Source organism: Pseudohalocynthiibacter sp. F2068 (assembly GCF_023015645.1).
In the GTDB taxonomy this organism is placed as follows: Bacteria; Pseudomonadota; Alphaproteobacteria; order Rhodobacterales; family Rhodobacteraceae; genus Pseudohalocynthiibacter; species Pseudohalocynthiibacter aestuariivivens.
Genome location: NZ_JALKAK010000004.1, coordinates 1 through 54,796, shown reverse-complemented (window position 1 = coordinate 54,796; position 54,796 = coordinate 1). Strand labels below are relative to the sequence as shown.

Annotated in this window: 60 protein-coding genes and 1 tRNA gene (1 of these 61 cut by a window edge); 24 read left to right on the top strand and 37 right to left on the bottom strand. The window is 53.4% G+C overall.

Going from position 1 to position 54,796, the window contains the following annotated elements; genetic code table 11:
* The 7 genes from clpX to MWU63_RS06350 all read right to left on the bottom strand — a co-directional run.
* Nucleotides 1–360: the start of an ATP-dependent Clp protease ATP-binding subunit ClpX gene (gene clpX, locus MWU63_RS06380; protein WP_213888659.1), read on the bottom strand. It extends 906 nt beyond the left edge of the window; the window shows 360 of its 1,266 coding nt (coding positions 1–360); it begins with the start codon at nucleotides 358–360; its stop codon lies off the left edge, out of view.
* A 139-nt stretch (nucleotides 361–499) separates the two neighbouring features.
* Nucleotides 500–1,123: an ATP-dependent Clp protease proteolytic subunit gene (locus MWU63_RS06375; protein ID WP_213888660.1), complete on the bottom strand. Its 624-nt coding sequence runs from the start codon at nucleotides 1,121–1,123 to the stop codon at nucleotides 500–502.
* 162 nt (nucleotides 1,124–1,285) lie between these two features.
* Nucleotides 1,286–2,317, bottom strand: a complete 1,032-nt coding sequence (locus MWU63_RS06370) for a diguanylate cyclase (protein ID WP_213888661.1) — start codon at nucleotides 2,315–2,317, stop codon at nucleotides 1,286–1,288.
* Entirely contained in the window at nucleotides 2,314–2,910 is a 597-nt protein-coding gene (locus tag MWU63_RS06365; RefSeq protein ID WP_247077299.1) for a heme NO-binding domain-containing protein, read from the bottom strand. The genes MWU63_RS06370 and MWU63_RS06365 overlap by 4 nt, the downstream gene beginning before the upstream one ends.
* A gap of 63 nt (nucleotides 2,911–2,973) precedes the next feature.
* Nucleotides 2,974–4,746, bottom strand: a complete 1,773-nt coding sequence (locus MWU63_RS06360) for a DUF4153 domain-containing protein (protein WP_247077298.1) — start codon at nucleotides 4,744–4,746, stop codon at nucleotides 2,974–2,976.
* 83 nt (nucleotides 4,747–4,829) lie between these two features.
* A complete protein-coding gene (locus MWU63_RS06355) occupies nucleotides 4,830–6,380 on the bottom strand; it encodes a trimethylamine methyltransferase family protein (protein ID WP_247077296.1) in 1,551 nt (516 codons plus the stop codon).
* Nucleotides 6,381–6,501: 121 nt separating this feature from the next.
* Complete coding sequence (locus MWU63_RS06350) at nucleotides 6,502–7,191, bottom strand: HAD family hydrolase (RefSeq protein WP_213888664.1); 690 nt, start codon at nucleotides 7,189–7,191, stop codon at nucleotides 6,502–6,504.
* Between the two features lie 119 nt (nucleotides 7,192–7,310).
* On the opposite strand from MWU63_RS06350, the gene MWU63_RS06345 reads away from it, so the two are divergent.
* Nucleotides 7,311–7,766, top strand: coding sequence for a MarR family transcriptional regulator (locus MWU63_RS06345; RefSeq protein WP_213888665.1), 456 nt, complete (start codon nucleotides 7,311–7,313; stop codon nucleotides 7,764–7,766).
* Nucleotides 7,767–7,776: 10 nt separating this feature from the next.
* On the opposite strand, the gene MWU63_RS06340 is transcribed toward MWU63_RS06345, so the two are convergent.
* Entirely contained in the window at nucleotides 7,777–8,055 is a 279-nt protein-coding gene (locus MWU63_RS06340) for a DUF3572 domain-containing protein (RefSeq protein ID WP_213888666.1), read from the bottom strand.
* A gap of 95 nt (nucleotides 8,056–8,150) precedes the next feature.
* Between MWU63_RS06340 and MWU63_RS06335 the strand changes: the two genes are divergently transcribed.
* Nucleotides 8,151–9,536, top strand: a complete 1,386-nt coding sequence (locus MWU63_RS06335) for a diguanylate cyclase (protein WP_213888667.1) — start codon at nucleotides 8,151–8,153, stop codon at nucleotides 9,534–9,536.
* Here MWU63_RS06335 and MWU63_RS06330 read toward each other — a convergent pair.
* From MWU63_RS06330 to MWU63_RS06315, 4 genes are all read right to left on the bottom strand, one after another.
* Complete coding sequence (locus MWU63_RS06330) at nucleotides 9,525–10,013, bottom strand: periplasmic heavy metal sensor (RefSeq protein WP_247077294.1); 489 nt, start codon at nucleotides 10,011–10,013, stop codon at nucleotides 9,525–9,527. The genes MWU63_RS06335 and MWU63_RS06330 overlap by 12 nt on opposite strands.
* A 21-nt stretch (nucleotides 10,014–10,034) precedes the next feature.
* On the bottom strand, nucleotides 10,035–10,406 hold the full coding sequence (locus tag MWU63_RS06325; RefSeq protein WP_213888669.1) for a hypothetical protein: 372 nt from the start codon (nucleotides 10,404–10,406) through the stop codon (nucleotides 10,035–10,037).
* Nucleotides 10,399–10,983 (bottom strand): RNA polymerase sigma factor, encoded by a 585-nt coding sequence (locus tag MWU63_RS06320; protein ID WP_247077292.1) that lies wholly within the window; start codon nucleotides 10,981–10,983, stop codon nucleotides 10,399–10,401. The genes MWU63_RS06325 and MWU63_RS06320 overlap by 8 nt, the downstream gene beginning before the upstream one ends.
* Before the next feature lie 81 nt (nucleotides 10,984–11,064).
* A complete protein-coding gene (locus tag MWU63_RS06315; RefSeq protein ID WP_247077290.1) occupies nucleotides 11,065–11,544 on the bottom strand; it encodes an EF-hand domain-containing protein in 480 nt (159 codons plus the stop codon).
* A gap of 201 nt (nucleotides 11,545–11,745) precedes the next feature.
* On the opposite strand from MWU63_RS06315, the gene MWU63_RS06310 reads away from it, so the two are divergent.
* Together MWU63_RS06310 and MWU63_RS06305 are read left to right on the top strand one after the other, a co-directional pair.
* Complete coding sequence (locus MWU63_RS06310) at nucleotides 11,746–12,138, top strand: DUF983 domain-containing protein (RefSeq protein WP_246531671.1); 393 nt, start codon at nucleotides 11,746–11,748, stop codon at nucleotides 12,136–12,138.
* Between the two features lie 25 nt (nucleotides 12,139–12,163).
* Nucleotides 12,164–12,856 carry an NUDIX hydrolase gene (locus MWU63_RS06305; protein WP_213888673.1) on the top strand — a complete coding sequence of 231 codons (693 nt, stop codon included), beginning with the start codon at nucleotides 12,164–12,166 and terminating at the stop codon, nucleotides 12,854–12,856.
* Here the strand turns inward: MWU63_RS06305 and MWU63_RS06300 are convergent.
* The 3 genes from MWU63_RS06300 to MWU63_RS06290 are packed head-to-tail and all read right to left on the bottom strand — an operon-like array spanning nucleotide 12,845 to nucleotide 14,929.
* On the bottom strand, nucleotides 12,845–13,765 hold the full coding sequence (locus tag MWU63_RS06300; protein WP_213888674.1) for a DMT family transporter: 921 nt from the start codon (nucleotides 13,763–13,765) through the stop codon (nucleotides 12,845–12,847). The genes MWU63_RS06305 and MWU63_RS06300 overlap by 12 nt on opposite strands.
* A gap of 38 nt (nucleotides 13,766–13,803) precedes the next feature.
* Nucleotides 13,804–14,709 (bottom strand): fatty acid desaturase, encoded by a 906-nt coding sequence (locus MWU63_RS06295; RefSeq protein ID WP_213888675.1) that lies wholly within the window; start codon nucleotides 14,707–14,709, stop codon nucleotides 13,804–13,806.
* Nucleotides 14,702–14,929: a DUF2061 domain-containing protein gene (locus tag MWU63_RS06290; protein ID WP_213888676.1), complete on the bottom strand. Its 228-nt coding sequence runs from the start codon at nucleotides 14,927–14,929 to the stop codon at nucleotides 14,702–14,704. Before MWU63_RS06290 ends, MWU63_RS06295 begins: the two co-directional genes overlap by 8 nt.
* A gap of 108 nt (nucleotides 14,930–15,037) precedes the next feature.
* Between MWU63_RS06290 and MWU63_RS06285 the strand changes: the two genes are divergently transcribed.
* Complete coding sequence (locus MWU63_RS06285) at nucleotides 15,038–15,898, top strand: helix-turn-helix transcriptional regulator (RefSeq protein WP_247077288.1); 861 nt, start codon at nucleotides 15,038–15,040, stop codon at nucleotides 15,896–15,898.
* Between the two features lie 109 nt (nucleotides 15,899–16,007).
* Here the strand turns inward: MWU63_RS06285 and MWU63_RS06280 are convergent, their stop codons facing one another.
* The 3 genes from MWU63_RS06280 to MWU63_RS06270 are packed head-to-tail and all read right to left on the bottom strand — an operon-like array spanning nucleotide 16,008 to nucleotide 19,167.
* The gene (locus MWU63_RS06280; RefSeq protein ID WP_213888678.1) at nucleotides 16,008–16,769 is read right to left on the bottom strand and encodes an SDR family oxidoreductase; all 762 of its coding nucleotides are present in this window, start codon (nucleotides 16,767–16,769) and stop codon (nucleotides 16,008–16,010) included.
* Entirely contained in the window at nucleotides 16,766–18,223 is a 1,458-nt protein-coding gene (locus MWU63_RS06275) for a carnitine 3-dehydrogenase (protein ID WP_213888679.1), read from the bottom strand. The genes MWU63_RS06280 and MWU63_RS06275 overlap by 4 nt, the downstream gene beginning before the upstream one ends.
* Before the next feature lie 35 nt (nucleotides 18,224–18,258).
* On the bottom strand, nucleotides 18,259–19,167 hold the full coding sequence (locus MWU63_RS06270; protein ID WP_213888680.1) for a 3-keto-5-aminohexanoate cleavage protein: 909 nt from the start codon (nucleotides 19,165–19,167) through the stop codon (nucleotides 18,259–18,261).
* Between MWU63_RS06270 and MWU63_RS06265 the strand changes: the two genes are divergently transcribed.
* Nucleotides 19,166–20,230, top strand: coding sequence for a GlxA family transcriptional regulator (locus tag MWU63_RS06265; RefSeq protein ID WP_213888681.1), 1,065 nt, complete (start codon nucleotides 19,166–19,168; stop codon nucleotides 20,228–20,230). The genes MWU63_RS06270 and MWU63_RS06265 overlap by 2 nt on opposite strands.
* A 26-nt stretch (nucleotides 20,231–20,256) precedes the next feature.
* On the opposite strand, the gene MWU63_RS06260 is transcribed toward MWU63_RS06265, so the two are convergent.
* Nucleotides 20,257–21,303, bottom strand: a complete 1,047-nt coding sequence (locus tag MWU63_RS06260; protein ID WP_213888682.1) for an aldo/keto reductase — start codon at nucleotides 21,301–21,303, stop codon at nucleotides 20,257–20,259.
* Nucleotides 21,304–21,402: 99 nt separating this feature from the next.
* Here MWU63_RS06260 and MWU63_RS06255 point away from each other — a divergent pair, with 99 nt between their 5' ends.
* From MWU63_RS06255 to deoD, 4 genes are all read left to right on the top strand, one after another.
* Nucleotides 21,403–22,011 carry a YceI family protein gene (locus MWU63_RS06255; protein WP_213888683.1) on the top strand — a complete coding sequence of 203 codons (609 nt, stop codon included), beginning with the start codon at nucleotides 21,403–21,405 and terminating at the stop codon, nucleotides 22,009–22,011.
* 86 nt (nucleotides 22,012–22,097) lie between these two features.
* Nucleotides 22,098–23,321 (top strand): MFS transporter, encoded by a 1,224-nt coding sequence (locus MWU63_RS06250; RefSeq protein ID WP_213888684.1) that lies wholly within the window; start codon nucleotides 22,098–22,100, stop codon nucleotides 23,319–23,321.
* A gap of 57 nt (nucleotides 23,322–23,378) precedes the next feature.
* Nucleotides 23,379–25,100 (top strand): methionine--tRNA ligase, encoded by a 1,722-nt coding sequence (gene metG / locus MWU63_RS06245; RefSeq protein WP_247077282.1) that lies wholly within the window; start codon nucleotides 23,379–23,381, stop codon nucleotides 25,098–25,100.
* 50 nt (nucleotides 25,101–25,150) lie between these two features.
* A complete protein-coding gene (deoD, locus tag MWU63_RS06240) occupies nucleotides 25,151–25,855 on the top strand; it encodes a purine-nucleoside phosphorylase (RefSeq protein ID WP_213888686.1) in 705 nt (234 codons plus the stop codon).
* A 27-nt stretch (nucleotides 25,856–25,882) separates the two neighbouring features.
* Here deoD and MWU63_RS06235 read toward each other — a convergent pair whose 3' ends face one another.
* A complete protein-coding gene (locus tag MWU63_RS06235) occupies nucleotides 25,883–26,767 on the bottom strand; it encodes a LysR substrate-binding domain-containing protein (RefSeq protein WP_213888687.1) in 885 nt (294 codons plus the stop codon).
* Between the two features lie 98 nt (nucleotides 26,768–26,865).
* Here MWU63_RS06235 and MWU63_RS06230 point away from each other — a divergent pair, with 98 nt between their 5' ends.
* Nucleotides 26,866–28,188 carry an aminotransferase class I/II-fold pyridoxal phosphate-dependent enzyme gene (locus MWU63_RS06230; protein ID WP_247077280.1) on the top strand — a complete coding sequence of 441 codons (1,323 nt, stop codon included), beginning with the start codon at nucleotides 26,866–26,868 and terminating at the stop codon, nucleotides 28,186–28,188.
* Here MWU63_RS06230 and MWU63_RS06225 read toward each other — a convergent pair.
* The 12 genes from MWU63_RS06225 to MWU63_RS06170 form a co-directional block, all read right to left on the bottom strand.
* The gene (locus MWU63_RS06225) at nucleotides 28,185–29,048 is read right to left on the bottom strand and encodes a DUF1989 domain-containing protein (RefSeq protein ID WP_213888689.1); all 864 of its coding nucleotides are present in this window, start codon (nucleotides 29,046–29,048) and stop codon (nucleotides 28,185–28,187) included. The genes MWU63_RS06230 and MWU63_RS06225 overlap by 4 nt on opposite strands.
* Before the next feature lie 117 nt (nucleotides 29,049–29,165).
* Nucleotides 29,166–29,945 carry a succinate dehydrogenase iron-sulfur subunit gene (locus MWU63_RS06220; protein ID WP_213888690.1) on the bottom strand — a complete coding sequence of 260 codons (780 nt, stop codon included), beginning with the start codon at nucleotides 29,943–29,945 and terminating at the stop codon, nucleotides 29,166–29,168.
* Between the two features lie 2 nt (nucleotides 29,946–29,947).
* Nucleotides 29,948–30,424 (bottom strand): hypothetical protein, encoded by a 477-nt coding sequence (locus MWU63_RS06215; protein ID WP_213888691.1) that lies wholly within the window; start codon nucleotides 30,422–30,424, stop codon nucleotides 29,948–29,950.
* The gene (sdhA, locus tag MWU63_RS06210; protein ID WP_213888692.1) at nucleotides 30,424–32,229 is read right to left on the bottom strand and encodes a succinate dehydrogenase flavoprotein subunit; all 1,806 of its coding nucleotides are present in this window, start codon (nucleotides 32,227–32,229) and stop codon (nucleotides 30,424–30,426) included. Before sdhA ends, MWU63_RS06215 begins: the two co-directional genes overlap by 1 nt.
* Nucleotides 32,230–32,243: 14 nt before the next feature.
* Complete coding sequence (sdhD, locus tag MWU63_RS06205) at nucleotides 32,244–32,624, bottom strand: succinate dehydrogenase, hydrophobic membrane anchor protein (protein ID WP_213888693.1); 381 nt, start codon at nucleotides 32,622–32,624, stop codon at nucleotides 32,244–32,246.
* 11 nt (nucleotides 32,625–32,635) lie between these two features.
* A complete protein-coding gene (sdhC, locus tag MWU63_RS06200) occupies nucleotides 32,636–33,022 on the bottom strand; it encodes a succinate dehydrogenase, cytochrome b556 subunit (RefSeq protein ID WP_247077278.1) in 387 nt (128 codons plus the stop codon).
* Nucleotides 33,023–33,210: 188 nt separating this feature from the next.
* Entirely contained in the window at nucleotides 33,211–33,972 is a 762-nt protein-coding gene (locus MWU63_RS06195; protein WP_213888695.1) for a DUF1194 domain-containing protein, read from the bottom strand.
* A gap of 56 nt (nucleotides 33,973–34,028) precedes the next feature.
* Nucleotides 34,029–35,060, bottom strand: coding sequence for a MaoC family dehydratase (locus MWU63_RS06190; RefSeq protein ID WP_213888696.1), 1,032 nt, complete (start codon nucleotides 35,058–35,060; stop codon nucleotides 34,029–34,031).
* Complete coding sequence (locus tag MWU63_RS06185) at nucleotides 35,060–35,263, bottom strand: DUF1737 domain-containing protein (protein ID WP_213888697.1); 204 nt, start codon at nucleotides 35,261–35,263, stop codon at nucleotides 35,060–35,062. The genes MWU63_RS06190 and MWU63_RS06185 overlap by 1 nt, the downstream gene beginning before the upstream one ends.
* Nucleotides 35,260–35,817: an NnrU family protein gene (locus tag MWU63_RS06180; RefSeq protein WP_213888698.1), complete on the bottom strand. Its 558-nt coding sequence runs from the start codon at nucleotides 35,815–35,817 to the stop codon at nucleotides 35,260–35,262. Before MWU63_RS06180 ends, MWU63_RS06185 begins: the two co-directional genes overlap by 4 nt.
* A 7-nt stretch (nucleotides 35,818–35,824) precedes the next feature.
* Complete coding sequence (locus tag MWU63_RS06175; protein ID WP_213888699.1) at nucleotides 35,825–36,682, bottom strand: CoA ester lyase; 858 nt, start codon at nucleotides 36,680–36,682, stop codon at nucleotides 35,825–35,827.
* Between the two features lie 295 nt (nucleotides 36,683–36,977).
* Nucleotides 36,978–37,730 carry a sulfite exporter TauE/SafE family protein gene (locus MWU63_RS06170; RefSeq protein WP_213888700.1) on the bottom strand — a complete coding sequence of 251 codons (753 nt, stop codon included), beginning with the start codon at nucleotides 37,728–37,730 and terminating at the stop codon, nucleotides 36,978–36,980.
* A gap of 161 nt (nucleotides 37,731–37,891) precedes the next feature.
* Here MWU63_RS06170 and mdh point away from each other — a divergent pair, with 161 nt between their 5' ends.
* Complete coding sequence (mdh, locus tag MWU63_RS06165; protein WP_213888701.1) at nucleotides 37,892–38,854, top strand: malate dehydrogenase; 963 nt, start codon at nucleotides 37,892–37,894, stop codon at nucleotides 38,852–38,854.
* A gap of 84 nt (nucleotides 38,855–38,938) precedes the next feature.
* Nucleotides 38,939–39,241: a hypothetical protein gene (locus MWU63_RS06160; RefSeq protein ID WP_247077271.1), complete on the top strand. Its 303-nt coding sequence runs from the start codon at nucleotides 38,939–38,941 to the stop codon at nucleotides 39,239–39,241.
* A 49-nt stretch (nucleotides 39,242–39,290) separates the two neighbouring features.
* On the opposite strand, the gene MWU63_RS06155 is transcribed toward MWU63_RS06160, so the two are convergent.
* Nucleotides 39,291–39,698, bottom strand: a complete 408-nt coding sequence (locus MWU63_RS06155; protein ID WP_213888703.1) for an MAPEG family protein — start codon at nucleotides 39,696–39,698, stop codon at nucleotides 39,291–39,293.
* Nucleotides 39,699–39,816: 118 nt separating this feature from the next.
* On the opposite strand from MWU63_RS06155, the gene MWU63_RS06150 reads away from it, so the two are divergent.
* The 8 genes from MWU63_RS06150 (at nucleotide 39,817) to lpdA (ending at nucleotide 49,760) form a co-directional block, all read left to right on the top strand.
* Nucleotides 39,817–40,197: a helix-turn-helix domain-containing protein gene (locus tag MWU63_RS06150; protein WP_213888704.1), complete on the top strand. Its 381-nt coding sequence runs from the start codon at nucleotides 39,817–39,819 to the stop codon at nucleotides 40,195–40,197.
* A gap of 209 nt (nucleotides 40,198–40,406) precedes the next feature.
* On the top strand, nucleotides 40,407–41,600 hold the full coding sequence (sucC, locus tag MWU63_RS06145) for an ADP-forming succinate--CoA ligase subunit beta (RefSeq protein WP_213888739.1): 1,194 nt from the start codon (nucleotides 40,407–40,409) through the stop codon (nucleotides 41,598–41,600).
* 13 nt (nucleotides 41,601–41,613) lie between these two features.
* Complete coding sequence (locus MWU63_RS06140; RefSeq protein WP_247077269.1) at nucleotides 41,614–41,922, top strand: hypothetical protein; 309 nt, start codon at nucleotides 41,614–41,616, stop codon at nucleotides 41,920–41,922.
* A gap of 7 nt (nucleotides 41,923–41,929) precedes the next feature.
* A complete protein-coding gene (gene sucD / locus MWU63_RS06135; RefSeq protein WP_213888706.1) occupies nucleotides 41,930–42,811 on the top strand; it encodes a succinate--CoA ligase subunit alpha in 882 nt (293 codons plus the stop codon).
* A 187-nt stretch (nucleotides 42,812–42,998) separates the two neighbouring features.
* The gene (locus MWU63_RS06130) at nucleotides 42,999–43,667 is read left to right on the top strand and encodes a hypothetical protein (RefSeq protein WP_247077267.1); all 669 of its coding nucleotides are present in this window, start codon (nucleotides 42,999–43,001) and stop codon (nucleotides 43,665–43,667) included.
* A gap of 20 nt (nucleotides 43,668–43,687) precedes the next feature.
* A complete protein-coding gene (locus MWU63_RS06125; RefSeq protein WP_213888708.1) occupies nucleotides 43,688–46,639 on the top strand; it encodes a 2-oxoglutarate dehydrogenase E1 component in 2,952 nt (983 codons plus the stop codon).
* Between the two features lie 6 nt (nucleotides 46,640–46,645).
* The gene (gene odhB / locus MWU63_RS06120) at nucleotides 46,646–48,196 is read left to right on the top strand and encodes a 2-oxoglutarate dehydrogenase complex dihydrolipoyllysine-residue succinyltransferase (protein ID WP_213888709.1); all 1,551 of its coding nucleotides are present in this window, start codon (nucleotides 46,646–46,648) and stop codon (nucleotides 48,194–48,196) included.
* A gap of 175 nt (nucleotides 48,197–48,371) precedes the next feature.
* Nucleotides 48,372–49,760, top strand: coding sequence for a dihydrolipoyl dehydrogenase (gene lpdA / locus MWU63_RS06115; protein WP_213888710.1), 1,389 nt, complete (start codon nucleotides 48,372–48,374; stop codon nucleotides 49,758–49,760).
* 75 nt (nucleotides 49,761–49,835) lie between these two features.
* Here lpdA and MWU63_RS06110 read toward each other — a convergent pair whose 3' ends face one another.
* Nucleotides 49,836–50,486: a GntR family transcriptional regulator gene (locus MWU63_RS06110; RefSeq protein ID WP_213888711.1), complete on the bottom strand. Its 651-nt coding sequence runs from the start codon at nucleotides 50,484–50,486 to the stop codon at nucleotides 49,836–49,838.
* Nucleotides 50,487–50,518: 32 nt separating this feature from the next.
* Nucleotides 50,519–51,202, bottom strand: a complete 684-nt coding sequence (locus MWU63_RS06105) for a SprT family zinc-dependent metalloprotease (protein WP_213888712.1) — start codon at nucleotides 51,200–51,202, stop codon at nucleotides 50,519–50,521.
* Between the two features lie 177 nt (nucleotides 51,203–51,379).
* On the opposite strand from MWU63_RS06105, the gene MWU63_RS06100 reads away from it, so the two are divergent.
* Both MWU63_RS06100 and MWU63_RS06095 read left to right on the top strand, forming a co-directional pair.
* On the top strand, nucleotides 51,380–51,706 hold the full coding sequence (locus MWU63_RS06100; protein ID WP_213888713.1) for a TIGR02300 family protein: 327 nt from the start codon (nucleotides 51,380–51,382) through the stop codon (nucleotides 51,704–51,706).
* A gap of 76 nt (nucleotides 51,707–51,782) precedes the next feature.
* A tRNA-Ala gene (locus tag MWU63_RS06095) sits at nucleotides 51,783–51,858 on the top strand.
* Between the two features lie 319 nt (nucleotides 51,859–52,177).
* Here the strand turns inward: MWU63_RS06095 and MWU63_RS06090 are convergent.
* Both MWU63_RS06090 and MWU63_RS06085 read right to left on the bottom strand, forming a co-directional pair.
* Entirely contained in the window at nucleotides 52,178–52,729 is a 552-nt protein-coding gene (locus MWU63_RS06090; protein WP_247077265.1) for an isochorismatase family protein, read from the bottom strand.
* 9 nt (nucleotides 52,730–52,738) lie between these two features.
* Complete coding sequence (locus tag MWU63_RS06085; protein ID WP_247077263.1) at nucleotides 52,739–53,602, bottom strand: hypothetical protein; 864 nt, start codon at nucleotides 53,600–53,602, stop codon at nucleotides 52,739–52,741.
* A gap of 131 nt (nucleotides 53,603–53,733) precedes the next feature.
* Between MWU63_RS06085 and MWU63_RS06080 the strand changes: the two genes are divergently transcribed.
* Nucleotides 53,734–54,603, top strand: a complete 870-nt coding sequence (locus MWU63_RS06080; RefSeq protein ID WP_247077261.1) for a LysR family transcriptional regulator — start codon at nucleotides 53,734–53,736, stop codon at nucleotides 54,601–54,603.
* The last annotated feature ends 193 nt before the right edge of the window (nucleotides 54,604–54,796 follow it).

The window sequence follows — 54,796 nt, the reverse complement described above, 5'->3', positions numbered from 1 at the left end:
CGTAGGGCCAATAAGCATGATGTTCGATTTCGCGAGTTCAATCTCACCAGATTTAGAGCCGTGATTCAGGCGCTTATAGTGATTGTGAACCGCGACTGACAGCACCCGTTTCGCATGTGTTTGTCCGATGACATAGTCATCCAGCACAGTACAAATCTCGCGAGGAGATGGCACGCCCTCGGATGATTTCAGCCCGGCTGTCTTGGTCTCTTCGCGTATGATATCCATGCACAGCTCGACGCACTCGTCGCAGATGAACACTGTTGGGCCAGCGATAAGTTTACGCACCTCATGCTGACTCTTTCCGCAAAAAGAGCAGTACAGGGTGTTTTTACCGTCGTTGCCAGAATTATTCGCCATCACTTTCCTCTAAGGCCATCGCCTCACTCTGATACCCGCCAAATTATGGCAGGAGTTGGTGCCCTCGACCCAGCTTAGGCCAGCCAAATTTGATCTACAACGCCAAAATCACGACTTTGGCTCCTGCCTCGTAAATGGATTAGGTGTCAGATTTAGGGCGATTTTCGACAATTTCGTCGATCAGGCCCCATTCTTTTGCGTCCTCTGCGGACATAAAGTTGTCTCTCTCCAGCGCGTCGACAACGGCTTTTATCTTCTGACCGGTGTGTTTCACATAGATCTGATTAAGACGATCTTTGAGCTTTTGTGTCTCTTGCGCGTGAATCATAATATCTGTCGCCTGCCCCTGATACCCACCAGATGGCTGGTGCACCATTACACGGCTGTTCGGCAGCGAATAGCGCATCCCAGGCTCGCCTGCCGTTAACAAAAGCGAGCCCATAGAAGCGGCCTGACCGATTACGACAGTAGAAACTTTGGGCTTGATGTACTGCATCGTGTCGTAGATCGAGAGACCAGAGGTCACTACGCCACCCGGCGAATTGATGTACATCGAGATTTCTTTTGAAGGGTTTTCAGATTCCAGAAACAGAAGCTGCGCAACAATAACGGTTGCCATCTCATCGTGAACCGGACCTGCAACAAAGATGATACGTTCTTTCAGGAGTCGCGAAAAGATATCATAGCGGATCGAACCACGTGATGTTGTCTCTTCGACGGTTGGAATTATGAAGTTAGTGAGTGTTGAAATTGGATCGTACATTTTGCCTGCCTGCTACTGTCGCCTGATCTTTAGCGCGGGATACCTACGAGAGTCTTAGTTGTGCGCCCGGGCCCCTGCAAGGGGCGACGACGGTATTTGCGACCTTTTTAACAATGTCCGAAGCGTCCAGTCAGCATGGCGCCATACAAAAACGCCTGATTTTCAATGATGCGGTCGCAATCCCTTCTGTTTCATTTGCTCAGCCGACCGATCCTCCCCCATCAGGGTTTCAGAAAAGAATGTGACCTGAGCACGCCCTTTGCTTTTCGACGCATAGAGCGCAAAATCTGCATCTGCGAGCATTTTTTCAGCATTCAGGCTCTCGTAATTTTCAGAGGTCGTCGCACCAATACTTGCGGAAATTCTGCAGAGCGCTCCGTTGAACGCAATCGGCCGTTCCAACTTCGCGATTATCCTTTGTGCAAAAATTTTTAGTTTCGCGGCGTCCGTCATATCCGGAAAGAGAACGACAAACTCATCACCACCAACCCTTGCGACAGTGTCATCCAAGCGTGTTTCTGCGACAAGCACATTGGCAACTTCCTGCAGTACATAGTCCCCCGCTGCGTGCCCATAGGTGTCATTCACATCCTTGAAAAAATCCAGGTCAAGGTGCATCAGGCCGAACCGTCTGTTTGCCTCAATCTTGCGCGCGAGAATATGGTCCATAGCGCGGCGGTTCTTCAGGCCCGTCAATGTATCTGAAAGCGCTTGTTCTTCCGCTACTGTTTTTGCGCTTTGCAATCTGTTGTTCAGTTTACGCAGCTCGTTCATCACAGCTGTCTTAGCCTCGACAAGGTAAAGCATTTCCACAGTAAGATCCGTCGGCGCGAAATCGGCTATCGTTAGCCCGTACTCACGCACGCAATCCAAAACCGAGATCCCAAAGGACAGGTTGAGCAGGACACGCTCATCACATGTTTTGACGATTTGACCTTTAAACGATGTTGCGGGTTCGGAACGAAACCGCAAATACAGTTTATGGCCCACAAGATTAAAGAGTTCTGAAACGTGCTTTACACCTGCCGGACGACGCAGTCTGAAGACGTCCAGAAATGGATTTCCGATCAGTTCGCCCTTCGGTCTCAGCTTCATCAGGGTCGGGCCTGCATGGGTAATATCACCAGATACATTCAGACAAAGGTGCATCGGAATAAGCTGGTCGAGCACTTGCCCCAACTGAAACTCTGTCATGCCACCTCACCTGCGATCTGTGTCAGGTCGAATGCACGCCCCTCCGAAAAGTCGGACTCAAACACTGAAATCGATATTTTTTCAAAACCCAGTTCAGCGCCCTCATACTCCAGAAACACCAATGCACCGTAATCATCCGCCATTCCGCGTAATAGCCCGAGCGCAACATGCCCAAAACCGGTATGGACCCAATGACTGAACAGGGTAAAATTTCCCTTTCCGTTGTCTTTCAATTCCAATCTGGGAATATCGAGATCAGGCACAGCAAGTTTCGCCCGATCCTGAAGATCATCCAGAGAATGAAGAAACTCAACGAAGTTGACTCCGCCAAAGCGCAGCAAACGGCGAACGGCCACAACATTCCTATGAGAAACAAGATACGTACCCGAATCTTCCATCACGTCGTCACGGGGATTAGAAAGCCGAACGGCAATTGCATCCAGAACAGCATAAGTCAGGCTGTCATCGTAGCTGAGCATCGCCTCAAAGCCTGGTAACCCGATGTTTGCCGAAACAGCCACGTCAGCCCAGATCTGCGCACCATAGGTATCTTGAACGAAACATTGGATAGACCGGTTAATCAGACCATGCATTTTCTTCCCCTCAAAATTTTGAAGGAAAGCTAGAGTGCAGGCATTAACATCACACTTACGGTGTCAGGGTTGAATAAAGATTGAACTATCTAGCAAGCGCAGAACCTGTATTTCAGCAGGCCCCGTCGCAAATCTACCCGCGAGAATCGCGTCAACCGTATCCGCGCCTCGATAATTACTGCTCGAATCACTGAGATCAGAGAGATATTGTTTAAATTCATAGCCACCGTTCTCGGTCGGCACGAAAGCGACCAACCGGGCGCTCTGGCTGCCTGTCATATATGCGACGATCACTTCCGGATCGGTTGTCGCAGGCAACAGGTCAACAAACAAGGCAACACATCCCGAATGCCCCTCTGGCGTCGTTCGCCCGCAACCATCCATGATCGCGTTTAAGGTATTGCTGGGAAGACGTGCAAACATTTCTTCTTTTAGAACCGCGCTCTCGGGACGCACAGCAAGGATTTGGAGCAGCTCTCGTGTTGACAAATTAATCTCGGTTGTGGTTCTTGTATTCTCTAATTCGTATCGGTTGGATGCTTCCGTGACGCGCGTAATCTTAGCTTGCAATTGCTCTGATTGTGGGTGATCTGTCATTGCTTCAAGACGCCTTAGCCCTGCAGCACCGGCATGCCCCCATTCCCGGCCAATCGCCCACACATCAAGCGTTTCAACATCGGTACGACCCGCTTCAAAACGCGCGATCTGGTTGTTTGTTGAAATACGTTCCGGGTTTAATACAGGCGTCAGCCATAAAGCAGCCAAGGCAATCAGAAGCAAAGCAATATAGGTATTTGCCCGTCTTATGTGGATCATCCAGTTATGACGCAATATCACGGAAACCGCATAAGCCACTGCGTAGGTTTGCATAAGAACAACAACTGTTGCCAGTGCAAGCCGGTCCGGGGTCCAGCCATATTGATCAACCCGAAGCCAGACAGCATAGCCGGCAAGCGCAACTATAATCGGCGTCATCAGAGACAAGAGCCGCACCGAACCAAGCATAACAAAGCCTTCAACAGCATCAGCGTCTTCTTTTTCCAGTGCTGTTGAGACAAGGGTTACAGCAGCGACAGCTATCGCGAGTAAAGTTGCGGCAGCGGATAGGCCCGCGAACAATCCTGATAAGCCCTGCAATGGTAACGCCAGAACAAAGACGGCAACGACCACAACAAACGCGGGCAACAGCAATCGCAACAGCCGTAAAATCAAGAAGGGTGATACATAGTCTGAAAGTTCGTTCACGACGGCAATTGCCAGACCTAATATGCCACCTGTCAGCGCAAATGGCACCCAGTCAATATCAAGCAAGTCCTCAATGGTCGTAAGGCCAACGATATTAAACAGAGCGTTGCACAGCATTACGACGGCCCAAAAAATGCCGACGAACAACCAGGCTGCGGCGTAACGGACAACAATGTTCCAGGCGTGATCGAACAATGCCGGATAGTAACGCCAGCCCTCTTTTGCGCTTTGAGCGGTAATCAGAAAGGGCAGTGGAATGGTAATGAGCACACTGTATGCGATCAGGGGTAAACCCGTTTCCAGAAACTCTTCCATCTCGACAAATCGAAAACTTGCCCAAAACAATAGCAAGGCTGACGGAACAGCAACCACCACCGCTGAAAGAGCAGCGCGCCCAAGCTTGAGCTGGCCAAACAGGGCCATCAACGATCCAAAAAACCCAAACGTCGCCGCAGCAATCAGCAAAAACACATGCGAATTGCTGAAAAAGTCTTCGAGCACTTCGAACAAAAACCAGAAACTGTACCCGGCGAACCCGCCGATCAGTGCTAAAAGCAACCGGTTCCGATTGGTGATTGTATCTGTGCTCATCGCCTTCTCCCCCTTATTGGATCGCGGGTTTGAGCACAGATTAGCGAGGTGATAGGAATCTGACCAGCCAAACAGGTCAGTTTTTAGAAATCAGTTGGCGCGCCACCTTCTGCTTTTCTGCGCGTTACAAATTCTGCGAGTTCTTCTCTGATCGACACATCCATCGCCGGAGTTTCGAATTCATTGATGATGTTCTTGAACATTTTATTGGCGCGTTCCGCTGTCCAGTAACCTCCAGCCAGATCCCAGCCCTCATAGTTTCGCCAGTCAGAAAGGAAAGGCTGATAAAACGCGTGCTCATAACGATCCTGCGTATGCTGAATGCCAAAGAAGTGCCCGTCATTTCCGACGTCCCTGATCGCATCAAGCGCAATATCATCAGGTGTTGTAGCCGTAATCATCGGTTCAAAATAACGCTGGATTTGCTGTAAGACCTCGCAATCCATGATGAATTTTTCCGGGCTTGCAATTAGCCCACCCTCAAGCCAGCCAGCCGCGTGATAAACCATGTGCGATTGCGACTGCACCGCCGCCCAAAGCGAATTTGAGGTTTCCCACATTGCCTGACCATCCGGCACATTCGCGGCGCACACGCCGGACGACCGCATCGGCAAACCGTAAAACCGCGCCATCTGGCCAGTCATCTGGGTTGCCCGCATATATTCCGGTGTTCCAAACGCCGGCGCACCTGTTTTCATGTCAACGTTTGAGGTAAAGGTACCTATCCCACAGGGCGCGCCTGGGCGAATATATTGCGCCAGAACGATCGCGATTAACCCTTCAGCCAACGACTGCGCAACAGCACCAGCCATTGTGACAGGCGCCATCGCCCCGGCCAACGTGAAGGGTGTTACCACCGTAACCTGCCCGCGCCGCACGCAGCGCATGTATCCGTCAAGCATAAGATGATCGTGCTTCAGTGGCGAAGTTGAGTTGATGTTTGTGTACATCCTTGGTGTCGCTTCGAATTCTTCGTGACTGAGGCCGCCTGCGATACGCACCATCTCCATCACATCTTCGACACGCTCTTTGCCCAGGCTATAGGCATGCGGCACCTTGTCCGTCAGGGTCAGCTTGTCGAAAAGCACATCCAGATGCCTGACAGACGCATGCACATCGACGGGTTCTACCGGATAACCGCCCGCGACGTGAATACAGTTGAAATACTGCGTCAGTTTCAGCAGATTTGCACAATGTTCGCGCGTTCCCGGGACTTTTCCGGTCTCCATATCCCAATAGTTTGGCGGACTAGAGACATTCACAAACACCATATGTTTGCCGCCAATGGCAATCTTGCGATCCGGGTTGCGCGGTGTGATCGTAAACTCTGACGGGGCCTTGGCGACCAGTTCCATCACCGTATCCCGGTCGATGCGAACGTTGGTTCCGTCAATCCGGCACCCCATTTCCTTGAATATCGCGAGCGCATCATCGAACAGGATTTCAATGCCGATATCTTCAAGAATACGCATGGCACCGTCATGAATGGCCTGAACGCCTTCTTCAGTCAGCGGTTCTGTCGGGCGATCAGTGTTCACTGGAATGCGCCAGGGCATTTGATCTATCGTGCTACCTGAACCGCGGGTATTTCCCGCTCTGCCGCCAGACCGTTGCCTACGTGTGGTTTTCGCCATCGTTCATCTCCATTGCTTCATTCTAGCAAGCCGCAACAGAACGGCTATTTACCGGATGAAACCGACATTAAATGTCGTAAAAAATGCGTCGAGAAAATTTGAAGATAAAAAACCGGGCGCTTTAGCGATCCAGCCAAACTGGCAAACGACCTATATCCGCTAAAACAACATCTGCATGTGGTGCAAGTTCTGGCTCCTTTGCGATTCCTGTCAAAACCGCCACAGTTGCCATCCCGGCCGCACGTCCTGCCACCAGATCGTGCGCACTATCCCCTACCATGACCACGTCTTTGGCCCGAAGACCCATAGAATTGGAAAACTCCAGCAACATTCCCGGTTCCGGTTTGGAACCAAACCCAGAATCAAACCCGGCTATAAAGTCAAAATGTTCTGTGACCCCAGCCTTTTTCAGATTCGCGCGTGCCGGCGCTTCGGCATCATTTGTAGCGATTCCCAATTTCATCCCGCGTTCGCGAAGCCCTGTTAACAAAGGGTCCAACGGTGCAGCTTCGACAACGGGAACTTCTTCCGCAATCGCGTTGATTATCACAAGAAGCTGGTCCGCTGTCTGGTTAGGAACCGACGGGGCGAGAGCTTCTGCAATCATGTCTGGTGTGCACGCTATTAAGATGCTTTCAGGGTGAAATTCTTTGGTGTGATAGTCAAATCCAACTGACTTCGCCATCTCGATGGCCCTTATAAGGTCTCCATTGGCAAGGTCGTCAAACAAGCGTTTAGCCCATAGGCTCCACGTGTGTTCAAAATGAAAGAGTGTACCATCTTTATCGAAAAGAACCCCAGTATATTGCATCCAACTGACTCCGGATGTTGCGCGTTTCCAAGATGCTTCTAGGCTGTTTTGCAACCTTCCGCCAGAACGGTTTTTAAAGCGTCTTGACCAGCCTACCCTAAAAATTGACAGTGTTAATCATGACAGACCAAACCCCTTACCGGCTTCATCAATCGCTCGGGTATCAATTGTCCCTGACATCACGCATTCAGGAACGCCGTTTTGAAGAAAAGCTTAAAACGCTGGGACTGACGCGAATTACCTGGTGCATTTTGCTTGCTGTGCAAAACGAAAACCTGTTCCAACCGTCTGATATTGCATCATTTGTCGGAATTGATCGCACCGCTACTTCGCGCGCTTTACGTCAAATGGAGCAAAACAAAACGCTTTTTCGCGCAACCGGTAAGGGTGACAAGCGGACAACCTCTGTCGCGCTTACAGATAAAGGCAAAAATCTGGTTACGCTCGGTACAAATTTTGCCCGTGAAAACGCCGCCAAACTTGAAAGCAAACTTTCAAAAGCCGAGGCAGAAAATTTACGTCTTCTGTTGATCAGACTGCGAACAGGTGAAGATGCCGCTCTGAAAAACCTTTAGCATTCCCTTCTCAGGTCCAATGCATATGGCTTCCGCCCGGTAACGCCATGCGTGCCTGCGCGGGAATATCATAGCGTATTCCAGCAGAATCACAGAACGAAACAACCCAAGCGTCGTCCATCATCAGAAAATCCAGCACAGACCCTAAAAATTCAGGTTCTGCTGCGTAATTTTTCAAATCTTCTTCCGAAGCCCCGCTAGAGCCCAGAAAAACCGGCAACAAGTCATCATTGGCTACCAGCCAACCAAGACATTGCAGTGAAATTATTTCAGCCTGTTCGCTGGTCATCGCACCTAAATTAACCTCCGAGCAATACATTCTTAACTTTTCTAGCCCACAAGAACTCAGGAACGAGCAACTAACCTTAACTTTGCGGGGAAACAATGCCAGGTCGCATCCTTATCGTCGATGATGTCGCGACCAACCGCATCGTTTTGAAAGTTACGCTCGCTTCAGCGTGCTACGATGTACTGCAGGCAGGGTGTGGTGCAGAAGCTTTGTCGCTCGCCCAAACAGAACACCCCGACCTAATTCTTCTTGACGTTTTAATGCCGGACATAAGCGGCATTTCTGTCTGCAAGCAACTTAAAGCCGATCCTCTGACCGCTAATATTCCGATTATTATGGTGACGTCTTTGAAAGATTCAAAAGCCAGAATCAGAGCGTTGGAAGCGGGTGCTGACGACTTTCTTTCAAAACCAATCGACGAGATGACACTTTTGGCGCGGGTACGCAGCCTGCTTCGTGCACGCGATACCGAAGAAGAGCTGCAATCGCGCGAAGCGACTTGCCGCGAATTTGGTTTTGCTGAAAAAGGTCAGGATTTCACCTCACCAGCTAAAATTGCCCTTGTTGCTTCAAACGAAGCGATTGCAGTGGATTGGAAGTCTGAATTATCACCATTTCTGGATGACGATATTGAAGTGGTGTCCAAGGAAGATGCCCTCGCATTGAAAGGAACTCAGACACCTCCCGACATATTTGTGATTTCGGGGGACCTAAAGCGCCCTGACGAAGGGTTGCGTTTGCTGTCTGAATTGCGAAGCCGCGCCCTGACCCGGCACGCTGCAATCATAATGGTTCTGCGTGCTAAAGCACGGCAACAAGCTGTGATTGCGCTTGACCTTGGCGCAAATGATTTGATGTCCGGTACGTTTGAACCCCTGGAGCTTGCTTTGCGCATCAGGACTCAGGCGCGGCGCAAACGGAAAGCTGACCGCCTTCGAAGCACTGTGCGTGACGGGCTGCGCATGGCTGTTGTTGACCCGCTTACAGGGCTTTACAATCGGCGTTACGCGTTCTCGCACCTTGAACGCATTGCGGAGCGTGCGCAAACTTCTGGAAAACCTTACGCAGTCATGATGCTCGATATTGATCGCTTCAAGGGCGTGAATGACAATTTTGGACACGCCACTGGTGACGCAGTTCTGATCGCTGTTGCCCAGCGCCTGCGTGACAACCTGCGGCATGTTGATTTGCTCGCCAGAATCGGGGGCGAAGAGTTTCTGATCGCTATGCCCGACACCAATCTGGCCGATGCAAGATTTGCGGCAGAACGTCTACGGCGGGTAGTGCGCGACGCGAGTGTTGATATCCCGATGAGTCAAAACAAGGTTTCCGTCACGCTTAGTATCGGTGTCGCATTAAGCAGTGCTTTGTCAACGGAACAAGAAACTGCAGAGCAGCTCATTAAACGCGCAGACCGGGCTTTGTTTGCGTCAAAGTCTGAAGGGCGTAATCAGGTTACTTTGAGCCGCTCAGCCGCCTGAATGATACCGACGAAACCGGGGCCGCCGACCAAATTCTTCTTCCAATCGGTCCGCGTAAGTTGCCCGTTCACGTTCTGACATAGCCGATATCTGATCAAACAATATTTGCTGCCCGGCTTTGTGTCGCTCGGCCAATTGCTGCTTTTGTGCATCGAGCACGGTCTGCAGTGCCGCCTGATCAAACGGCTCCGTCCGCAGTGCTTGCAAGATTGACTCTGCACGAGATGGTAGGTCTGCACGCGCCTCTCGTGCGGTTGTCATTTCACGGGCAAAAGACCTGCGCAACGCTGCTCTGTCACTACGGCTTAGTGCCTGAATCATTGGTTGAACATCCAGATCCAATCCCCTGTGTCGATGGTGCCCACCGGGCCCGAATTTCAAAACCGTTCCGGCAATGATACCAATAACCAAAAGGTTCAATGACAGCGATACCGCCAGAAGGACTTTTGGCCAAATCTTGCTGCGTGGTTTTTCCATTTGTTGTTCCATTGTCATCGGTCAGCCTTCTGCCACAAAATCATCAAACCCCGGCAATAGCTCGGAGAGGTAAGCGTCTGTCTCACCGGTAAGAATACTGCTACTTATATCTTCCAGTGTTGCGGGTGGGCTTAGCCCAATCCAGATTCCAGCAACAGTTGCCGTCGCCATACCAGCGATAGCGGGCCATCCGCCTATTGCACGAAAGACCACCGCCAATCTGGATTCGCGCGCTTCTGAAGGTTTAGAACTGGTGACTCTGCAGACAGCCTGTTCAGTATCCGCATCCGCAAGAACGCGAACAATAAGATCAGATGACGGAACGTGTTTCTCGGTGCGAGCCAGATCAAACAAGCCCTCCAAAGCGCCACTATCAAACTTTTCTTCAGTCATCCGTATACCCCAATTCTGCACGTTTTCCGGCCAGCAAGACCTCGAGCGAGCGTTTTCCTCGTGCGGTCAGGCTTTCAACCGCTTCAACGCTGATTTCCAGCACCTGCGCTATTTCAGGGTTCGTAAACCCCTCTATATGGCGCAGGACAACCGCCTGACGTTGCCTGTCGGGCAAGGCGGCCAGAGCATCCTTCAATGCCGCGAGGCGTTCTTGTTCCTGAAGGCCCGCCACCGCCCCCGGTGTTTCGTCTTCTGGTTCAGAAATCTGATCAAGTCCGATCCCCTTGCGTTTGCGCTGCCTGTCTGTGCACAGGTTTAAAACAACGCGGTAAAGCCATGTGCTGACTTTTGCTTCACCCTGTCGCCAATCGCCTGCAATTTTCCAAAGACGCAGCATTGCTTCTTGTGCAACATCTTCGGCTTCGGTCGCATCGTTCAGCATACGCGTGGCGAAACCCAGAACCCTTGGCAACAACCGTTGTGTTAAGGCGCGTGCAGCATCCGTATCGCCATTGCCATAGAGAACCAGCAACGCGTCATCGGAAACATCAGCTAAGGCATCAAACGCCATTTTCATTGCCTTTTATGCCTAGCCCAAACAGTCTCTTCAGGCAATCACGGGGCCTGCCAACTGCAGACTCCGTGACCAAGTTACACTTTACTCAGATGCACTGCCTTCGCCGTGCCGATGTCGGCGACCAGCGTGCCGGGCCTTACCTTCCTCGAATTCTTCTTCTGAAATGGCGCCGTCACCATCACTGTCCATACGCTCAAACATGTGGGCGCGCCGGTCTTCGTGCCCGTTCATTTCGTCTTTTCCGATCTGACCATCGCCGTTTTCATCGTGGCGCTCAATCATGCGTGCGACACGGCGCGCAACACGCTCCTGAGCCTGGGCTGTCATCTCTTCTGCGGACAAAAAGCCATCGCTGTTTGTGTCTGCAGAGTCAAAACGAGCCTCACGGTGCGCAACCATTTCTTCCATGGTCACCAAACCATCGCCGTCTGCGTCAAGTTCTGAAAAATCATGCTCTGGACCATAACGGCCATGGCCTTCGCGGGCTTCAACAACACCAGTGACTCCAATCGCTCCAACCATGAGCGCGACCAATGCTGCGATACGATAGTTATCTTTCATGCCAGTATTCTCCGAATTGTAAGTTTCTTTCGATGCGAGTTTTTCTTCGCAATCAGAATATCAAACGGCTGAGCGCGCTTTTTCCGTCGAAAAAAATTTAATGCTTTTGCGACATCCCGACGCGGAACGTGTTCTAGAGCTTACTAATTTGAAGTTTAGGACTAAATGGTAAGGCTAACACGACAGTACCGAGAGACTCAGATGCCCGATTCCCAAGCTACTTTCAATCGTCCGGTTCGCCCCGCGATGTTGCGCGGCTGGCGCCGCCGCTGCCCTAAATGTGGCTCAGGCCCATTACTTAGCGGCTATCTCAAGGTGCGAGCAACCTGTCCGGTATGCGATGAAGAATTACATCATCACCGCGCGGATGACGGACCGGCATACCTTACTATTTTGATCGTGGGTCACATCCTGGCCCCCCTTATCCTCATAATCTATACACAATACCGACCCGAACCTATGGTCTTAGCCAGCAGTTTCTCAGTAGGGTGTGTCGCGCTGTCGCTTTATCTTTTACCCCGCTTAAAAGGTGCAATCGTTGGGTTGCAGTGGGCAAAGCGGATGCACGGCTTCGGGAAAACAGTAAACGTCTAGTCAGATCTGAATATCGGAGGAATGAATGGACAAAACCGCGATCCGAAACGCCGCTACCGTAATTCTGCTGCGTGACAAAACAACGAACCCACGCGTGCTCATGGGGCAACGTGGGGCCAAAGCTGCATTCATGCCTAACAAATTCGTTTTCCCCGGTGGTGCGGTTGACCCGGACGATGCACAGATACCTTTGGCAAGCACCATGTCAAACACCTGCCTGACACGTCTGGCAGAAGATGCCGACCCAGCACTTGTTCCGGCCTTGCAGACTGCGGCAATACGCGAAGTCTGGGAAGAAACAGGCCTTATTCTCGGAGCACAAAGCAGATGGCATACAGCACCCCCCGAAGATTGGGTTGATTTCGCGGCAACCGGCCATGTGCCTTCCGCTGCAGGGTTCACGTTTGTGTTTCGGGCCATCACCCCTCCGGGTCGGCCACGCCGGTTTGACGCCCGTTTCTTTTTAGCCGACGCCGCCCATATTCAGGGTGACCCGGATGATTTCTCTCGCGCCTCAGAAGAATTGTCTCAATTGCAGTGGATACCGTTGGAAGAAGTGCGCAGTTTCAACTTGCCGTTTATCACCGAAGTTGTACTGGCAGAGATTGCCGCTCTGGCGAATGAAGAGACACAGCCAGAAAGTGTTCCGTTCTTTAAGAATGACGACGAAGAGAGCCTGTTTCTAAGACTAGGGCGAAAGAGCCCGCTAAGCCAGTAAATCGCTTGTTGCGAGGATCAGAAGCAGAATACTTACAGTTATGAACCCCATCGCAAGAAGCTCGCGGCGGCTGGTTTTTTCGTGAAATACGAAGACACCTGCAATAAAGCTGAACAATAATTCGATCTGGCCCAATGCCTTTACGTAGGCAGCGTTTTGTAGTGAAAACGCCGCGAACCAGCAAAAGCTGCCAATCATGCTTGTCAAACCAACAAGCCCCGCAACGCGCCAGTGACGCAGCACACGGCTGATTTCACCCTGTTCGCGCAACCGCAGCCACACAGCCATAACAAGTGTTTGAAAGGTAGCGACAATTGCTAGCGTAAAGCCCGCGCGCAGAATAAAGTCATCAAGACCAAGTGACAGGGTCGCCCCACGATAGCCGGTTGCAGATACGGCAAACAGGATGCCCGAAAGCAGTCCCAAACCTGCCGCACGATTGAACATTCTTTTGTACCAGCGTCCAGTTGCCCCTTTGGGCGGATCAGACAAAAGTACGACCCCGATGAACCCTACAGCGATCGCCATAAGACCCCAAAAAGAAACTCCTTCGCCAAGAACAATTAAGCCGAGAAGGGCAGTTTGAACCACCTCGGTTTTCTTAAATGTAATCCCGACAGCAAAGTTTCTTTCAGCAAATAACGCGACAACACACATTGTCGCCAAAATCTGCGCCAGCCCGCCGCTAAGCGCGAAGGCCCAGAACCGCAACGGCAGCGCCGTTACGGCTTGCCCCGTTACATTCATATAAACGAAAATCAGTATCGCTACCAGCGGAGCGGAGTAGATAAATCGCGCAAATGTCGCGCCCGCCGTCGAAAGTTGTGTCGCCTTGAGGTGCTTTTGCAGCATGAATCGCAAATTTTGCGAAAACGCCGCGGCAATCGATATGGGTATCCAAAGCTCCATACCGCCTCGTTACAGAAGGCGTTCGAATTGTCGAGACCTTAACGCCGCCAAAACGGATGCGGAACATCATCTTTTCTACGAAAGAAATGTTTGCGAAACACTTCGCCGTAAGACCGGTACAAATAGTTTTCATTACGTTTCAGGTACCGATCTTTGTTCTGCGCATAAAGTTGCGGCAGCTTGTACCAAGGGACGGCCGGATGCATGTGATGCACGACGTGAAGGTTATTGTTCAGGAAAATCAGGGCCAGTGGGCCTTTGTCTTCGATAATCACTGTACGGCCACCGACATGTTCATGCGCGCGGTGTTCCAGAAAGGTCCGGATCTTAAGGATCGCCAGACCTGAGTAAGCCGCAAGCACATAAAGCCAGAACGGAACCTCTGCGACATAGAAAAGCCAAAATAACACGGGCACCAAACCAACAAAATGCCAGACCCAGCCCATAAGGGCAGTTCTGTCACCCGCGCGGATCAACCGCCAATCACCCTTTACAAAATATATTTGCGCGATGATCGGCCCGATAAGCATTCGGCCCAGCAAGGTGTTGTTCAGGTTCAGGACAACCTGCTGCCATCTTGGCAAATAGTTCCACACCTTGGGGTCCATGTAGTTCGATTCAGGATCATCATAAGGGTCTGTCAGGATCGAATCCTGATGGTGCGCCAGATGCAAATCCCTGAACCGCATATAGGGGATGAACAACCCGATTGCCGGAAAAACGAGCGCCTCGCTTAGCGCCCTGCTGCGCAAGGGGTGGCCATGCAAAACTTCGTGCTGTAACGAAGAATGGAGTGCAAGAGCAAAGGTGAGCGTTGCGTAAGACAACCACAGAGACAGCGATGCGACAACCGTGCAGCCAAGCAACCAAAGACCGTAACACAGGATGATCAGCAGTAATGTTTGCCATTCCACCAAAATCCGGCGCGGTGCGTGTTCAGCCATTGCGTTCCCTTTGTACAAGTGTCGCCCGTCCCCAACTGATGCGGTTCCACAAACGTTCATATGCAAGATAAGACAAAAACCCGACCGTCGCATTGATCAGGGCCAACAAACTACCAATGCTGAAAGATCCAGTGATCAGAAATCCAATCAGCGCCATCGTCGCAAGACCCATCCCCTGCCATCCGATCGCCTTGACCCATGTTCGCCTTTTCGTGTCCATTTTTTCTCGGTTTTTCGTTGGTTACACATTTCTCTATCCCCTAATCACGGATGCGTGTATTACGGGAATACAAAACAAAAACTAAACATTGTTGGATTTATTAACCAAATGCCAAAAAAAACAGACAAGAGGGACCGTGCATTGTTGTTTCGCCAACGTTTGAGCGAAGCCTTCTCTGTTTCAAGCCTCAATCAAAGCTCTCTGGCACGGCGTGTCGGTGTAGACAGGTCGACTATTTCGCAACTACTGGCGGGTGGCGGAACAAGGCTGCCAAACGCGCAAGTCGTTGGTGAATGCGCCGCAGCCCTGGGTGTCTCTGCTGATTGGTTATTGGGTCTGACGGACCATCCTGACCAAGCCGCTGACCTCATCGCAGCCTCTGTTTCGATGACGGCAGCGCCGCGCGCATTGGTCGACGAACAGATATTTGCCTGGCATCAGGAAGCCATCGGTTACAAAATTCGCCATGTCCCCGCAACTTTGCCGGACATGATAAAAACCAGGTCGATGCTAAGTTGGGAATATCAGCCGCAACTGGGCCGCACCACGGATCAGGCAATTGGTGCCTCTGAGGACCGCCTGAACCTTATGCGTTCCGCACAATCGGACTACGAAATCGCGCTACCATTGCACGAGCTTGAGTCTTTCACGCATGCCGAAGGATACTACCGGGATTTGCCGCTAGAATTACGTCTTGAGCAAATCGACTGGATGCTGGCCCTGCATGACCAGTTTTACCCTCGTCTGCGAATATATCTCTTTGATGCGCGTCGGCTTTATTCATCGCCGGTTACCATTTTTGGCCCGCTTCTGGCGGTGCTCTACCTTGGGCGAAGTTATTTGGCGTTCCGCGAAAAAGAACGGGTCGCAGCAATCAGTCAGCATTTTGACGGGCTGGTCCGGGAGGCTGTCGTAAGTTCAAATGACCTTCCCGATAAGCTTTTGGAATTGCGTGCAGACATCGTTTGAATAGTGAAGCGCGTTCCGCGCTGTTCTTTCTGGCACTTCGTGCGGTTTTGCGCTCCGCGCGGGGATATTTAAGGGATAAAGAAATTGGTTTCTGGTTCAAGTTCTGGGATCAGACTTTTGGGTCTGGGTTTTCGGTATGTCCGTCTACTGCGATGACCTGACCCGAAACCAACCGCGCGGCAGGGCTGGCCAGAAACACCGCCATATTGGCAATATCCGCTGCCTCAACAAAACTGCGCATAGATGTACCGCTTGCGTAGCCTGCATAGACCTGATCACGTGTCATGCCCTTTGCGGTGGCCTCACGTTCAAGTACCCCTTCCATGCGTGGGCCTTCGACCGCACCTGGGCAAATCGCGTTTGCGCGAATTCCGAAGGGTCCAAGTTCCATCGCCAGCGTTTTCATCAGGCCGATCACAGCCCATTTTGCAGCCGCATAGGGCGCACGGTTTGGATAGCCGTAGATCCCCGCCGTCGAAGAGGTGAACACCATCGAACCGGAACCCGCCGCTTTCATGATGGGCGCTGCATATTTCGCCGCCAAAAAGGCCCCTTCCAAGTTGACGCTGACGCAAGCACGCCAGTCGTCTAAAGTGACGTCTTCGACAAGGGCTGTTGGCCCCGCGATCCCCGCATTCGCGCATAGAGCATCAAGGCCACCCCATGTTTCGCGGATTTCAGCGAAAAGGGCTGATACGCCAGCATCGTCGCTGGCATTAACGCAGGTGCCACGCCACCCCGCCGGCAAGGTTGCCAAAGCTACGGTATCAACATCGGTGACCCAGATCTGGTGCCCAGCCGAAGCGAAGGCTTCGGCCATAGCCCGGCCTATGCCGGATGCCCCTGCCGTGATCAGAACACGGTCGTTCATGCCTTCACCCCGATCACCCCTATCGCGCGGCCTATCCCTTCAGGACGTGGAAGTGCGGCATGCGCCGCGGCAACTTTGGCGAGTTTTTCTTCGATATGCGGAGCAGGGTTTGACGCACGACGGGTTTTTAGGCTGACATGTATCAACATCATCTCACCCGTGGCGACAAGACGGTCCCCCTCAAACATCTGATGGAACAGATGCATTTTTTTCCCTTCGCCCAAGACACATATCGTTTCGACGCGAATGCGCGCGCCTGCGTTTAACTCGTCGATGTAACGGATATGGGTTTCTGCGGTGAAATAGCTACCGCCGTTTGCAATGTAGTCTTCATCACAGCCGACAAATTCCATGAATTTATCAGTTCCATCTCCGAAAGCCTGCACATAACGGGCTTCGTTCATGTGACCATTGTAGTCTGTCCAGTCGAGCGGCACTGCACGTGAAACAGTAACAATGGGCTTTAACAGGTCAGGCTCCGCAGGCATCATCCGCTTGTCCTGCACCCTGAGCAAGGCCCCTGCCCCCCAGTCCTGCGTCTTGAGCGCCCGCATCATCGCAACAAGGTTATTGTCGCGAATGCGTTCGAGTTCACGGATAGTATAGGCACCTGATTGCGCGTCGGACTGATCGGCTATCATATCGACAAGTTCGTCTGTCAGTTCCGGCACATCCATCAGTTTGGTCCAGGGCCATTCAAGACAGGGGCCAAACTGGGCGATGAAATGCTTCATCCCAGCTTCGCCCCCCGCCACGCGGTAGGTTTCAAACAGCCCCATCTGTCCCCAGCGCAAGCCAAAACCGTAGCGGATTGCGTTGTCGATTTCTTCGGTCGTGGCAATGCCATCCTTGATCAGCCAAAGTGCTTCGCGCCAGACTGCCTCAAGAAAACGATCTGCGATATGTGCATCGATCTCCTTCTTCAGGTGCAGTGGAAACATACCCAGTGACGTTATAATGTCTTTTGCCCGCTCAATCAGGGCCGCGTCATTTTTTTCGGTTGTAACCAGTTCAATCAGCGGCAACAGATAGACCGGGTTAAACGGGTGCGTCACCACGATTTGTGCAGGGCGCGTTGCGCAGCCCTGCAACTCCGACGGTTTAAAGCCTGAGGTGGATGAGCCGATCACGGCATCCGGCGAACAATGTTCCTGAAGGGTCTGATAGACCTTACGCTTAAGGTCCAATCTTTCCGGAACACTTTCCTGTATCCAGTCAGATCCGGCGACTGCTTCGGAAATTGTCTCGTGAAAGCTGAGTTTACCTTCGGCAGGCATCGCAACATCCGACAAACCGGGCAAGGAGCGGCGGGCGTTGTCAAGAACTTCGCCGATCTTACGCTCTGCTTCCGGGTCAGGGTCAAAAACCCGTACGTCCCACCCCATGAGCAGGAACCGTGCCGCCCAGCCGCCACCAATTACACCACCGCCGACGATTGTCGCTCTCTTTGTCATTTTATTTCTCCGGTTTTCCTGTGTGGTGCCTTGCGTCAGACGGGTGCCCGCTTTTCAAGCCCGAGGTTCTTGCGAACGTCGTCCGGACCGATCACCTTTGCGCCCAGACCTTCGACAATATTGACCGCATTTTCGACCAGATCGGCATTGGTTACCAGATTGCCGCGCCCAAGCATCAGGTTGTCTTCAAGGCCAACCCGCACGTTACCCCCGGCAAGCACAGAAGCCGCAACATAGGGCATCTGACTGCGCCCCAGCCCAAAGGCCGAAAAGGTCCAACCGTCCGGCACATTGTTTACCATTGCCATGAAAGTATTGAGGTCATCCGGTGCGCCCCAGGGAACACCCATGCAAAGCTGCACCAGCGCAGGGCTGTCCAGAACGCCATCTTTGACAAGCTGCTTGGCATACCAAAGATGACCAGTGTCAAATGCCTCAATCTCTGGCTTAACACCAAGATCGGTCATCATCCGCCCCATGGCTTGCAACATGCCGGGGGTGTTGGTCATCACATAGTCGGCTTCTGCAAAGTTCATTGTGCCGCAATCAAGTGTGCAAATCTCTGGCAGGCATTCCGCAACATGGGCAACACGTTCCTCCGCGCTAACCATATCGGTTCCGCCTGCCAAAGGTAGCGGGCTGTTTGGCCCACCAAAAATGATATCGCCGCCCATGCCAGCCGTCAGGTTCAGAACCATATCGACCTCAGCGTCGCGGATACGGTCTGTCAGTTCCCGGTAATACTCAAGCTTGCGTGATGGCACCCCGGTTTCCGGGTCACGCACGTGGCAATGCACAACTGCTGCACCTGCCTTGGCCGCTGCAATCGCACTATCGGCAATATCCTTAGGCGAACGGGGCACATGCGGGCTACGGTCTTGCGTACTGCCCGAACCGGTGATGGCGCAGGTGATAAAAACATCTTTGTTCATGGCGAGTGGCATGACGAATCTCCTCTTTCGTTCCGCTGATCATGTGGGACTTGCGCAAATGAGCTTTACAATTTACGAAACATATTTGATGAAAACCGAAAATCAGATATTTTTGCGAACACCCGAGACACTCTCGGTTGCAATCCTGATATTACCAGATAGCAATACTCTGTCGCTTGCCGCCACGGTTGACCCGCTCCGCGCCGCAAACCGCCGCGCTGCAAACCCGCTTTACCATTGGCAGTTCGTTTCTTTTGATGGCGGCGCCACGCACTTAACCAGCGGTATCTCTGTTGAGACATCTGTGCTGGAACAAGCTGCAACGGCTGACGCGCTCATCGTCGTTGCCGGGTTTAACCTTGAAAAACACGCTTCCCAATCCCGTATGCGGCGATTACGGCATGAACGCCGTAAATATCAAGCTGTAGGTGGTGTCGATGGCGGCAGTTGGATACTGGCGCGTGCCGGGCTGTTAGATGGGGTTACGGCCACAACCCATTGGGAAGACATCGAAACCTTTATGACTCGCTTTCCCGAAATCGATACAGTCCGCGACCGCTACGTTATAGATGGCCGCTATTTCACAACGGGCGGGGCGTCGCCTTGTCTTGACATGATGTTGCATCTCATTCGCTGCCGACAAGGGCCTGAGCTCGCACTTCGTGTCGCGAGCGCGTTCATCTACGACCCGCTTCATCCGGCAAGTGCGCCGCAAAGCCTTGTTTCTTCTGCGCGTCTTGAAATCACCGCCCCGGCTGTTGCGGCAGCTGTACGCAGAATGGAAACCGATATCGAAGATCCACCAACGATCACCGCGATAGCGCTGGGTATTGGCCTTTCCGCCCGTTCGCTTGAAACCGCGTTTCGCCAAACACTTGGCACCACACCCGGGCAGTTTTTCCTTGATCTGCGTCTGCAAGAGGCTCACCGCCTAGTGCAGGACAGCGATCTTACCTTGCAGGAAATCGCAATCCGCACCGGATTTGCCGCTCAGGCCACGTTTGCCCGCGCATTTCGCCGAAAATTCGGGAAAACGGCAAGTGTGCTCAGACAACGCCCGCCTTCTTTATCCTGAAAATATCCCCGCCGGAGGCATAAAATCTAATAAGGCATCGGATGCGCCTTATGCGCGATATCAATGTCGGCCATAACCTCACCTGACAATTCAACTTCGACCGAACCCAGTGCGGTTTTCAGTTGCTCCAGGCTGGTTGACCCAAAAATCGCACTTGCCATAAACGGCCTTGTCCGACACCACGCCAGCGCCATTTGCGCAACATTCAGACCATGCCGCTTGGCGACATCCTCGTAGGCTGCTGCCGCATCCCAAACGCGCCCCGTTTTCAGACGGCCGCCAAGTTCTGGCGCCAACGTGCGGCGCGATCCTTCGGGTGTCACATCACGCCTGTATTTCCCGGTCAGCAGCCCTGCCGCAAGCGGTGAGAACGCCAGCAAACCGACATCTTCGTTCGCGGACAATTCCGCCATATCAGTATCATAGAAGCGGCAAAGCAAAGAGTATTCGTTTTGTGCGCTTACCACACGTGGCCAGCCACGGTCCTCAGACATACGCAACCACTGGGCTGTCCCCCAGGCGCTTTCATTCGACAAGCCAATATGGCGGATTTTTCCTGCATCAACCTGTTTTTGCAGTGCTTCAAGCGTGTCTTCCATATGCGCCAGAGTTTCAGCCTTATTCTGACTGCTCGGGTCATAAGACCAGTTTTGGCGAAACATGTACGAGCCACGATTGGGCCAGTGAAGCTGATAAATATCAATAACATCTGTCTTCAGGCGCTTCAGTGACCCCTCAAGCGCAATTGGGATCGTTGTACTGTCAATCCCGCGACCCTCGCGCATGAACCCGCCATTCGCACCCGTAATCTTTGTCGCAAGAATAACCTCCTTGCGGCGTCCGGTTTTAGCAAACCATTCGCCAATTACCTCTTCGGTGCGCCCACAGGTTTCGGCGCTTACCGGGTTCACCGGGTACATCTCTGCCGTATCGATGCAGTTCACTCCGTGATCCAGCGCCAGGTCTATCTGCGCATGGCCCTCTTCCATCGTGTTCTGTGTGCCCCATGTCATTGACCCCAGACACAGTTCGGACAGTTTCAGATCAGTCTGACCAAGGGTTTTGTAGCGCATCTTACATCTCCTGTTCGCCGACCGAGCCTACCGAACCAAACGCCAAGGGCAAGGCGAAATTGCAGACCTGCCACCCTTAGAACGCCCTGACAGAAAAGAATGAAGCGACAGTTTGAAATTTGGCGTTACACTGGCCTTATGAAAGCCTTCCTGTTTATCTGTCTCAATCTGATCTGGATATCTAACAGCGCTTTTGCTTCGCCGGTCTCCTACGAACTTGATCAAGACAGATCGCGCGTCAGTTTTATCTATTACCTGAATTCAGAACCGCGGCGTGGCACGATGCCTGTCGCAACTTCGGAAATAACGATTGATCTTGCAAATCTCGCACGGTCAAGCGTGCGCGTTTCTTTACAGGCAAATGGTGCACGCACCGGATTTTTCCTTGCAACGCAAGCCATGCAGGGCCCAAACGTGCTCGATACCCGGAACCACCCACTCATTCGGTTTGAAAGCCTGCGCGTACGCCCGAATGCACAAGGCGCTGAAATCACGGGCAACCTAACAGTACGCGGCATAACGCGGCCCGTCACACTATCAGCTCGATTGTTTCGGCAAAATGCCGAAACCGGCGGCGATCCGTCTGGTCTATCCATCGTGCTGACCGGATCGCTGCGCCGATCTGATTTTGGCGCCACCGGTTATCCTAACCTTGTCTCGGATAAAATTAATCTGAGAATACTGGTAAGGATATCTCCTGAGAATTAGTATGAAAACGACATCCTTTGTCGAATAAACCCAAGCTTGCACTACAACCTGTGCGACTTTGTACCCGTAACAACTCTGGCTGACCCATGCGTCTTCTGATTTCTTTTGCTGCTCTTTTTCTTTCCATTATCCTGCTACAGCTTTCTTCAGGGGGCGTTGGCCCGCTCGACGCGCTATCGGGCATTGCCAAGGGGTTCACCACTGCGCAGATCGGTCTGCTGGGGTCATCTCACTTCTTGGGTTTCTTTCTAGGCTGCTGGTGGGCGCCGCGCCTGATGGGCACCATTGGCCATTCGCGCGCCTTTGCGGCTTTTACGGCGACGGGTGCAATTGGGCTCATTTCGCACACGCTGAGCGATGATCCTTATCTCTGGGCGATGATGCGGGTTGGATCAGGCCTTTGCATCTCTGGCTGCTACACAGTGATCGAAGCCTGGTTAAACGCCAAAGTCACAAATGAAACTCGCGGTCGCGCAATGGGAACTTACCGGATCGTGGATATGGGATCTTCGTTGTGCGCACAGCTTTTGATCGCGGTTTTGGAACCTGCACATTACATCTCTTACAATCTTCTGGTGCTGCTCTGTTGTCTGTCGCTCTTGCCGATCACGATCACCAAAATCCAACAACCGGAAACTCCAGCTGCCGCGCGGCTACGCCCAATGCTGGCTTGGAATATTTCTCCGCTCGCGTCCTTCGGGGTGGTGATTGCGGCGTTGTCGTCTTCTGCATTTCGAATGGTTGGCCCGATCTACGGGCAAGAGGTTGGCCTGCAGATCAATCAGATCGCCTATTTCCTTGCTGCCTTCGTGCTCGGCGGTGCGCTTGCGCAATATCCGATTGGCTGGCTTGCGGATAAATTTGACCGTCGCTGGGTTCTGATCTGGCTGTCTGCCGCCGCTGTTGTCAGTTGTTTCAATACCGTGCTCGTCGCCGATGGCGGAACGCTCATGGTTATGATTGGTGCCGGAGTGTTCGGGTTTACCACCTTTCCTATATTCTCGGTTTCTACCGCCCACGCCAACGATTTTGCCACTTCCGAGCAACGCGTGGAATTGTCAGCCGCACTTATGTTCTTTTACGCTCTTGGTGCGATTGCGAGCCCTTACATCGCCTCAACACTGATTCACGAGTTCGGACCATCAGCATTGTTTGGTTTTGTTGCGGTAGGTCATGTTGCACTGATCGTGTTTGGAGTCACACGGATGCGTGCCCGTGAAACAGTTAGGGAACGCACGCCCTACGTCTACACCCCCCGGTCATCCTTCACGATTGGCCGACTTCTTCGCAAGCAACGCGACAGGCGCTAGCACCCGAGCAAAGGTTACGTTAAAGGAAAGGCCGACACTGCAAAGAAGGCATTTTTCATGGAACGTATCCTGATCACCTCGGCGATCCCGTATATCAACGGAATCAAGCATCTGGGCAATCTGGTCGGCTCTCAGCTGCCAGCTGACCTTTATGCCCGCTACATGCGCGGCCGGGGTAACGAGGTGATGTTCATCTGTGCAACGGACGAGCACGGGACACCTGCTGAACTTGCAGCGGCTAAAGTCGGACAGCCGGTCGCAGAATTCTGCGCTGAAATGCATAAGGTGCAGTCCGAAATCGCCGAAGGATTCCGTCTGTCGTTTGACCATTTCGGTCGCTCTTCGAGCCCACAAAACCACAAGTTGACGCAGCATTTTGCTGGGAAACTTGCGGAAAACGGGCTGATTGAAGAAGTGAGCGAAAAGCAGGTTTATTCCCACGCCGATGGTCGTTTTCTACCAGATCGCTACATCGAAGGCACATGCCCAAACTGCGGCTATGACAAGGCGCGCGGGGACCAATGCGAAAACTGCACCAAGCAACTAGAGCCGACAGACCTGATTGATCCGCGCAGCGCTGTTTCCGGGTCAACCGATCTAGAGGTGCGCGAGACCAAGCATCTCTATCTGCGCCAATCTACGCTTCGTGACAAGTTGGACGAATGGATCAACAGCAAGAAAGACTGGCCCATCCTGACCACCTCGATTGCAAAGAAGTGGCTGCATGATGGTGACGGGTTGCGCGACCGTGGTATCACCCGCGACCTGCACTGGGGCGTGCCCGTAAAAAAAGGCGACGAGGATTGGCCTGGCATGGAGGGTAAGGTCTTTTACGTCTGGTTTGACGCCCCAATCGAATACATAGCAGCAACATCAGAATGGGCCGAAGCGAATGGTAAGCCAGACGCCTGCTGGCAACGTTGGTGGCGCACCGATATGGGCGCTGATGACGTCAAATATGTGCAGTTCATGGGCAAGGACAATGTGCCGTTTCACACCCTGTCTTTTCCAGCAACGATCATGGGGTCGGGCGAGCCGTGGAAGCTGGTCGATTATATCAAAAGCTTCAATTACCTCAACTACGACGGTGGTCAATTCAGCACCTCACAAGGGCGTGGCGTGTTCATGGATCAGGCACTCTCGATCCTGCCGGCTGACTACTGGCGCTGGTGGCTTTTGTCCCACGCGCCCGAAAGTTCAGACAGCGAATTCACCTGGGAGAATTTCCAGGCGAGCGTAAACAAGGACCTTGCTGATGTGCTGGGCAATTTTGTTTCGCGCGTCACGAAATTCTGCCGCTCAAAGTTTGGCGAAGCTGTCCCCGAAGGTGGCACCAATGGCCCTGACGAAGAAAAACTGATTGCAGAAATCACAATCCGCATACGTGCCTACGAAACGCATATGGGCGCGATGGAGGTTCGCAAATCCGCAAGCGAGCTTCGCGCGATCTGGGTTGCGGGCAACGAATACCTGCAAACGGCGGCACCCTGGGCAAAGTTCAAAACAGATCCGGACGCAGCCGCTGCATCGATCCGTCTGTCGCTCAACCTGATCCGAATTTATGCGGTCTTGTCTGCACCCTTCATTCCCGATGCCTCAGCCACTATCATGGCAGCGTTGAAAACAGACGATATGGACTGGCCCAATGATGTTGCCGCTGCACTGGAAACTTTGCCAGCGGGCCACGCATTTGAAGTGCCCGACGTTTTGTTTGGAAAGATCTTGGACGAAGATCGTGAAAAATGGCAGGTGCAATTTGCCGGTGTTCGTAAAGACTAGGCAAGGCGTCTAAACTTAGCTCGAAAGCGCAATCAATCGGAGCTTCTGACATGACCATCCACATTGGTGCCAAACCCGGCGACATCACTGAAACCGTGCTTTTGCCGGGCGATCCTTACCGCGCACGTTGGGCGGCGGACGCTTTTCTGACAGATGCAAAGCTGGTCAACGAAGTACGCGGGATGCTGGGTTACACAGGCACCTACAAAGGGAACCGTGTCACCATTCAGGGCAGTGGTATGGGCATGCCAAGCCTGTCAATCTACGTGAACGAGTTGATCAGGGATTATGGCGCGAAAACACTTATCCGCATCGGGTCTGCCGGGGCGATGCAAGAAAAGGTGAAACTGCGCGATCTTGTTCTGGCCTCAACTGCCTCTTCGCTCTCGACCCCCTCAAGCGCGATTTTCAAAGAGTTCAACTTTGCGCCCACAGCTGATTTTCACCTCTTGCATCGGGCGTTTCATGCGGCTGAGGCTAAGGGGGTTCAAACCCATGTCGGCGGCATCTATTCGTCGGACGTGTTCTACGACGAACGCCCTGATTTAAATGAACAAATGACCCGGCACGGCATTCTGGCCGTCGAGATGGAAGCGGCAGAGCTTTACAATCTTGCCGCACGATATGGCTGCCGCGCGCTGGCCGTTCTGACCGTAAGTGACCACCTGTTAAGCGGAGAAGCGATGCCATCGGAACAGCGCGAGAAAAGCTTTGGTGATATGGTTGAAATCGCGCTGGAAGCCGCGTTCGCCTAACGCATCCGGTTATACCTCGGGCTGCTTTCAAGCCGCCTCGACAAGCATGTCACACAAGCGGCTGATCGTGCTGCCGGGTTTTGGCCTATGAGCAAGCGCAAGCAACAAGCTTCGTTCCAGCGAAACCTTTCCGGAAAATGGCGCAACAAGGCGCCCGGCCTTCAGATGACTGCGGACCAGTGTTTCGTGCCCCATCAACACGCCTGCTCCATTTACCGCTTCGTCAACCGCCAGACTGTAAAGCGAATAGGTCGGGCCTTTTACCGATACGCTAAGCTTTGGGTGTTCCGCACGTAGCCAGATTTGCCAGTCATTGGCCCAACTGGCGTCACCGATCATCGGGTAGTTCGCAAGGTCTTTAACATGCTGCAAACCTTCCGCCACTTCCGGTGCGCACACCGGAAAGATCACATCCGTGCCTAGCGAAAACAGTGAACCACCCGACGGCTCATCAGAAAAAAAGATTGTCAGGTCAAACGGGTCCCGCAACATATTTGGCGGGGTTTCCATTGCCGTTACCGAAAGCGTCACCTCTGGCAAAGCTTTGCGAATGGCTGGCAAACGTGGTGAAAGCCATAGCTGCGCGATGCTCGGCAAAGCCGCTATTTGCACAAGTTGCGGCGCCGCTTCTGTACGCAGCGCCTGAACCGCCTGCCCCAACCTGTCAAAAGCCGCGCTGAACTCGGCAGCGATCTTGTGCCCGAGCGGCGACAGTTGCACGCCCTGTGGCTGACGATTAAACAAAGGCGCACCCGCCCATGTTTCCAGCGTTTTGATATGCTGGGTTATCGCGCCCGGCGTCACACAAAGCTCGTCAGCTGCTTTGGTAAACCCGCCCAGCCGTGCGGCGGCTTCGAAGGCACGAAGCGCGTTCAGCGGTGGCCCCTTTGGCCGTGGAGGAACAATTGCCATTCTAAGCCTTAGATTTTCTACACCTAAATTATATAAAAACTCATTTGCGCAAAACGCAAGGGCCTGTTCCTTTGGCAGCAAGAAAACCGGAGCATGAAATGACCCATCTTTCACACCGCCCTTGGGTGCCTGAGAATTGCGAAACCTATATCCAGAAGCTTGCGGCGCAAACAGCCGGGGCCTCTGCGAAGGATATCGCCACACGCCTTGACGCACTGGCAGATGAAAATCAGCGCATTCACGAGCGTGAGTGTTTCAACCTCAACCCGGCAACAAACGTGATGAACCCTGCGGCTGAAGCGATGCTTGCACGGGGTTTAGGGTCACGCCCGTCGCTCGGCTATCCCGGCGACAAATACGAAATGGGGCTGGAGGCAATAGAAGAGATTGAAGTCATCGCTGCAGAACTCAGCGCTGAAATTTTTGACGCATCCTATGCAGAAATCCGCGTCGCTTCGGGTGCGCTGTCAAACCTTTATGGTTTCATGGCGATTTGCAAACCGGGTGATGCGATCATCGTGCCGCCTGCTTCTATTGGCGGTCATGTCACGCATCACGCCGATGGCTGCGCCGGGCTTTATGGTCTTGTAAGCCACGCGGCACCCGTAAACGCAGATGGCTATACAGTTGATCTCGATGGCCTTCGCACGCTGGCCGAACAGGTGCGCCCAAAACTGATTACGCTTGGCGGTAGCCTGAACCTGTTTCCGCATCCTGTACGCGAGGTCCGCGCAATTGCCGACAGTGTTGGCGCAAAGCTGTTGTTTGACGCAGCACATCAATGCGGCATCATCGCAGGGCGCGCATGGGCGAACCCATTGAGCGAAGGCGCGCACCTGATGACGATGAGCACCTACAAAAGCCTTGGCGGGCCTGCTGGTGGGCTTATCGTTACCAATGACGCCGAAATTGCCGAGCGGTTAGACGCGATTGCCTTCCCCGGTATGACCGCGAACTTTGACGCGGCAAAATCCGCAGCACTTGCGCTGAGCATGCTTGACTGGCGCGAATACGGTGCAGCCTATGCAAAAAAGATGGTCAGCGTGGCTCAAGCCTTAGCCACAGCACTTGCCGCCGAAGGGTTGCCCGTTTTTGCTGCCGATCAGGGATATACCCAGTCACACCAGTTTGCGATTGAAGCGGTGGGGTTTGGCGGTGGTCAGGCTGCATCCAAATCCCTGCGCAAGGCAGGATTTCTGGCATGCGGAATTGGTCTGCCAAGTGATCCCGTAGCCGGGGATATGAACGGCCTGCGTATCGGCACACCGGAACTCGTGCGCTGGGGTGTTGATGAAAGCCATGCACAGAAACTTGCACGGCTCATCGCATCTGCATTGCGCGCCAACGCACCCGAAGCGCTGGCTGCTGAAGTTGCAGAATTGCGTTCAGGGTTTAACACGCTGCACTATATCCGCACCTAACCCCTACCGTGGCTCCGGTCATACCCATTGGCAACCGGAGCCTGCCAACCCGCTAACGCGCCTTCGGCTGGCTTGAACACTTCGATCAACAGGGGGTAACAGGCTGCGGTATCGCTCGAATGCTCTGATGAACAATCCCCGCCGGGACAGGCGGAAAGCGCGCCGAGCAGGTCAATTTCTGCGAAGAACTCAATAAAATCGCCGGGCCGCACGGGGCTGGCTTTCATGAAATACTGCCCGGTGTCGCGGGTGAAACCGGTGCACATAAAAACGTTCAGCACATCGTGTACATGTTTTTCTGCCTCCGATAGCGGCAGGCCCGTTTCATCCGCAAGGGCGCGTATCAGGTTTGAATGACAACAATGATGGTAGTGCCCGCCAGCAAGCAGGTTATGCGTATAAGGATCACAGCGCGTGCCAATCACATCGTGAACAGAGCCGCCAAATTCATCGAAACCATACCAGTCAAGTGTATCATGCGTGACGGTTGCCATTGGACGCATCATTGGAAAAGAGGACCACATTCTATCGCCAGTCGTAAGATGTGTGCCGTGCAGGGCGCGGGTCTTGCCAGAATAGAACCTCTCGGTCAGATCATGGGCGTTCCATAGGTTCAAATCTCCAACCTGCGGCCCCTCAACACTGGTGATCCGGAAGAAGTACCCGGCCGGCACATGAAAGGTAGCGGCCTCTCGCGGGTCTGCGATTGCTTCGCTGACTTTCTCCAGGCTTTGCCGCACCTTCGCGTAGAGCACCAAATTCGGGGCTGGCAGCGTCTCGGGCGGATAGCAAATGACGGGCTTGATCGCCAGGCGTACAGCAGCGTCATCTGGGGCGGGCGTTTCTGGGGTGCGTTTCATTGGCAGACCTTTGGAAAGTTGACCAGCACAGTATTCGCACAGCAATTTTCATTTGCAATCATCGAAAACAGAAAAGGCCCCGCCAGGGGCGAGGCCAAAATTCTGAAACGCTACGGCTTAGACCGACCGCGTCACCATCATCTTCTTGATTTCAGCAATCGCCTTGGCCGGGTTCAGGCCTTTGGGGCAAGTCTTTGCGCAATTCATAATGGTGTGGCAGCGGTAAAGCTTGAAGGGATCTTCAAGTTCATCAAGCCGCTCACCCGTCGCTTCGTCACGGCTGTCAATCAGCCAGCGATACGCGTGGAGCAACGCCGCTGGTCCAAGATATCTGTCACCATTCCACCAATAGCTAGGGCAGCTTGTCGAACAGCTCGCACACATCACGCATTCATAAAGACCGTCCAGTTTTTTGCGGTCGTCAATCGACTGGCGCCATTCTTTGGCAGGACGGTTCGTTTTTGTCTCAAGCCACGGCATGATGCTCGCATGCTGCGCGTAGAAATGCGTCAGATCTGGAATCAAATCACGCACCACTGGCATATGTGGCAGCGGGTAGATTTTGACGTCTCCCTGCACCTCGTCCATGCCATAAATACAGGCCAGCGTGTTGATGCCGCCGATATTCATCGCGCAAGAGCCGCAAATCCCCTCACGGCAAGACCGGCGGAACGTCAGCGTCGGGTCGATTTCATTCTTGATCTTGATCAGCGCGTCCAGGATCATCGGGCCGCATGTGTCCATATCAACGAAATATGTGTCGACGGATGGGTTTTTGCCGTCTTCCTCGTTCCAGCGATAAATCTGGAACTTGCGAACATTCGTTGCACCGGCTGGTTTAGGCCATGTTTTGCCCGTCACCATGCGCGAGTTTTTGGGGAGCGTTAATTCAACCATGATTAATCTGCCTCTAGGGAAGAACGGATCGTGCTGCCATCCTGGATGAACAGACGCGCCCGTGCTTGTTGTGCGGGGGTCAGGCTCGCCCAAAGCTCGTTATCTCCGGGCTGCATCGGGTACCCATCCGGAAGCGGCGACAGGTTAGAGGCCAGTTGATCACGCAGTGCACGACGTTGCCCGCGGGTGGTTCGCTCATTAGATCGAGAACCAAAACCCATCTGTGCAAGCTTCTGATCCGCGCAAGCATTTGCCGCAGCGGCTTCTGCTGCAGTGATGTCATCGCTTTCAACTGCTCGTACAGTTGTACCGGCGCGTCTTGTCCAGGACGTGCTCAAGGCAACGTTACTGCCCGCGTGTGCTTCAAAAACACAGTCAGAAATCGCGCGCCGCTGAACACTAACATCTGGTGCCGAACTTTTGCCGCTTCCGCATCCAACCAATGCCGTAAGAGTCGCTGTTAAAACCAACATACGCATCAATAGATCCTCGCTTTTGGTGCAATCTTTTTCAGATCAATACCACCGTCTTTATGCTTGGAAAGCGGCTCCAGGTGGACTGGACGGTAGCTGAGTTTGACTTTGTTGCCATCGACAACAGCCAGCGAGTGTTTGCGCCACTTCTTGTCGTCACGATCAGGATAATCCTCGTGCGCATGTGCGCCGCGACTTTCCTTGCGTGCCTCTGCCCCAACGATTGTCGCAAGCGCATTTGGCATCAGGTTTGTCAGTTCAAGCGTTTCCATCAGGTCACTGTTCCAGACCAGCGTACGGTCAGTGACTTTCAGATCGTCAAGCTTAGCCGCGACCGCGCCCATTTTCTCAACCCCTTCAGAAAGGGTTTTATCTGTTCGGAAAACCGCTGCGTCTGCCTGCATGGTTTTTTGCATCTCAAGCCGCAGATCAGCGGTTGAAGTACCGCCACTCGCGTGACGCAGGCCGTCGAACCTGTCGAGAGCCTGTTCTACAGATGCTTTATTCGTCGGCATATTCGCAGTTTTCGGGTCAACAACTTCCCCCGCTTTGATCGCCGCAGCGCGGCCAAAGACCACAAGGTCGATCAGCGAGTTGGAGCCAAGCCGGTTCGCGCCGTGTACTGATGCGCAGCCAGCTTCGCCCACCGCCATCAGGCCAGGTGCAATCGCATCCGGGTTCGTTTTGGTCGGCGCCAGAACTTCACCCCAGTAGTTCGTCGGAATACCGCCCATGTTGTAGTGAACGGTCGGCAAAACCGGAATGGGTTCTTTGGTAAGATCAACACCTGCAAAAATCCGTGCGCTTTCAGAGATACCCGGCAAGCGCAGCGCCAGGGTTTCAGGGGGCAAGTGATTGAGATGCAGGTGAATATGATCACCTTCAGCACCAACGCCGCGGCCTTCGCGAATTTCCATCGTCATACAACGCGACACCACATCGCGCGATGCGAGGTCCTTGTAGGTCGGCGCGTAGCGTTCCATGAACCGCTCGCCTTCCGAATTGGTGAGGTATCCACCCTCGCCGCGCGCACCTTCGGTGATCAAACAGCCAGAGCCGTAAATCCCGGTTGGGTGGAACTGCACAAACTCCATATCCTGCAGCGGCATGCCTTGCCGTGCGACCATACCGCCGCCATCGCCAGTGCAGGTATGGGCCGAGGTCGCGCTAAAAAATGCGCGCCCGTATCCGCCCGTTGCCAGCACAACCATCTTGGCGTTGAAAACATGCATCGTGCCGTCATCAAGCTTCCATGCAAGAACACCCTGACACTGGCCGTCTTCGGACATGATCAGATCAATGGCGAAATATTCGATATAGAATTCCGCGTTGTTCTTCAGGCTTTGGCCATAAAGCGTGTGCAGAATGGCATGGCCCGTCCGGTCAGCAGCGGCACAGGTGCGTTGCACCGGGGGGCCTTCACCAAACTCCGTCGTGTGGCCCCCAAAGGGGCGTTGATAAATCTTGCCATCTTCGGTCCGCGAAAACGGAACACCGTAATGTTCCAGTTCATAAACTGCTTTCGGGGCTTCACGTGCGAGATATTCCATCGCATCGGTATCACCCAGCCAGTCAGACCCCTTAACGGTGTCATACATGTGCCATTGCCAGTGATCCGGCCCCATGTTCGACAGGCTGGCAGCAATACCACCCTGCGCGGCAACCGTGTGGCTGCGTGTTGGAAAAACCTTGGTCACACAGGCGGTCTTGAGCCCTTGTTCGGCCATGCCCAGCGTTGCACGCAACCCGGCCCCACCCGCGCCAACCACGACAACATCAAATTCGTGGGTTTCATATTCGTATGCAGACATCAAAGCTCTCCGGATCAGGCGCTAAAGGCGATTTTGGCAATGGCGAACAAGCCGACAATGGCAACCCCACGCCAGACCAGCATGTTCAGGATCAACATGCGTAACTGGGTCGTATGGTCACTTATGTAATCCTCGATCACCACCTGTACGCCAAGGCGCAGATGGCGAAACAACACCAGAATGAACATAACGGCGATAATTGCAGGGATAGGCTCGGCATACTTTGCAACCACCGCCGCGTGCCCGTCGCCAAGCGTGCCAATGAAAGTATAAAGAAACAGAACCGCCAGCGGAATAAGTGCAATCGCACTTACCCGTTGCGACACCCAATGTTCCGTCCCCTTTTTGGCAGAGCCAAGACCAGAAACGCGGCTACGGTCGGTTTGATAAGACATGCCCTTTTCCCTTACACAGTCAGAATGACACAAAGAACGGTCATCGCTACAGACAGGATGACAGCGATCCAACCAGTTCGGGCGGATGCACTAAGCCCGAGACCAACACCTGCGTCCCAGCGTAAATGACGAATGCCGTTAAAAAAATGGAACCAGAAGGCCCAAAGCGATGCGACCAAAACCAAAAGCCCCAGCCACGAGGTCAGCAGCCCGTCAACAAACTCGAAATATTCCGGGCTGGTTGCCGCAGCCAGAAACCACCAGACAATCAGTACAGCGCTAAGCGACATACCAACCCCTGTGATCCTGTGAATGATCGACAGAACAGATGTTATCTGAGGACGATAAATAGAGAGGTGCGGGGAAAGAGGCCTGTTACCCCTGTTCACGTCAGCCATGGAATGCCCTTTCATCTCTTCAGCTTTGTTTTCTCTTCAGCACATCAATACCGATAAAATACGGTGAGTCACGATACTAAGCCCAATAATTTCGCGGTTTTTTGGCACAGTGGGTAAATATTTTAATCTTGTGATCACAGCAAAGTATCCCGTGATCACAAATTTTAGCAACAATCCGCGTTTCGTGCTCACCAAACAGTTTCTTCATCCGTACGAACAGCATAAAGCTTCGTCTCGCTCTCTGTCTGTTCGTTTCTGACAACCTGATTGGTAATTTCTCTACGAAGTTTGGTTCGCATTCTGTCTGGGTACTCGTTGAAACCATTTGCAGTCACAACAAATGCCCCTTGCCCGGTGATCACGTTTTCCCAAAAGTAACTCGTCAGATCCTCGTCCGCCTTTTCAATGACCAATGCATTGACGGTGATCCCGATACGCTGGAGATTTGAATGCACATCACGCGGCTCTGTGCCTTCATTGGATTCACCGTCGCCGGAGACATCAATGACCAAACGTTTGCAATCCGGTACATCCGAAAAATGTTCTGCCGTGAAATTCAAGGCATCACCAATGGCGGTTGAAAAACTACGCCATTCCCGTGGAACAGTCTCGATAACACTTGCAAGCTTTTCCACATCTTCAAAACTGCGAACGCGCGTCCAGGGAACCGATAGAATTTGACGGCTCGATCCAGTCCATTGAATGAGTGCAATAGCTGCCTCAGCCCGAACAAGCGCTTCGGAAATCACCCCGTCACGCAGGCCATTGGCCAGCCCCTGCATTTGAATCTGGTATTCTCTTTGGTCCACCGAACCGGAGATATCAACAGCAAGTGCAAGCGCAACCTCGCAAGCCTTAGCAGGCAACGCCGATGTAAATACCGCAGTCGCCAAAATGGCCCCGCTAATCCGGCCAATAACACCGTGCGAAGTTTCGTCAGGCTTGCTCATCACCGCAGCCTAGCACAGGCTCAAAAATCTGAAACCTTCATTCGCGGCGCGGCTGATCACATTGGCATGAGCGCCCAGTAATCCAGATCAAGCAGCACCTCGGGCAGGTATTTCCCATCATCGCCCTTCAGAACAAATGGTTCACCACCCTTTGTCGCGACCAATCTTAGTCGAATTGCCCCGACACCCGGCGCATTGGTCTCGGATTTATCGAGCACTTCAGACCATGCCCGGACCGTATCGCCAGTAAAACAGGGGTTCGCGTGGGCACCCGCATTAAGCCCGACAACCATCTGCGCATTCGCGAGCCCATTGAACGACAAGGCGCGCGCCATCGAAATTACATGCCCGCCATAGATCAGCCGCTGCCCGTCTGCCCGGTTTGTCGCATCAAAATGCACCTTCGCCGTGTTCTGCCACAACCGCGTTGCCATCATGTGCTCTGCTTCTTCGACGGTCACGCCATCAACGTGATCCACCTGTTCGCCGATCGCGTAATCGCGCCACTTGTGCGGCTCCCCTGCCAAGGTGAAATTATAGTTGGTGAAATCGAGCCCTGCTTGAATAACAAGATCTTCCGGTGCAACGACCTTTGCCAGGTCCGGCACCTTGGTTTCCGGGGCCGCTGCATCAAGATCGCGTTTGCGTACCATCACCCAGCGCACATATTCCAGCACGGCCTTGTCACGCTGGTTCAACCCGCGTGTCCGTACCCAGACCACACCTGATTTTCCATTGGAGTTTTGCTTTAAACCAATGACTTCACTTTCGGAACGCAGAGTGTCACCCGGCACAACAGGCAGCAACCAGCGACCTTCTGCATAGCCAAGGTTCGCGATTGCGTTCAGTGATATATCAGGCACGGTTTTGCCAAAGACGGTATGAAACGCGATAAGATCATCAAGTGGCGGTACAGAAAGCCCGCAGTTCCGCGCAAACTCATCCGAAGAATAGAGCGCGTGGCGCGCAGGATAGAGCGCATGGTAAAGTGCGCGTTCCCCACCCGAAACGGTACGTGGTACGGCGTGCGCAATTACTTGCCCGACGCGGTAATCCTCAAAAAACCATCCGGGGTTGGTTTTGGCCATTACTGCTCTCCCAGTTTCATGTCAGGCCTGTAGGTACCTGCCGTTTCTTTCACAACGGCTTGCCCACAGCGCATAACACCATTCGCGGCGTCAAAAGCGTAAGTTGGGTCACCCTGCAACACCCACCCCTTGTTCAGCGCGGCTGTGACCTTGTGGCAAAACTCAGACGTGTCGTCCGCACTTAGAAATCGGTAAAGCTTCATCCATAGGTTCCCAGAAACGGGCTGTATCCCAACCAATTGTGAACAAGGGCGATAATGACGAACAGCACCAGCGTTACAACACCAACGCGCAGGTCCTTGGTGATCGACCCGGCAACCGGTTGGTTCCACGTACCTTCACCCCGGTTAACCAGAACCATTTCCGAAACAGACCAAACGGCCATCGTTCCAAACAAAACCAGCGATGCCTGATCCCCGTTCACCAGCAAATGCGCCACCGCCCAGATAAGCATACCTGTCAGCATCGGATGACGGAGCTTGGAGCCAACAATCCCACCGCTTTTTCCGACACCCATCAAAAATATCGCGATAAGCATGAGAAGATTGTTCAGATGCCCCATCCCCGCCATAGGCGTATAAACTGGTATGTTTACAGTGCTGCGATAACCGATAACCATCAGAACAACACCAGCCAATATAGTAATCGCAACCAGCCCCTTGCCCTTGTCACCAAGTGCTGCGCGCAGATCAGGCATCAGGCGTTTAAAGAAATGTGCGGCGATCCATAAGATCAAACCAAGTATCAAAAGTGTCATTGCTGCCTCATTCAGTTGCGAGTGCGGCAATAGCGTCTAATTTATCCAAAGCCTGCCGCGCGGTCACGATATGCAGATTCTCAACGATCTTACCATCCACAACTGCGACTGCTTTGCCGGCGGCTTTGGCTGCCTCGTAAGCAGAGATCTGACGACGGGCCAAGTCAATTTCTTCTTCTGACGGTGCGAAAGCCTCATTGGCTGGTGCAAGTTGCGCAGGGTGAATCAGGGTTTTGCCATCAAAACCCATGTCACGACCCTGTTTGCATTCCACGAGCAACCCTTCTTCGTCCTTGAAAGCGTTATAAACACCGTCGATTGCCAGAACACCGTGTGCACGCGCTGCCAACAGGCAGTGCTGAAGCGACGCAAGCATCGGTTCCCGGTCAGGGCGGTGTCGGCTTTTCAGCTCACTCGCAAGGTCGTTGGTGCCCATCACCAAACACTGGATTTGCGGGTGCGCTGCAATTTCTACCACGTTCAGAATACCCGTTGGTGTTTCCATCATCGCCCAGATAGGCCGCTTGCCAATAATCGCCGCCAGCGCATCAACATCCTTTGCACTGCTGACTTTAGGTAGCAAGATCGCGTCAGCCTTCATATCGCGGGCTACTTCGGCATCCGCCTGCCCCCATGGCGTGTCCAACCCGTTTATCCGGGCAATCAGGGTTCTTTTGCCGTATCCGCCAGCTGCGAGTGCGCTGGAAAGAAGCCAGCGCGCAGAGTCTTTTTCCTCGGCGGCAACGGCGTCTTCAAGGTCAAATATGATGGCGTCTGTCGGCAGACTCCGCGCTTTTTCCAGCGCCCGGGCATTTGACGCAGGAAGATAAAGAACTGACCGAAAGGGTCGCGCGGCTTGGCTCATGATTCCGTCTCCGTAATATAGTTGCGCAAAACACCACAACAGCGCACCATTTGACAAGACCCGATTTGCCGCATCGCAGAATTTACGCTGCGATTGCAAATTATGCTTTCCTGCACGCCCTGTTAACCGCTTTTTCAATTCCCTTCAGCAAGCTCTTTGCACGTGGCTTTCATTTCGGACTGCCCAGATCGTAAAGCCTGCTAAGGAGACCAAAATTGAAAATCCAACTGACAACGCTCTCATTTGGAATCGGGGCCTTGCTATTGGCGATCCAACACGCCCTGTCCTACCTGACCTAAGTTAGCGCATCCCAAATCAATTTCGCTCCTGTCAGTGTTAAGAATACGTAGGTCAAAAGGAAGAACCAGCGCTCAGACAGCTTAAAATGGAATTTGACCCCCAGCCGGACCCCGAACACCGCGACAGGTGCCAGTAGCAAATCTGCAAACAAGGTTTCCTGAGTAACTATTCCAAGCGCCAAATACGGACCGAACTTCAGCAAATTGATGATCCAAAAGGTGATCACCGTCGTCGCCTGAAACGCAGTTTTGCTCAGCCCGTGCGACAACAAGTAGACGGCTGCAGGTGGCCCGCCCGCATGGCTGATAAAGCTTGTAAATCCGGCAACAACACCTGCTAACAAACCGACTGCAGGGGTCAATGGCCTGTGTGCCGGGGAAATCCAGCCCAGCGCCCGCCCACCCTGAAACGCAACAAAACTGATCGCGACAATCCCGATCAGCAACCTGAACAGATCAGGTTTTGCAATTGAGTAAAGTGCGCCCCCAAGCATTACACCGGGTACCGCCCCAATGATCAGCGCCCGCGCATGGGGCCAATCCCACTGACGCCAGTAAGGGCGAAGTGCGCTTACATCCATCAGCATCAAAAGCGGCAACATCAACCCGATCGCCACTCCCGGTTCCAGAATCAGGGCAAGCAATGGAGTTGCGGCAAAAGCGGCGCCAGAGCCAAATCCGCCTTTTGATACCCCGGCAAACACGACCGCAGGGATCGCAAGTGCAAAAAAGGTGAAATCCATCACCATACGTGAAAAACCCCTAAAAACCGTCCGTTCTTACCTGCTTAGCGCAGCCTCCGCTCTGGTCAACCGGGCAATACGCGTCTTTGCCGCAGCGCAGCAGACTTGCGAAAACTGCCAGGAATAGATACGCAACCTGCGAATTTAACGTTTCAAGGATCAAATTCATGGCCAGACCCAAAATCGCACTTATCGGCTCCGGACAGATCGGTGGCACCCTTGCGCACCTCGCTGCAATGAAAGAGCTTGGCGATGTTGTTCTATTTGACATTGCAGACGGCGTTCCTCAGGGCAAAGCACTCGACATCGCGGAATCCGGCCCATCCGAGGGCTTTGATGCGGCCATGTCAGGCACGACATCCTACGCTGATATCGCTGGCGCTGATGTTTGTATCGTGACTGCCGGAGTTGCGCGCAAGCCGGGCATGAGCCGCGATGACCTGCTGGGCATTAACCTCAAGGTTATGAAATCTGTTGGCGAAGGCATCAAGGCACACGCGCCAAACGCATTTGTCATCTGCATCACCAACCCGCTTGACGCAATGGTCTGGGCGCTGCGCGAATTTTCCGGCCTGCCGCATGAAAAAGTTGTTGGCATGGCGGGAGTGCTTGACTCAGCACGTTTCCGCCACTTCCTGAGCCTGGAATTCGGGGTTTCTATGCGTGACGTCACTGCTTTTGTTCTGGGCGGTCACGGCGACACGATGGTGCCGCTGACACGCTATTCCACCGTTGGCGGCATCCCACTGCCTGATCTGGTGGCCATGGGCTGGACCACACAGGAAAAACTCGACGCGATCGTACAACGCACCCGCGACGGAGGTGCTGAAATTGTTGGTCTGTTGAAAACAGGTTCTGCTTTTTATGCCCCGGCAACCTCTGCCATTGAAATGGCCGAATCTTACCTGAAAGACCAGAAACGCGTGTTGCCATGTGCAGCTTATGTTGACGGTGCCCTTGGCCTTGACGGTATGTACGTTGGTGTCCCGACCGTTATTGGCGCTGGCGGCATTGAACGCGTCATCGACATCAAGATGTCAAAAGACGAGCAGGCCATGTTCGACAAATCTGTCGATGCGGTCAAAGGCCTGGTGAAAGCCTGTAAAGAGATCGACGGTTCACTAAGCTAACTAAGGTATGGAATTCCTTACCAGTTCTTGAATGCACGCCTTCGGGCGTGCATTTCCTTTTTTGGAATAGAAAAGGAAAGAGCTTTGTCATACCTGTTAACAATGTTGCTGCTATTCTGCATTCCAGGGATGGTCGGAATTGGAATCGCAAAAAGTGGAAAACGCGAATCGCGCGTCCGGGCCAGAATACTTCTCATTTTTATTTCGATTGCGTTAGCCTTGTTTTGGCTTGTGTGTTGGCTCTACTTCTTCTTGGCGTTCTCTATAGGAGGTGGCAATCCCACATTTTTCCAGATAGCGATTGCGGCCTTTGTGCCTTCCATCCCCGCCCTGCTTGCAACTGCCTTTACTATTTTCGCCGTCAAGCCTCCTGAAAAGAAAACTTGATGCGCCTTCCACATAGTTTTGGAAAGCGCACCACGATGGTTCTAGGGTTTTACCACAGTCCGAGAATGCGGCCAGCCATTGTCATCTGGCAACCAAACCCAATCAGAAAAACGACTGTTCTGATCGCCGGAATGGCAAAGATGTGAATGAAGTAATGCGCCAGTCTTATCCAGAAATAGAGCACCGCTGCCCCTGCTGTTAGCGCGTCATTCAAGCCAAGCGCCGATACCAAAATCACAAGCGGGGCATAGACCGCCATGTTTTCAACCGCGTTGTAGTGCGCGCGTTTCGCCCTGAGTGCCCAGTCCGCATCATGTGGGTGTGCCCCTGTTGGGTCCCAGACTGCCTTAACAGGGCCAAGCTGCACCATCAGTTGTACAATGTACGGTGCCCAGAAAAGGCCTGTCATGATTAGCGTTATTGTGAGCCAGTAAAGATCGGGGGTTAGCGTCAGCATGTAAATTTCTCCTTGATTGTGACGCGGTGTCGATATCAAATTACTTTCACGCTCGTAAGTATGCACAAATAATGTCTATACTTACACTTTGGATAGTATTGGATGCGGAAGGCACGATATGCGTAAACAAAGACATAAATCAGAAAACCTGACGGAATGCCCGATGGAAGCAACGCTTGATCTGATCGGGGGCAAATGGAAAGGCGTCATCCTGTTCCGTCTAAGCGAATGCACCCGTCGTTTTAACGAACTGAACCGGCTGCTCTGCAGAATATCCCCCCGTACACTGACCAAACAATTGCGCGAACTGGAAGCTGACGGATTGATCCGTCGCACGGTCTATGCCGAAGTGCCGCCGCGCGTTGAATATGACCTGACAGAACTGGGGCAGAGCCTGCAACCTGTGATCGCCGCCCTGATGGGTTGGGGCACAGAGTACGCGCTGCCTCACCTGAATTCTGCGGAAAAAGATACGGCGTCTACAGCAGAATTCGTTTAGCTCTGACGTTACAGTAAACAACAAGCTGATGATTCTCTCATAATGGTGTTAGAAAATAAGCGCTTCTTCTTTTGTGATCACACGATTTCAGCTTGTGATCACAAAACGTTAATATTTCCCAAACCAGCGTGTTTTCTCAAATAAATTCTTTTATTTGCTGCGCATGCAAGTCTTTAGTGTCGAAGATTGCAGCAAAATGGGATGAGTTCGTGAACATTCATGAATACCAGGCGAAGGCATTGCTTCGCAGCTACGGCGCCCCGGTTTCTGACGGGCGTGTTGTATTGAAAGCCGAAGACGCAAAAACAGCGGCGGGCGAAATGGATGGCCCGCTTTGGGTTGTCAAAGCGCAGATCCACGCTGGCGGACGCGGCAAAGGAAGTTTTAAAGAGCCGGATGCTGGTGACAAAGGCGGTGTACGCCTGACCAAATCTGTCGAAGAGGCGGCGACCGAAGCCAAGAAAATGCTGGGACGCACGCTTGTCACCCACCAAACCGGTCCGGCAGGCAAACAGGTTAACCGCATCTATATCGAAGACGGCTCTGGCATTGAAACCGAACTTTATCTTGCCCTGCTGGTAGATCGTCAAACATCGCGCATTTCCTTTGTTTGCTCGACCGAGGGCGGCATGGACATCGAAGAAGTTGCTGCAAGCACACCGGGAAAGATCCTGTCCTTCTCTGTTGACCCTGCCACGGGATACCAGGCCTTCCACGGTCGCCGCATTGCCTTTTCTCTTGGTCTTGCTGGCCCGCAGGTCAAACAATGTGTCGTGCTGATGGGCCTGCTCTACAAAGCGTTCCTCGAAAAAGACATGGAGATGCTGGAGATCAACCCGCTGATCGTCACAGACAGGGGCGACCTGAAAGTGCTCGACGCCAAAATCAGCTTTGATGGCAACGCGGTCTACCGCCACGCAGACATCGCTGAACTGCGCGACACGACCGAGGAAGACCCAAAAGAACTTGAAGCCTCGAAATACGACCTGAACTACATCGCGCTTGACGGTGAAATCGGCTGTATGGTCAACGGCGCGGGCCTAGCCATGGCGACGATGGACATCATCAAGCTTTACGGGTCTGAACCTGCCAACTTCCTTGATGTTGGTGGCGGTGCCACGACCGAGAAAGTGACCGAGGCGTTCAAGATCATCACGTCTGACCCGAACGTAAAAGGCATCCTTGTAAACATCTTCGGTGGCATCATGCGCTGTGATGTGATCGCAGAGGGGGTTGTTGCCGCCGTGAAAGAGGTTGGTCTTCAGGTCCCCCTCGTCGTGCGCCTGGAAGGTACCAACGTTGAACGGGGTAAAGAAATTATCAACACCTCCGGCCTCAACGTCATCGCCGCCGACAACCTCAGCGATGCTGCTGAGAAAATCGTTAAAGCGGTGAAAGGGTAGATTAAGCAATCGAATGTTGGCCGCCTCTCTCATAGCTTTTGTGTGCGCATTAACCGCTGCAAGTCTTTTCGGATGGTTATTCGGTAAAAGCGAAGGCAGTTTTTCCTCAAGAGTCAAACGGCAGATTCTAGTTGCCGTTGCCGTTACCTTCGGCATCTTCATGTTTCTCGGTTCAATGAATACGGTTGACGTTCCTCTCGGCGATATAGTCGTCCGGGTTTTAGCCATAGCAACAACAATTGGTGCCGCGTTCGGCTGTGCAATAAATGTAACTTTTTTGTGGTCTCAGACTGAAACTGCTGAAATTAGCGATAAAGGGTGAATGGCAAATGGCCGTACTCATAGACGAAAATACCAAGGTAATCTGTCAGGGCCTCACGGGCTCGCAAGGCACCTTCCACTCTGAACAGGCAATTGCTTACGGCACCAAAATGGTTGGTGGCGTAACGCCGGGCAAAGGTGGGCAGTCCCACCTTGACCTGCCGGTCTTTAACTCGGTGCACGAGGCACGGCACACAACGGGGGCGAACGCCTCTGTCATTTACGTGCCACCGCCCTTTGCGGCAGATTCAATCCTCGAGGCGATTGACGCCGAAATGGAACTAATCGTCTGCATCACCGAAGGCATCCCTGTGCTTGACATGATGCGCGTTCAGCGGGCGCTGGAAGGCTCTGCCTCCCGCCTTGTCGGGCCAAACTGCCCGGGTGTTATCACGCCAGAGGCCTGCAAGATCGGCATCATGCCCGGTCATATCCACAAACGCGGCTCTTGCGGTGTGGTTTCGCGCTCTGGCACACTGACGTATGAGGCCGTGAAACAGACAACCGATATGGGCCTTGGCCAGTCAACGGCTGTTGGCATCGGTGGCGACCCCATCAAAGGGACCGAACATATCGACGTGCTGGAAATGTTCCTTGCTGATGATGAAACCCAGTCGATCATCATGATTGGTGAAATCGGTGGTTCCGCCGAAGAAGAAGCCGCGCAATTCCTGGCCGATGAAAAGAAAAAAGGCCGCTGGAAGCCGACCGCCGGTTTCATCGCAGGCCGCACCGCCCCTCCGGGCCGCCGCATGGGCCACGCAGGCGCGATTGTCGCCGGTGGCAAAGGCGACGCGGAAAGCAAGATCGAAGCGATGCGTTCCGCCGGGATTATTGTTGCTGACAGCCCGGCGGGTCTGGGCGAGGCTGTGCTTAAGGCGATCGGTTAAACTGTGACTTGTGACGCAGCATATACACTAAGGGCAGTGCCCGAACCGCAGGGGTGGACGCAAAGCGCCCGCCCCGTGGGGGGCGGTTCGGGCGCTGCCCGGCGTGTCCGCCGTGCGAAAGGGTTCTTCTGATGGGACCGTTTCAGGCCATAAGATTAGATTTCACGAACATGTTGAAAGCGATTGGATGACAACTTTGACCCAAACTTTTAGCAACTGGCGAGTTGCACTCGCCTCCCTGATCGTGGGGCTTACTGCTTACCCAGTTATTGCATCAGAACATTTGGATCAGGCGATCGCCCACTGTCTCGATATTTCCTTGGAAAAACGAACTGTCGTCGAGCAATTGCTTAGTGACGGTTGGGAACAGGCTTCGGACGATGGCGTTTCTGCTGTTAGTATTTTTGAAGCCGACTATTCTGCAATCAATCTTGTCGAAAGTGGTCAACTCTCAGATGTTTCGGCACAGGAAAGACACGAGGAAGCTGTCAGATACAGAGAAAAAATCGAAAGGTCGACCAAAAGGACGCTCCTACGTTCTATTCAAAGCGATCCAGTTGAAGTCCGCGTAACTGCACTCGTACACAAAGCTGGAGCATTCGCTATCATCTCTGAACTTGGAAGAATGATCCAATGCCGGCTTTTTCTCGATCATCCTGCCCCCCTTCCAACAGATCTCACCGGAAGAAGTTCTCTGCCAGAGCTTCGTCTGTCCGATCAAAGCTCCAAACACACGCGCGGCGAGGGTGCCACGTTTACCGAAATTGTCTCCATTATTCCAGATAGCGAAGCCTTCTCTGAATTGATGGGATTTGATCCGAGCTTCAACTTATTCCTGGAGGTTCGTAGGCGTTAAGCCACTACGGAGGTAACAAAATGACCGAACAAAGCCCAAACGACCAATTCCACGCGTCTTCCTTCTTGCAAGGGCATAACGCGGAATATGTGGAACAGCTTTATGCCCGCTATGCCAATGACCCGAATGCGGTTGACGAGGCATGGCAAGCGTTTTTCAAGGAACTCGGCGACGCCGACATGGACGTCAAGGCCGAGGCCTCCGGCCCCTCATGGGCGCGCACGGACTGGCCCCCGGTTCCGAACGATGACCTGACACAGGCGCTTGACGGGCAGTGGATAGAAGAGCCGAAAAAGGCGGGCGAAAAGATCAAGGCCAAGGCCGTCGAAGTTGGTGTCGAGGTGTCTGACGATGCCATCAAGCGCGCCGTGCTCGACAGTATCCGCGCCCTGATGATCATCCGCGCCTACCGTATCCGGGGCCACCTTGCCGCTGACCTTGACCCGCTCAGAATGCGCGATCAGTCCCAGCGGCCAGAGCTTGATCCAAAAACATATGGCTTTGAAGAAGGCGACATGGACCGCCCAATCTTCCTCGACAATGTGCTTGGGCTGCAAATCGCCACGATGCGGCAGATCATCGATATCGTACGCCGCACCTATTGCGGCACCTTTGCGCTGCAATACATGCATATTTCCAACCCTGAAGAATCCGGTTGGCTAAAAGAACGTATCGAAGGTTACGGCAAGGAAATTGCCTTTACCCGCGAAGGGCGCAAAGCGATTCTGAACAAGCTGGTCGAGGCTGAGGGTTTTGAAAAATTCCTGCACGTCAAATACATGGGAACCAAGCGCTTTGGCCTTGATGGTGCCGAAAGCCTGATCCCAGCGATGGAGCAGATCATCAAACGCGGTGGCGCACTTGGTATCAGAGACATCATAATCGGTATGCCCCACCGGGGGCGTCTTTCGGTGCTGGCCAACGTGATGGCCAAACCCTACCGCGCCATTTTCAACGAGTTTCAGGGCGGCAGCTTTAAACCCGAAGATGTGGATGGATCCGGCGATGTAAAATATCACCTTGGTGCGAGTTCTGACCGCGAATTCAGCGGCAACTCCGTGCACCTTTCGCTGACAGCCAATCCAAGCCATCTTGAGGCTGTTAATCCGGTCGTGATCGGCAAAGTCCGTGCAAAACAACAGCAGTTGAACGACGAGGACCGCACACAGGTCATGCCCGTGCTGCTGCACGGTGATGCTGCCTTTGCAGGGCAAGGCGTGGTTGCCGAATGTTTCGGCCTTTCGGGGCTCGTCGGCCACAAGGCCGGCGGTACGATGCATATCATCGTGAACAACCAGATCGGCTTTACCACCGCACCGCATTTCAGCCGGTCTTCGCCCTATCCAACAGATATCGCGCTGATGGTTGAGGCACCGATTTTCCACGTGAACGGCGATGACCCGGAAGCCGTGGTTCACGCGGCCAAGGTCGCAACGGAATTTCGCCAGAAGTTCCACAAGGACGTGGTCATCGATATCTTCTGCTACCGCCGCTTTGGGCACAACGAGGGGGATGAACCAATGTTCACCAACCCTCTGATGTATCAGAAGATCAAAAAGCAAAAAACCACACTGCAGCTTTATACTGAACGTCTGGTTCGTGACGGTCTGATCCCCGAAGGTGAAATCGAAGATATGAAAGCCGCGTTTCAGGCCCATCTGAACGAGGAATTTGAAGCCGGCAAAGACTACAAGCCAAACAAGGCTGACTGGCTCGATGGGCGCTGGTCCCACATAGACAAGCAAAAAGAAGACTACCAGCGCGGCCAGACTGCGATCAGGGAAGACACGCTGGCCGAGGTCGGTAAGGCGCTGACCACCCTGCCCGAAGGTTATCCGGTACATAAAACGGTGGCCCGGATGCTGGAAACCAAGAAAGCCATGTTTGAAAACGGCAAAGGCATCGACTGGGCGACTGGCGAAGCACTTGCGTTTGGGTCGCTCCTGACCGAGGGCCTGCCGGTTCGGCTCGCAGGTCAGGACGCAACGCGCGGCACCTTTAGCCACCGTCATTCAGGCATCGTTAGTCAGGAAACAGAAGAACGCTACTACCCGCTGAACCACGTTCGCAAAGGTCAGGCGCATTACGAAGTTATCGACTCGATGCTTTCGGAATACGCGGTGCTTGGTTTTGAATACGGCTATACGCTGGCGGAACCGAACGCCTTGGTAATGTGGGAAGCACAGTTTGGCGATTTTGCCAACGGTGCGCAGATCATGTTTGACCAGTTCATTAGTTCTGGAGAATCAAAATGGCTGCGGATGTCCGGCCTTGTGGTGCTCTTGCCGCACGGGTTTGAGGGGCAAGGGCCAGAACACAGTTCTGCCCGGCTGGAGCGCTTCTTGCAAATGTGTGGTGGTGACAACTGGATCGTTGCAAACTGCACGACCCCTGCAAACTACTTTCACATCCTGCGCCGCCAGATCCACCGCAGTTTCCGCAAACCGCTGATCCTGATGACACCAAAATCGCTGCTGCGCCATAAAATGGCAGTGTCAAATGCAGAGGACTTTACAGACGGGTCATCCTTCCACCGCATCCTTTGGGACGACGCACAAAAGGGCAACTCTGATACCAAGCTCGCAGCCGACAGCAAGATCAAACGCGTGGTTATGTGTTCAGGTAAAGTTTACTACGACCTGCTGGAAGAGCGTGACACGCGTGGCATCAAGGATATCTATCTGATGCGTGTCGAACAATTCTATCCGTTCCCGGCGATGAGCCTTGTGAATGAACTGCAGCGTTTCAAAAACGCCGATGTCGTCTGGTGCCAGGAAGAACCTAAAAACCAAGGTGGCTGGACCTTTATGGAACCCAATATTGAATGGGTTCTGGGTCGCCTGAAGAACGCGGCCAAACGCCCAGCCTATGCGGGTCGCCCCGCCTCTGCTTCGCCCGCGACGGGCCTTGCCAGCCAACACAAACATCAACAAGCCGCGCTCATTGATGACGCGCTGACCATCAAAGGGTAATTGATCATGTCCACAGAAGTCCGCGTCCCAACTCTGGGTGAAAGCGTTACCGAAGCCACCGTCGCCACCTGGTTCAAAAAACCCGGCGACAGCGTTGCAGTTGATGAAATGCTCTGCGAGCTGGAAACCGACAAGGTAACGGTCGAGGTTCCTTCGCCGGTTGCCGGAACGCTTGGTGAAATTGTTGCAGCCGAAGGTGAAACTGTTGGTGTCAGCGCCCTGCTCGCAACCATTTCCGAAGGTGCCTCCGCCGCTGCGGCACCTGCTGCCGCTGCTGCACCAAAGGCAAAAGCAGCACCCGCTGCTCCAGAAACTGCCAGCAGCGTTGACATTATGGTTCCAACCCTGGGGGAAAGCGTTACAGAAGCAACCGTTGCGTCATGGTTCAAAGCTGTCGGTGACACCGTTGCGCAAGACGAAATGCTATGTGAACTTGAAACCGATAAGGTCTCGGTCGAGGTTCCCGCACCAGCCAGTGGCGTGCTTACAGAAATAGTTGCTGCCGAAGGTGCAACAGTCGAGGCGTCGGCAAAGCTTGGCGTGATCTCCGGGTCTGCGAGCGGCGCTGTGGCTGCCAGTGCAGCCCCAGCCACAGCAGCGGCAGGGGCCGCAGCGGAGACCGGCAAAGACATCGAGAACGCCCCATCCGCCAACAAGCTGATGGCCGAAAAAGGCATCGACCCAGCAACGGTGGCAGGTACGGGCAAAGATGGCCGGATCATGAAAGAAGACGTGCAGAACGCGACCGCTGCAGCAAAAGCCGCAACGCCCGCTGCTGCACCGGCGGCACCTGCTCCTGCTCCCGCCACAGCCGCGCCCGCTGCCGTTCCACGCGCACCGGTTGCTGCTGATGACGCCGCGCGTGAAGAGCGCGTGAAAATGACCCGCTTGCGCCAAACCATCGCGCGCCGCCTGAAAGAAAGCCAGAACACCGCCGCCATGCTCACGACCTATAACGAGGTCGACATGGGTGCTGTGATGGACCTGCGGAACGAATACAAAGACCTGTTTCTGAAAAAGCATGGCGTAAAGCTTGGCTTCATGTCGTTCTTCACCAAGGCCTGTGTTCACGCGCTGAAAGAAGTACCAGAGGTCAACGCCGAAATCGATGGTACAGATGTTGTCTACAAGAACTTCGTTCACATGGGCATCGCTGCAGGGACTCCAACCGGCCTTGTCGTACCAGTGATCCGCAATGCTGACAGCATGTCATTCGCGACCATCGAAAAGGCAATTGCCGAAAAGGGCGCGCGTGCTCGCGATGGCAAGCTGTCGATGGAAGAAATGCAGGGCGGCAGCTTTACCATCTCAAACGGGGGTGTCTACGGCTCGCTCATGTCGTCGCCCATCCTGAACCCACCGCAATCCGGTATTCTGGGGATGCACAAAATTCAGGACCGCCCAATGGCAATCAACGGTGAGGTCGTGATCCGCCCGATGATGTATCTGGCGCTCAGCTACGACCACCGGATCGTTGACGGCAAAGGTGCTGTGACATTCCTCGTGCGCGTCAAAGAAGCGCTCGAAGATCCGCGCCGCTTGCTGATGGATTTATAAAATGAACCCGGGGTGTTCTGCCGCCAGAACATCCCGACCCGCTTCCCGAAAAACTGGCGTCTCTCTCAAAATGGCACCCTACATTCAGGAAGTCTCCACCGCAAAAAGTTGTAAAAGTTTAAAAAACGGTCTTTGATTGCTTTAAAGACTTACAAATTCCCTACAGGAGACCCCCATGGCAAACTATGACGTGATCATCATCGGCGGCGGCCCCGGCGGCTATGTCTGCGCGATCCGCTGCGCGCAGCTTGGCCTGAAAACCGCATGTGTCGAAGGTCGTGACACGCTGGGCGGCACCTGCCTGAACGTCGGCTGCATTCCGTCAAAGGCGCTTCTGCATGCAAGCCATATGCTGCACGAGGCAGAGCACAACTTTGCCAAGATGGGCCTGAAGGGCAAAAGCCCCTCTGTCGATTGGCCCCAAATGCTCGCCTATAAGGATGACGTCATTGGGCAGAACACCAAGGGTATCGAATTCCTGTTTAAAAAGAACAAGGTAGACTGGCTGAAAGGTTGGGGCTCTATCCCAGAGGCAGGCAAGGTTAAGGTCGGTGACGAGGTGCATGAAGCAAAGGCCATCGTTATCGCAACCGGCTCTGAATCCTCAGACCTTCCCGGTGTTGAGGTGGATGAGAAAACCGTCGTCACATCGACCGGCGCACTGGCATTAGGAAAAGTTCCAAGAACCATGGTCGTGATTGGCGCGGGCGTGATCGGCCTTGAAATGGGGTCGGTCTATGCACGGCTTGGCACGGATGTGACCGTGGTGGAGTTCCTTGATCAGATCACCCCCGGCATGGACCTTGAAATCTGTAAAACATTCCAGAGAACTTTGAAAAAACAAGGGCTTAAGTTCATCATGGGGGCTGCGGTTCAAAGCGTAACAAAACAGCGAGCCAAAGCCAAAGTCACTTACAAACTGCGTAAAAACGACAAGGAAGATACACTTGATGCAGATGTCGTTCTCGTCGCAACCGGTCGTCGTCCCTATACCGAAGGTCTCGGCCTTGAGGCGTTAGGCGTCACTGTCTTCCCGCGTGGTCAAATCCAGACAAACGATCACTGGGAAACTGACGTCAAAGGTATTTATGCCATCGGTGATGCAATCGAAGGACCAATGCTGGCACATAAGGCCGAAGACGAAGGCATGGCGGTTGCAGAAGTAATCGCAGGCAGAAAAGGCCATGTAAACTACGGCGTTATTCCCGGCGTTATCTACACAGCCCCCGAAGTTGCAAGTGTGGGAAAGACCGAAGAAACCCTGAAAGAAGAAGGCCGCGCGTATAAAGTTGGCAAGTTTTCCTTCATGGGTAACGGCCGCGCAAAGGCGATGTTCGCGGGGGACGGGTTTGTAAAAATCCTGGCTGACGCGGAAACAGACCGTATTCTTGGGGCGCATATTCTGGGCCCATCCGCAGGTGAATTGATCCATGAATTGTGCGTCGCAATGGAATTTGGCGCCTCGGCACAGGATATTGCCCTGACCTGCCACGCGCATCCTACCTGTTCCGAAGCAGTCCGCGAAGCGGCACTCGCCTGCGGCGACGGGGCGATCCATTCCTGAGGCCAACAGCTGAATAGAACTTGGAAACGCCAGCAATATTGCTGGCGTTTTCTTTTTAAAACAACTGGTTGCTTGTTAGGTGATCAGCAGGCGCAAACCTTGAGTTACGTCCGTGCGCACCGCCAATCGCAGGCCCGGCTCATCCCCTGCCCTAAGGGCCGCGATAATCAGGCGGTGGTTTCGTGGCGGATCTGTCTGGCGCAAACGTCCATAAAGGGCGCGCATCGTAGGGCCAAGCTGCAACCAGACCGTTTCGACCATAGCTAACATTGCCGGGGCCTGGGCACGCAGATATAGCGTTCTGTGAAACTCCAGATTGGTACGGATATAACCAACGGCATCCTGCTTTGCCACGGCTTCAGAAATCGTGCCGTTGATCATCTGCAAACGTTCAATCAGTGCGATATGAGCACGTGGTAAAGCCCTGGAAGACAGCTCTGGCTCCAGCAAGGCGCGCAAGGCGGCAAGCTCTTCCAGACGTTCGTTTGACAGCGCTGGGGTCGAGACACGACCCGAGGTAGACATCGTCAGCGCACCTTCTGCTGACAGCCGCCTGACTGCCTCGCGTGCAGGGGTCATGGAAACACCAAAGGCTTTGCCAACCCCGCGTATGGTCAGGGATTGACCGGGTGCCAGTTCACCATGCATAATCTGGCTACGCAGGCTGCGGTATAACCTGTCGTGAGCAGCGGTTACTGCCTCTGTCGGGCGGGAATGGATCAACATGCTATATTGTGATCACATATCAGTGGGCATCGTCAATCTGTGAAGCTGTATTGATGCAGCAAACCACCGTTCTTTCGCAACCAGCTCCGCGGGGCCTGATAGTCCGGATAGATTTTTTCAACAACGCTCCAATACGCCGGGGAATGGTTTAATTCCTTCAGGTGCGCTGCCTCATGCGCCGCCACGTAGCGCAGCACTTCCGTCGGTGCCATGACCAGCCGCCAGGAATACATCAGATTTCCCTCTGCTGTGCAGGACCCCCACCGCGACCGCGTATCACGCAAAGTTAGCCGAGCATAAGGGCACCCAACAGCAGATGCATAGTGGTCCGATGCAGCTTGCAACCTGTCACGCGCCGCAACTTTTAAAAAAGCTCTAATCTGAGCTGCTGTGCGCGCTGGTTGATCAGGAACAACAAGCGCATCCTGTTCAGCACGCACCCTGCGTGTTGTCTCGGGTACAATTTTCAACAGCCGGCCTTCAAACAACACCTGCCCCCCAATCTGTACTTTTTCTGTTTTTGGCTGCTGTTCAAGATGCTTGCGAATCCAGTGCTCTTTCTCCTGAGCAAATGCCAGAGCTTCTTCAACTGGTACTCTTTTGGGCAACGAAAGTGTAACGCGCCCATCCAACCGCGACACCCTCAGCGACAGCCGACGCGCCCGCGCAGACCGTTTCAACGCAATTTCAATAGGTGGATCGCCCGTAAGGATCATCTGCTGTTCGCTGCCTGTATTTTAATTTTGTATTGATATTTACCGTAACACGAAGGTTTATTCACGTCTTTTTCGCCAATTGCGCAAATGTTATTCAAAAGCCTTTGACAGTAATCGCAGGGTATGGCAGTTGGCTGCGACTCTCAAAAATGATGGCGACGCTTGAAGGGAAAATTCATGGCCAAAGAAGAATGGGGTGTAAAGCGCCTCTGCCCGACAACTGGCAAACGTTTTTATGATTTGAACAAAGATCCGATCGTCAGCCCCTATACCGGCGAAGTGGTTAATCTGGACACCGGCAACAAATCACGTGTGATGATCGCGGACAAAGAAGATAAAAATTCAGCCGAAAAAGTTGTAGCAGACGAAGAAGTCGTTCTGGATGACGACGCAGATGTCGATCTGGCCGATGATCTTCTGGACGATGACGATGACGACGATGATGATGGTGACGTTTCTCTTGACGAGATCGTCGATGTCGCTGCGAATGACGACGACAATTAATCTAAGATGGGGCTCTTTTCACTTGAATTGGGCCCCACGCTCGCCTAGATAGCAGCGCACAGATTAATTCTGGATCGGGGCCTTAGCTCAGCTGGGAGAGCGCTTGCATGGCATGCAAGAGGTCAGGGGTTCGATCCCCCTAGGCTCCACCAAATTCCAAGTACATTTTATATAACTTTTACAATGGTTTACACGGTGCTCCGCTACCTTCGAAGTATCCGGTCACTCTGTTGCAAGAGGTCCCGGGTCACCTCTCGGTCACTCGGATTGGGTGGCAAAACAGCGGGGATACGTTGCTCGAACAGTGGAGATGGTCTGCTTTTGCACCCGGAGCGGTCGTTCGTTTCAACCGCAGCTAAAGGCTAATTTGAGCCCATACTTCGGGATTTCCGCAACGCAGCTAATGTCCGGTTTGAGTGCGGGCTAGTGTCAGAGAAGCGCTTCACAAGATGCAGACGCACCTGACGAACGTCACATAGTAAGAATGTCTTTCGTGCTCTTCACCGCGGCAATCTCACCCTCAAGCGTTGCCATACTCACCGAATGGATCAGGTCCGCGCTATGCGCCACACCATCTGGTCCAGTTATGCCATAGGTCCAGACCGCATCGGCTGCATAGACCGGCTGAAATCCCAGATCTGCAGCGCTGCGGGTCGTTGATTCCACGCAGTGGTTGGCAGTCGCACCGCACAGGATGACCCGCTCAATCCCGGACTCTTGCAAAACGCTCTGCAAAGACGTCCCGACAAACCCGCTACTGCCGGTTTTGATGACGACGGATTCACCCTCTTTTGGGGCTGCAACGGGCTGAACCGCTGATCCGGGCGCATCGGGGTGAAACGGATCATCCGGGTTGGTGCCATGGTGATGGATATGAACCACTGTGTCCCCTGAGGTTCGGAACTTTTCCAGAAGCGACGCGATGTTTTCCTCTGCCTCGTGGCAGGATCGGTCCATGTCAGAGGCGTCCTCGTGGGCCAACGCCATCTGCACATCAATCACCAGCAACGCTGTTTTCATCATCGAATATCCTTAAGCGGTTTCTTCTGTCTTACCTCTGGCCAGTATGTTTTCCGCGCGCTTGCCATATATGCGTATGTTGATTTCGTCATCAATCACGCGACCCGGTTGTTCGTCGTAGGTCAGAATGGCCGAAATACGCGGGCGGCTGCCTTCCACCTTGGTCACACCGTGCAATGAATACCCTCCGCGGAACATGGTAAACGTGCCCGCCCCGCGCGAAAAGGTTTGTGCCTTAGATATGTCGCCCGCCAACAACCGGTCCACCGACTCACGGTCTTCAGTCTCGTCGGTCCGAGAATTAGGAAGAAAGGTAAACTCACCACCTTCTTCGGCCGCCTGTAACAACAGGGTTACAGTGCATTCAGTTGTGTCGTAATGCCAAGCGTGCCAGCTGTCCGGTTGCAAAGCGACGACGTTAAGCGCCTGGAACTCGTCGGCGCACCGATAGAGCTGCTCTTTCTTTTGAACCCGGCGCACGAATTCCGTCAGTATCTCAGAGTGATAGAGCTGTTTAAGCCGCGTTTCGCCGGGAATTTGATCGTCTGCAAGCTGGATGGCGATGTGGGTGAATTCCTTCCGTCGCGGGTCGTCCTCGGGCAGCGATGGGTCAATAGCGCCCTGATAGATGTTGCGTTTGACATGCAGAACTTCGGCCGTCGGCAGAAGTTCATTGGCCTCTCCGTTCAGTCGGGCCAGCGCATCGGCACGAATAAAACGATCCAGATTGCACCAGCCATTGGCCTCCATGCTGCGCTGACATTCCACCAGAAAATTTGCTCCTGGCCCTTTGTCGAGGTCAGCAATCGGGTAGTGATCGAGGTCAATCAGATCCAAGGCGATATCTTGTCGGGCTGGGCTGTTCATGTCGGTCATGATGATCTCCTGTCGCAAGACCGCTACCTGCAAGAGGGTGCGGTGATAGTTTTGACACTATGCAGGGGCGCTTTGAGCAAATAAAACAAAATAATATCACTTCATGAGCATAAATTATTTATGGTAAACCCATGCGTCATAATCTGAACCTCAATTGGCTGCGCAGTTTCGAAGCGACCGCACGGTTGCTCAGCTTCACTGCGGCGAGCCATGAGATTGGCCTTACCCAGAGCGCTGTGAGCCAGCATATTAAGGCACTAGAGGCACAGCTTGATGACAAGCTGTTTGTGCGCCGGCCCAAAAGCCTGCAACTGACCGATGTAGGCAAGGCCTATCTGCTGACAGTGCGCGAGGCACTGGAGACTATCGAGATGTCGACCACCGGGCTGTTCGGGCCTCGACGGGCTAGCACGATCACTGTTCGTACCTCCATGGCGTTCATCATGTGGATTACTCCGAAGCTAGATAGTTTCTTGCTCGAGCATCTTGATATTGGTGTCAAACTGGTGACCTCCATCTGGAAAATCCCCACCGACCAACAACCCGTTGATGTCGAGGTTATTCTCGCGCCGAACGAGCATGCCAGACCGGAACTGGAACTGCTGTCGGGTGAATCGATTGTGCCTGTGTGCAGCCCGGCTTTAAGCAGCGACATCAAAACTCCGCAGGACTTGCTGCGACGGTCCCCGATTCACATCATGGGTTTCGACGACCATTGGGCGCGATACCTGTCTGCTCATGCGTTGAAACCGGCTAGCTCTGGCGGGCGTTTGATCACCGATACCTCCACCGCCGCAATCGGAATGGTCGCCGCAGGGTTGGGGTGTGCCGTGGTAATCGAAAAATTTGCGCAACAGGCGATTGAAACTGGACAGGGAATTTGTATCGTTGGCAAACCGATTGCACTTGGGCAGTCACATTATCTCGTGCGACCGCAACGACGAACAATTGTCCAACCGGCAGTGGAAGCATTTGAAGCGTGGCTTCGGGAGCAATTCTGAATTCAAGTTCCAAAGATAGAAGTGGCAAAGTCATTCGGATTGGACATTGGAGATTATTGCCCAAATGGTCGCTTTGTCCCGGCGGTTTCAACGGGTGGTCGCAACACTTTAGTCTTTTTGGAAAGATGGAGTGTTAGAGATGAAATATCGGACGCGGACGTTTTACACGGACAAACAGAAATCTGAGATGTGG

Excerpts from the sequence above, each read along its gene's own strand:
- MWU63_RS06270 (WP_213888680.1), bottom strand. The coding sequence starts at position 19,167 with ATGCCACTCGCCATGAACAAAGATGTTTTTATCACCTGCGCCATCACC.
- MWU63_RS06365 (WP_247077299.1), bottom strand. The coding sequence starts at position 2,910 with ATGCATGGTCTGATTAACCGGTCTATCCAATGTTTCGTTCAAGATACC.
- MWU63_RS06150 (WP_213888704.1), top strand. The coding sequence starts at position 39,817 with ATGCGTAAACAAAGACATAAATCAGAAAACCTGACGGAATGCCCGATG.
- MWU63_RS06110 (WP_213888711.1), bottom strand. The coding sequence starts at position 50,486 with ATGTTGATCCATTCCCGCCCGACAGAGGCAGTAACCGCTGCTCACGAC.
- MWU63_RS06225 (WP_213888689.1), bottom strand. The coding sequence starts at position 29,048 with ATGAAACGCACCCCAGAAACGCCCGCCCCAGATGACGCTGCTGTACGC.
- MWU63_RS06265 (WP_213888681.1), top strand. The coding sequence starts at position 19,166 with ATGACGAATCTCCTCTTTCGTTCCGCTGATCATGTGGGACTTGCGCAA.
- MWU63_RS06325 (WP_213888669.1), bottom strand. The coding sequence starts at position 10,406 with ATGACTGAAGAAAAGTTTGATAGTGGCGCTTTGGAGGGCTTGTTTGAT.
- MWU63_RS06170 (WP_213888700.1), bottom strand. The coding sequence starts at position 37,730 with ATGGTGATGGATTTCACCTTTTTTGCACTTGCGATCCCTGCGGTCGTG.
- odhB (WP_213888709.1), top strand. The coding sequence starts at position 46,646 with ATGTCCACAGAAGTCCGCGTCCCAACTCTGGGTGAAAGCGTTACCGAA.
- MWU63_RS06290 (WP_213888676.1), bottom strand. The coding sequence starts at position 14,929 with ATGGACACGAAAAGGCGAACATGGGTCAAGGCGATCGGATGGCAGGGG.
- sucD (WP_213888706.1), top strand. The coding sequence starts at position 41,930 with ATGGCCGTACTCATAGACGAAAATACCAAGGTAATCTGTCAGGGCCTC.
- MWU63_RS06300 (WP_213888674.1), bottom strand. The coding sequence starts at position 13,765 with ATGGAGCTTTGGATACCCATATCGATTGCCGCGGCGTTTTCGCAAAAT.
- MWU63_RS06085 (WP_247077263.1), bottom strand. The coding sequence starts at position 53,602 with ATGACCGACATGAACAGCCCAGCCCGACAAGATATCGCCTTGGATCTG.
- MWU63_RS06215 (WP_213888691.1), bottom strand. The coding sequence starts at position 30,424 with ATGCGTATGTTGGTTTTAACAGCGACTCTTACGGCATTGGTTGGATGC.
- MWU63_RS06195 (WP_213888695.1), bottom strand. The coding sequence starts at position 33,972 with ATGAGCAAGCCTGACGAAACTTCGCACGGTGTTATTGGCCGGATTAGC.
- MWU63_RS06080 (WP_247077261.1), top strand. The coding sequence starts at position 53,734 with ATGCGTCATAATCTGAACCTCAATTGGCTGCGCAGTTTCGAAGCGACC.
- MWU63_RS06275 (WP_213888679.1), bottom strand. The coding sequence starts at position 18,223 with ATGACAAAGAGAGCGACAATCGTCGGCGGTGGTGTAATTGGTGGCGGC.
- MWU63_RS06320 (WP_247077292.1), bottom strand. The coding sequence starts at position 10,983 with ATGAAAATGGCGTTTGATGCCTTAGCTGATGTTTCCGATGACGCGTTG.
- MWU63_RS06310 (WP_246531671.1), top strand. The coding sequence starts at position 11,746 with ATGCCCGATTCCCAAGCTACTTTCAATCGTCCGGTTCGCCCCGCGATG.
- MWU63_RS06285 (WP_247077288.1), top strand. The coding sequence starts at position 15,038 with ATGCCAAAAAAAACAGACAAGAGGGACCGTGCATTGTTGTTTCGCCAA.
- MWU63_RS06305 (WP_213888673.1), top strand. The coding sequence starts at position 12,164 with ATGGACAAAACCGCGATCCGAAACGCCGCTACCGTAATTCTGCTGCGT.
- MWU63_RS06345 (WP_213888665.1), top strand. The coding sequence starts at position 7,311 with ATGACAGACCAAACCCCTTACCGGCTTCATCAATCGCTCGGGTATCAA.
- MWU63_RS06295 (WP_213888675.1), bottom strand. The coding sequence starts at position 14,709 with ATGGCTGAACACGCACCGCGCCGGATTTTGGTGGAATGGCAAACATTA.
- sdhA (WP_213888692.1), bottom strand. The coding sequence starts at position 32,229 with ATGTCTGCATACGAATATGAAACCCACGAATTTGATGTTGTCGTGGTT.
- MWU63_RS06230 (WP_247077280.1), top strand. The coding sequence starts at position 26,866 with ATGACCCATCTTTCACACCGCCCTTGGGTGCCTGAGAATTGCGAAACC.
- MWU63_RS06190 (WP_213888696.1), bottom strand. The coding sequence starts at position 35,060 with ATGGCCAAAACCAACCCCGGATGGTTTTTTGAGGATTACCGCGTCGGG.
- MWU63_RS06180 (WP_213888698.1), bottom strand. The coding sequence starts at position 35,817 with ATGACACTTTTGATACTTGGTTTGATCTTATGGATCGCCGCACATTTC.
- MWU63_RS06235 (WP_213888687.1), bottom strand. The coding sequence starts at position 26,767 with ATGGCAATTGTTCCTCCACGGCCAAAGGGGCCACCGCTGAACGCGCTT.
- MWU63_RS06355 (WP_247077296.1), bottom strand. The coding sequence starts at position 6,380 with ATGGCGAAAACCACACGTAGGCAACGGTCTGGCGGCAGAGCGGGAAAT.
- MWU63_RS06155 (WP_213888703.1), bottom strand. The coding sequence starts at position 39,698 with ATGCTGACGCTAACCCCCGATCTTTACTGGCTCACAATAACGCTAATC.
- MWU63_RS06090 (WP_247077265.1), bottom strand. The coding sequence starts at position 52,729 with ATGATGAAAACAGCGTTGCTGGTGATTGATGTGCAGATGGCGTTGGCC.
- MWU63_RS06335 (WP_213888667.1), top strand. The coding sequence starts at position 8,151 with ATGCCAGGTCGCATCCTTATCGTCGATGATGTCGCGACCAACCGCATC.
- MWU63_RS06255 (WP_213888683.1), top strand. The coding sequence starts at position 21,403 with ATGAAGCGACAGTTTGAAATTTGGCGTTACACTGGCCTTATGAAAGCC.
- MWU63_RS06125 (WP_213888708.1), top strand. The coding sequence starts at position 43,688 with ATGACCGAACAAAGCCCAAACGACCAATTCCACGCGTCTTCCTTCTTG.
- MWU63_RS06220 (WP_213888690.1), bottom strand. The coding sequence starts at position 29,945 with ATGGTTGAATTAACGCTCCCCAAAAACTCGCGCATGGTGACGGGCAAA.
- MWU63_RS06105 (WP_213888712.1), bottom strand. The coding sequence starts at position 51,202 with ATGATCCTTACGGGCGATCCACCTATTGAAATTGCGTTGAAACGGTCT.
- MWU63_RS06250 (WP_213888684.1), top strand. The coding sequence starts at position 22,098 with ATGCGTCTTCTGATTTCTTTTGCTGCTCTTTTTCTTTCCATTATCCTG.
- sdhC (WP_247077278.1), bottom strand. The coding sequence starts at position 33,022 with ATGGCTGACGTGAACAGGGGTAACAGGCCTCTTTCCCCGCACCTCTCT.
- MWU63_RS06100 (WP_213888713.1), top strand. The coding sequence starts at position 51,380 with ATGGCCAAAGAAGAATGGGGTGTAAAGCGCCTCTGCCCGACAACTGGC.
- MWU63_RS06130 (WP_247077267.1), top strand. The coding sequence starts at position 42,999 with ATGACAACTTTGACCCAAACTTTTAGCAACTGGCGAGTTGCACTCGCC.
- MWU63_RS06185 (WP_213888697.1), bottom strand. The coding sequence starts at position 35,263 with ATGAAGCTTTACCGATTTCTAAGTGCGGACGACACGTCTGAGTTTTGC.
- MWU63_RS06260 (WP_213888682.1), bottom strand. The coding sequence starts at position 21,303 with ATGCGCTACAAAACCCTTGGTCAGACTGATCTGAAACTGTCCGAACTG.
- sdhD (WP_213888693.1), bottom strand. The coding sequence starts at position 32,624 with ATGTCTTATCAAACCGACCGTAGCCGCGTTTCTGGTCTTGGCTCTGCC.
- MWU63_RS06315 (WP_247077290.1), bottom strand. The coding sequence starts at position 11,544 with ATGAAAGATAACTATCGTATCGCAGCATTGGTCGCGCTCATGGTTGGA.
- MWU63_RS06330 (WP_247077294.1), bottom strand. The coding sequence starts at position 10,013 with ATGGAAAAACCACGCAGCAAGATTTGGCCAAAAGTCCTTCTGGCGGTA.
- metG (WP_247077282.1), top strand. The coding sequence starts at position 23,379 with ATGGAACGTATCCTGATCACCTCGGCGATCCCGTATATCAACGGAATC.
- MWU63_RS06360 (WP_247077298.1), bottom strand. The coding sequence starts at position 4,746 with ATGAGCACAGATACAATCACCAATCGGAACCGGTTGCTTTTAGCACTG.
- MWU63_RS06175 (WP_213888699.1), bottom strand. The coding sequence starts at position 36,682 with ATGAGCCAAGCCGCGCGACCCTTTCGGTCAGTTCTTTATCTTCCTGCG.
- deoD (WP_213888686.1), top strand. The coding sequence starts at position 25,151 with ATGACCATCCACATTGGTGCCAAACCCGGCGACATCACTGAAACCGTG.
- MWU63_RS06140 (WP_247077269.1), top strand. The coding sequence starts at position 41,614 with ATGTTGGCCGCCTCTCTCATAGCTTTTGTGTGCGCATTAACCGCTGCA.
- MWU63_RS06375 (WP_213888660.1), bottom strand. The coding sequence starts at position 1,123 with ATGTACGATCCAATTTCAACACTCACTAACTTCATAATTCCAACCGTC.
- MWU63_RS06370 (WP_213888661.1), bottom strand. The coding sequence starts at position 2,317 with ATGACAGAGTTTCAGTTGGGGCAAGTGCTCGACCAGCTTATTCCGATG.
- MWU63_RS06280 (WP_213888678.1), bottom strand. The coding sequence starts at position 16,769 with ATGAACGACCGTGTTCTGATCACGGCAGGGGCATCCGGCATAGGCCGG.
- lpdA (WP_213888710.1), top strand. The coding sequence starts at position 48,372 with ATGGCAAACTATGACGTGATCATCATCGGCGGCGGCCCCGGCGGCTAT.
- mdh (WP_213888701.1), top strand. The coding sequence starts at position 37,892 with ATGGCCAGACCCAAAATCGCACTTATCGGCTCCGGACAGATCGGTGGC.
- MWU63_RS06340 (WP_213888666.1), bottom strand. The coding sequence starts at position 8,055 with ATGACCAGCGAACAGGCTGAAATAATTTCACTGCAATGTCTTGGTTGG.
- MWU63_RS06350 (WP_213888664.1), bottom strand. The coding sequence starts at position 7,191 with ATGCAATATACTGGGGTTCTTTTCGATAAAGATGGTACACTCTTTCAT.